The 54,641-nt window shown below is 66.8% G+C and carries 57 protein-coding genes and 1 tRNA gene (1 of these 58 only partly in view); 28 read left to right on the top strand and 30 right to left on the bottom strand.

Features of this window, described 5'->3' with window-relative positions:
- Window positions 1-29 precede the first annotated feature (29 nt).
- The 9 genes from K3172_RS14935 (at window position 30) to K3172_RS14895 (ending at window position 7,201) form a co-directional block, all read left to right on the top strand.
- Window positions 30-983: a hypothetical protein gene (locus tag K3172_RS14935; RefSeq protein ID WP_221591449.1), complete on the top strand. Its 954-nt coding sequence runs from the start codon at window positions 30-32 to the stop codon at window positions 981-983.
- A gap of 134 nt (window positions 984-1,117) precedes the next feature.
- Window positions 1,118-1,252 carry a 50S ribosomal protein L34 gene (gene rpmH / locus K3172_RS14930; protein WP_006833929.1) on the top strand — a complete coding sequence of 45 codons (135 nt, stop codon included), beginning with the start codon at window positions 1,118-1,120 and terminating at the stop codon, window positions 1,250-1,252.
- An 86-nt stretch (window positions 1,253-1,338) separates the two neighbouring features.
- The gene (rnpA, locus tag K3172_RS14925; protein ID WP_221591447.1) at window positions 1,339-1,722 is read left to right on the top strand and encodes a ribonuclease P protein component; all 384 of its coding nucleotides are present in this window, start codon (window positions 1,339-1,341) and stop codon (window positions 1,720-1,722) included.
- Window positions 1,719-1,928: a membrane protein insertion efficiency factor YidD gene (gene yidD / locus K3172_RS14920; protein ID WP_221591445.1), complete on the top strand. Its 210-nt coding sequence runs from the start codon at window positions 1,719-1,721 to the stop codon at window positions 1,926-1,928. The genes rnpA and yidD overlap by 4 nt, the downstream gene beginning before the upstream one ends.
- An 88-nt stretch (window positions 1,929-2,016) precedes the next feature.
- The gene (gene yidC / locus K3172_RS14915; protein ID WP_425594714.1) at window positions 2,017-3,765 is read left to right on the top strand and encodes a membrane protein insertase YidC; all 1,749 of its coding nucleotides are present in this window, start codon (window positions 2,017-2,019) and stop codon (window positions 3,763-3,765) included.
- Entirely contained in the window at window positions 3,765-4,409 is a 645-nt protein-coding gene (gene yihA / locus K3172_RS14910; protein WP_221591441.1) for a ribosome biogenesis GTP-binding protein YihA/YsxC, read from the top strand. The genes yidC and yihA overlap by 1 nt, the downstream gene beginning before the upstream one ends.
- Window positions 4,410-4,937: 528 nt before the next feature.
- A complete protein-coding gene (locus K3172_RS14905; protein WP_221591439.1) occupies window positions 4,938-5,663 on the top strand; it encodes a hypothetical protein in 726 nt (241 codons plus the stop codon).
- A gap of 22 nt (window positions 5,664-5,685) precedes the next feature.
- Entirely contained in the window at window positions 5,686-6,489 is an 804-nt protein-coding gene (locus tag K3172_RS14900) for a hypothetical protein (protein WP_221591438.1), read from the top strand.
- Between the two features lie 19 nt (window positions 6,490-6,508).
- Window positions 6,509-7,201, top strand: coding sequence for a cupredoxin domain-containing protein (locus K3172_RS14895; protein ID WP_221591437.1), 693 nt, complete (start codon window positions 6,509-6,511; stop codon window positions 7,199-7,201).
- A gap of 7 nt (window positions 7,202-7,208) precedes the next feature.
- Here K3172_RS14895 and K3172_RS14890 read toward each other — a convergent pair whose 3' ends face one another.
- Window positions 7,209-7,628: a VOC family protein gene (locus K3172_RS14890; protein ID WP_221591436.1), complete on the bottom strand. Its 420-nt coding sequence runs from the start codon at window positions 7,626-7,628 to the stop codon at window positions 7,209-7,211.
- A 287-nt stretch (window positions 7,629-7,915) separates the two neighbouring features.
- On the opposite strand from K3172_RS14890, the gene K3172_RS14885 reads away from it, so the two are divergent.
- From K3172_RS14885 to K3172_RS14870, 4 genes are all read left to right on the top strand, one after another.
- Window positions 7,916-8,575 carry a glutathione S-transferase family protein gene (locus tag K3172_RS14885; protein WP_221591435.1) on the top strand — a complete coding sequence of 220 codons (660 nt, stop codon included), beginning with the start codon at window positions 7,916-7,918 and terminating at the stop codon, window positions 8,573-8,575.
- The gene (locus K3172_RS14880) at window positions 8,572-9,453 is read left to right on the top strand and encodes a S1/P1 nuclease (protein WP_247718259.1); all 882 of its coding nucleotides are present in this window, start codon (window positions 8,572-8,574) and stop codon (window positions 9,451-9,453) included. Before K3172_RS14885 ends, K3172_RS14880 begins: the two co-directional genes overlap by 4 nt.
- Window positions 9,450-10,586: a succinyl-diaminopimelate desuccinylase gene (gene dapE, locus K3172_RS14875; RefSeq protein WP_221591433.1), complete on the top strand. Its 1,137-nt coding sequence runs from the start codon at window positions 9,450-9,452 to the stop codon at window positions 10,584-10,586. The genes K3172_RS14880 and dapE overlap by 4 nt, the downstream gene beginning before the upstream one ends.
- Window positions 10,587-10,701: 115 nt before the next feature.
- Window positions 10,702-11,940 (top strand): dicarboxylate/amino acid:cation symporter, encoded by a 1,239-nt coding sequence (locus tag K3172_RS14870; protein ID WP_221591432.1) that lies wholly within the window; start codon window positions 10,702-10,704, stop codon window positions 11,938-11,940.
- Here K3172_RS14870 and K3172_RS14865 read toward each other — a convergent pair.
- From K3172_RS14865 to dapB, 4 genes are read right to left on the bottom strand one after another with little or no spacing between them, the layout of a single operon-like run.
- On the bottom strand, window positions 11,937-12,317 hold the full coding sequence (locus K3172_RS14865; protein WP_221591431.1) for a hypothetical protein: 381 nt from the start codon (window positions 12,315-12,317) through the stop codon (window positions 11,937-11,939). The genes K3172_RS14870 and K3172_RS14865 overlap by 4 nt on opposite strands.
- The gene (gene nth / locus K3172_RS14860; RefSeq protein ID WP_221591429.1) at window positions 12,317-12,967 is read right to left on the bottom strand and encodes an endonuclease III; all 651 of its coding nucleotides are present in this window, start codon (window positions 12,965-12,967) and stop codon (window positions 12,317-12,319) included. The genes K3172_RS14865 and nth overlap by 1 nt, the downstream gene beginning before the upstream one ends.
- A 4-nt stretch (window positions 12,968-12,971) precedes the next feature.
- Window positions 12,972-13,835 (bottom strand): ion transporter, encoded by an 864-nt coding sequence (locus tag K3172_RS14855; protein WP_221591427.1) that lies wholly within the window; start codon window positions 13,833-13,835, stop codon window positions 12,972-12,974.
- 16 nt (window positions 13,836-13,851) lie between these two features.
- Window positions 13,852-14,580, bottom strand: a complete 729-nt coding sequence (gene dapB / locus K3172_RS14850; RefSeq protein WP_221591425.1) for a 4-hydroxy-tetrahydrodipicolinate reductase — start codon at window positions 14,578-14,580, stop codon at window positions 13,852-13,854.
- Between the two features lie 35 nt (window positions 14,581-14,615).
- Here dapB and K3172_RS14845 point away from each other — a divergent pair, with 35 nt between their 5' ends.
- Window positions 14,616-15,314, top strand: a complete 699-nt coding sequence (locus K3172_RS14845; protein WP_221591423.1) for an NAD-dependent deacylase — start codon at window positions 14,616-14,618, stop codon at window positions 15,312-15,314.
- 64 nt (window positions 15,315-15,378) lie between these two features.
- Window positions 15,379-15,846 (top strand): hypothetical protein, encoded by a 468-nt coding sequence (locus K3172_RS14840; protein WP_221591421.1) that lies wholly within the window; start codon window positions 15,379-15,381, stop codon window positions 15,844-15,846.
- Here the strand turns inward: K3172_RS14840 and K3172_RS14835 are convergent.
- The 4 genes from K3172_RS14835 to rpsT form a co-directional block, all read right to left on the bottom strand.
- Window positions 15,843-16,607: a HesA/MoeB/ThiF family protein gene (locus tag K3172_RS14835; protein ID WP_221591419.1), complete on the bottom strand. Its 765-nt coding sequence runs from the start codon at window positions 16,605-16,607 to the stop codon at window positions 15,843-15,845. The two genes, K3172_RS14840 and K3172_RS14835, sit on opposite strands and share 4 nt — an antisense overlap.
- The gene (locus tag K3172_RS14830) at window positions 16,604-17,014 is read right to left on the bottom strand and encodes a DUF983 domain-containing protein (protein ID WP_221591417.1); all 411 of its coding nucleotides are present in this window, start codon (window positions 17,012-17,014) and stop codon (window positions 16,604-16,606) included. The genes K3172_RS14835 and K3172_RS14830 overlap by 4 nt, the downstream gene beginning before the upstream one ends.
- 134 nt (window positions 17,015-17,148) lie before the next feature.
- On the bottom strand, window positions 17,149-18,558 hold the full coding sequence (gene dnaA / locus K3172_RS14825) for a chromosomal replication initiator protein DnaA (protein WP_247718257.1): 1,410 nt from the start codon (window positions 18,556-18,558) through the stop codon (window positions 17,149-17,151).
- Window positions 18,559-19,093: 535 nt separating this feature from the next.
- Window positions 19,094-19,354 carry a 30S ribosomal protein S20 gene (gene rpsT, locus K3172_RS14820; RefSeq protein WP_221591415.1) on the bottom strand — a complete coding sequence of 87 codons (261 nt, stop codon included), beginning with the start codon at window positions 19,352-19,354 and terminating at the stop codon, window positions 19,094-19,096.
- Between the two features lie 214 nt (window positions 19,355-19,568).
- Here rpsT and msrB point away from each other — a divergent pair, with 214 nt between their 5' ends.
- Together msrB and K3172_RS14810 are read left to right on the top strand one after the other, a co-directional pair.
- Window positions 19,569-19,979 (top strand): peptide-methionine (R)-S-oxide reductase MsrB, encoded by a 411-nt coding sequence (gene msrB, locus K3172_RS14815; protein ID WP_221591414.1) that lies wholly within the window; start codon window positions 19,569-19,571, stop codon window positions 19,977-19,979.
- 85 nt (window positions 19,980-20,064) lie between these two features.
- Window positions 20,065-22,236: a transglycosylase domain-containing protein gene (locus K3172_RS14810; protein ID WP_221591413.1), complete on the top strand. Its 2,172-nt coding sequence runs from the start codon at window positions 20,065-20,067 to the stop codon at window positions 22,234-22,236.
- A 76-nt stretch (window positions 22,237-22,312) separates the two neighbouring features.
- On the opposite strand, the gene K3172_RS14805 is transcribed toward K3172_RS14810, so the two are convergent.
- From K3172_RS14805 to hflK, 3 genes are all read right to left on the bottom strand, one after another.
- On the bottom strand, window positions 22,313-23,851 hold the full coding sequence (locus K3172_RS14805) for a Do family serine endopeptidase (protein WP_221591532.1): 1,539 nt from the start codon (window positions 23,849-23,851) through the stop codon (window positions 22,313-22,315).
- A 152-nt stretch (window positions 23,852-24,003) separates the two neighbouring features.
- Window positions 24,004-24,849, bottom strand: a complete 846-nt coding sequence (gene hflC, locus K3172_RS14800; protein ID WP_221591412.1) for a protease modulator HflC — start codon at window positions 24,847-24,849, stop codon at window positions 24,004-24,006.
- A 1-nt stretch (window position 24,850) separates the two neighbouring features.
- Window positions 24,851-25,966: a protease modulator HflK gene (gene hflK / locus K3172_RS14795; RefSeq protein WP_221591411.1), complete on the bottom strand. Its 1,116-nt coding sequence runs from the start codon at window positions 25,964-25,966 to the stop codon at window positions 24,851-24,853.
- A gap of 117 nt (window positions 25,967-26,083) precedes the next feature.
- Between hflK and K3172_RS14790 the strand changes: the two genes are divergently transcribed.
- The 4 genes from K3172_RS14790 to K3172_RS14775 are packed head-to-tail and all read left to right on the top strand — an operon-like array spanning window position 26,084 to window position 31,808.
- Window positions 26,084-27,046, top strand: a complete 963-nt coding sequence (locus K3172_RS14790) for an Mrp/NBP35 family ATP-binding protein (RefSeq protein ID WP_221591410.1) — start codon at window positions 26,084-26,086, stop codon at window positions 27,044-27,046.
- On the top strand, window positions 27,025-29,334 hold the full coding sequence (locus tag K3172_RS14785; RefSeq protein WP_221591409.1) for a molybdopterin cofactor-binding domain-containing protein: 2,310 nt from the start codon (window positions 27,025-27,027) through the stop codon (window positions 29,332-29,334). The genes K3172_RS14790 and K3172_RS14785 overlap by 22 nt, the downstream gene beginning before the upstream one ends.
- 12 nt (window positions 29,335-29,346) lie before the next feature.
- The gene (hemH, locus tag K3172_RS14780) at window positions 29,347-30,375 is read left to right on the top strand and encodes a ferrochelatase (RefSeq protein WP_221591408.1); all 1,029 of its coding nucleotides are present in this window, start codon (window positions 29,347-29,349) and stop codon (window positions 30,373-30,375) included.
- Between the two features lie 38 nt (window positions 30,376-30,413).
- The gene (locus K3172_RS14775; protein ID WP_221591406.1) at window positions 30,414-31,808 is read left to right on the top strand and encodes a cytochrome P450; all 1,395 of its coding nucleotides are present in this window, start codon (window positions 30,414-30,416) and stop codon (window positions 31,806-31,808) included.
- A gap of 85 nt (window positions 31,809-31,893) precedes the next feature.
- Here K3172_RS14775 and K3172_RS14770 read toward each other — a convergent pair whose 3' ends face one another.
- A complete protein-coding gene (locus tag K3172_RS14770; RefSeq protein ID WP_221591404.1) occupies window positions 31,894-32,076 on the bottom strand; it encodes a DUF1674 domain-containing protein in 183 nt (60 codons plus the stop codon).
- Window positions 32,077-32,132: 56 nt separating this feature from the next.
- On the opposite strand from K3172_RS14770, the gene K3172_RS14765 reads away from it, so the two are divergent.
- Entirely contained in the window at window positions 32,133-33,368 is a 1,236-nt protein-coding gene (locus K3172_RS14765; protein WP_221591402.1) for an RsmB/NOP family class I SAM-dependent RNA methyltransferase, read from the top strand.
- Here the strand turns inward: K3172_RS14765 and K3172_RS14760 are convergent.
- Both K3172_RS14760 and msrA read right to left on the bottom strand, forming a co-directional pair.
- Window positions 33,365-34,186, bottom strand: a complete 822-nt coding sequence (locus tag K3172_RS14760; RefSeq protein ID WP_221591400.1) for a hypothetical protein — start codon at window positions 34,184-34,186, stop codon at window positions 33,365-33,367. The two genes, K3172_RS14765 and K3172_RS14760, sit on opposite strands and share 4 nt — an antisense overlap.
- A 12-nt stretch (window positions 34,187-34,198) precedes the next feature.
- Window positions 34,199-34,732 carry a peptide-methionine (S)-S-oxide reductase MsrA gene (msrA, locus tag K3172_RS14755; protein WP_221591530.1) on the bottom strand — a complete coding sequence of 178 codons (534 nt, stop codon included), beginning with the start codon at window positions 34,730-34,732 and terminating at the stop codon, window positions 34,199-34,201.
- A gap of 110 nt (window positions 34,733-34,842) precedes the next feature.
- On the opposite strand from msrA, the gene K3172_RS14750 reads away from it, so the two are divergent.
- The 3 genes from K3172_RS14750 to aguB all read left to right on the top strand — a co-directional run bounded on the left by K3172_RS14750 (window position 34,843) and on the right by aguB (window position 37,446).
- On the top strand, window positions 34,843-35,736 hold the full coding sequence (locus K3172_RS14750) for a class I SAM-dependent methyltransferase (RefSeq protein ID WP_221591398.1): 894 nt from the start codon (window positions 34,843-34,845) through the stop codon (window positions 35,734-35,736).
- 74 nt (window positions 35,737-35,810) lie between these two features.
- The gene (locus K3172_RS14745; protein WP_221591396.1) at window positions 35,811-36,584 is read left to right on the top strand and encodes an SIMPL domain-containing protein; all 774 of its coding nucleotides are present in this window, start codon (window positions 35,811-35,813) and stop codon (window positions 36,582-36,584) included.
- A 10-nt stretch (window positions 36,585-36,594) separates the two neighbouring features.
- A complete protein-coding gene (gene aguB, locus K3172_RS14740; protein WP_221591393.1) occupies window positions 36,595-37,446 on the top strand; it encodes an N-carbamoylputrescine amidase in 852 nt (283 codons plus the stop codon).
- 42 nt (window positions 37,447-37,488) lie between these two features.
- Here aguB and K3172_RS14735 read toward each other — a convergent pair whose 3' ends face one another.
- Window positions 37,489-38,910, bottom strand: a complete 1,422-nt coding sequence (locus tag K3172_RS14735) for a M20/M25/M40 family metallo-hydrolase (protein ID WP_221591391.1) — start codon at window positions 38,908-38,910, stop codon at window positions 37,489-37,491.
- Between the two features lie 48 nt (window positions 38,911-38,958).
- Between K3172_RS14735 and folK the strand changes: the two genes are divergently transcribed.
- Complete coding sequence (gene folK / locus K3172_RS14730) at window positions 38,959-39,444, top strand: 2-amino-4-hydroxy-6-hydroxymethyldihydropteridine diphosphokinase (RefSeq protein ID WP_221591389.1); 486 nt, start codon at window positions 38,959-38,961, stop codon at window positions 39,442-39,444.
- Here folK and K3172_RS14725 read toward each other — a convergent pair.
- Window positions 39,410-39,985: an LbetaH domain-containing protein gene (locus K3172_RS14725; protein ID WP_221591387.1), complete on the bottom strand. Its 576-nt coding sequence runs from the start codon at window positions 39,983-39,985 to the stop codon at window positions 39,410-39,412. The two genes, folK and K3172_RS14725, sit on opposite strands and share 35 nt — an antisense overlap.
- Window positions 39,986-40,112: 127 nt before the next feature.
- Here K3172_RS14725 and K3172_RS14720 point away from each other — a divergent pair.
- Together K3172_RS14720 and K3172_RS14715 are read left to right on the top strand one after the other, a co-directional pair.
- Window positions 40,113-40,188: transfer RNA gene (locus tag K3172_RS14720), tRNA-Lys, on the top strand.
- Between the two features lie 140 nt (window positions 40,189-40,328).
- Window positions 40,329-40,838: a c-type cytochrome gene (locus tag K3172_RS14715; protein WP_221591386.1), complete on the top strand. Its 510-nt coding sequence runs from the start codon at window positions 40,329-40,331 to the stop codon at window positions 40,836-40,838.
- Between the two features lie 69 nt (window positions 40,839-40,907).
- Here K3172_RS14715 and hemA read toward each other — a convergent pair whose 3' ends face one another.
- The 13 genes in view from hemA to K3172_RS14650 are tightly spaced (at most 56 nt apart) and all read right to left on the bottom strand, a layout consistent with a single transcriptional unit that may run on beyond the window.
- Window positions 40,908-42,128, bottom strand: coding sequence for a 5-aminolevulinate synthase (gene hemA / locus K3172_RS14710; protein ID WP_221591384.1), 1,221 nt, complete (start codon window positions 42,126-42,128; stop codon window positions 40,908-40,910).
- 17 nt (window positions 42,129-42,145) lie between these two features.
- Entirely contained in the window at window positions 42,146-42,934 is a 789-nt protein-coding gene (gene puhE / locus K3172_RS14705; protein ID WP_221591382.1) for a putative photosynthetic complex assembly protein PuhE, read from the bottom strand.
- Entirely contained in the window at window positions 42,928-43,971 is a 1,044-nt protein-coding gene (gene acsF / locus K3172_RS14700) for a magnesium-protoporphyrin IX monomethyl ester (oxidative) cyclase (protein WP_221591529.1), read from the bottom strand. Before acsF ends, puhE begins: the two co-directional genes overlap by 7 nt.
- 56 nt (window positions 43,972-44,027) lie before the next feature.
- The gene (locus tag K3172_RS14695) at window positions 44,028-44,315 is read right to left on the bottom strand and encodes a hypothetical protein (RefSeq protein WP_221591381.1); all 288 of its coding nucleotides are present in this window, start codon (window positions 44,313-44,315) and stop codon (window positions 44,028-44,030) included.
- Window positions 44,312-44,797: a photosynthetic complex assembly protein PuhC gene (gene puhC, locus K3172_RS14690; protein ID WP_221591379.1), complete on the bottom strand. Its 486-nt coding sequence runs from the start codon at window positions 44,795-44,797 to the stop codon at window positions 44,312-44,314. The genes K3172_RS14695 and puhC overlap by 4 nt, the downstream gene beginning before the upstream one ends.
- Window positions 44,794-45,399, bottom strand: coding sequence for a photosynthetic complex putative assembly protein PuhB (gene puhB, locus K3172_RS14685; protein ID WP_221591377.1), 606 nt, complete (start codon window positions 45,397-45,399; stop codon window positions 44,794-44,796). The genes puhC and puhB overlap by 4 nt, the downstream gene beginning before the upstream one ends.
- Window positions 45,396-46,157 carry a photosynthetic reaction center subunit H gene (gene puhA / locus K3172_RS14680; protein ID WP_221591375.1) on the bottom strand — a complete coding sequence of 254 codons (762 nt, stop codon included), beginning with the start codon at window positions 46,155-46,157 and terminating at the stop codon, window positions 45,396-45,398. Before puhA ends, puhB begins: the two co-directional genes overlap by 4 nt.
- A 21-nt stretch (window positions 46,158-46,178) precedes the next feature.
- The gene (locus K3172_RS14675) at window positions 46,179-47,606 is read right to left on the bottom strand and encodes a BCD family MFS transporter (protein ID WP_221591374.1); all 1,428 of its coding nucleotides are present in this window, start codon (window positions 47,604-47,606) and stop codon (window positions 46,179-46,181) included.
- Window positions 47,606-48,310 (bottom strand): magnesium protoporphyrin IX methyltransferase, encoded by a 705-nt coding sequence (gene bchM / locus K3172_RS14670; protein ID WP_221591528.1) that lies wholly within the window; start codon window positions 48,308-48,310, stop codon window positions 47,606-47,608. Before bchM ends, K3172_RS14675 begins: the two co-directional genes overlap by 1 nt.
- A complete protein-coding gene (bchL, locus tag K3172_RS14665) occupies window positions 48,310-49,209 on the bottom strand; it encodes a ferredoxin:protochlorophyllide reductase (ATP-dependent) iron-sulfur ATP-binding protein (protein WP_221591372.1) in 900 nt (299 codons plus the stop codon). The genes bchM and bchL overlap by 1 nt, the downstream gene beginning before the upstream one ends.
- Before the next feature lie 10 nt (window positions 49,210-49,219).
- A complete protein-coding gene (locus K3172_RS14660; RefSeq protein ID WP_221591370.1) occupies window positions 49,220-52,765 on the bottom strand; it encodes a magnesium chelatase subunit H in 3,546 nt (1,181 codons plus the stop codon).
- A complete protein-coding gene (gene bchB, locus K3172_RS14655) occupies window positions 52,755-54,290 on the bottom strand; it encodes a ferredoxin:protochlorophyllide reductase (ATP-dependent) subunit B (RefSeq protein WP_221591368.1) in 1,536 nt (511 codons plus the stop codon). Before bchB ends, K3172_RS14660 begins: the two co-directional genes overlap by 11 nt.
- A gap of 4 nt (window positions 54,291-54,294) precedes the next feature.
- Window positions 54,295-54,641 carry the 3' portion of a ferredoxin:protochlorophyllide reductase (ATP-dependent) subunit N gene (locus tag K3172_RS14650; protein WP_221591366.1) on the bottom strand. Its footprint extends 934 nt past the window's final position, so only the last 347 of its 1,281 coding nucleotides appear in the window; the start codon falls outside the window, past its right edge; it ends in the stop codon at window positions 54,295-54,297.

The raw sequence follows: 54,641 nt of genomic DNA, 5'->3' as shown, positions 1-54,641 counted from the left end.
GCAAGGGCTGGAGGCGCAAGGCGGGTGTCATGCTTCGCATCATCGCCTCGTTGCTCACGCTCGCCGGCCTCGCGCTGCCGCTTCCGGCCGTAGCGCAGTCGCTCGGCCTCGTCGCGATGCCGGTGATCTATGTGGCGAAGCCCGTCGTCCAGCCGCTCGAGGGCACCAAGGTGCTTGCGCCCCGGGAAGGCCAGCGGGTGCTGCAGCCCTCGGCGCGACCGGTCTTGCCGCGCATGGACCACGGCGCGGATTTCGTCGGCGTGCGCCCGCAGCAGGCGATGGCGGTGGCGGCATCGCCCGCGTGGCAGGCGCCTCCGGCAATCGACCGGGCGCTGCGCAACTATCGCCGCGGGATTGCCACTTACGGCCCCTTCATGGTGCTCGACGAGCGCCGCGTCGCGCTGGTCGGCGAGACCGATCGCGCCTCGCCCGCCGCCTTTGCCGCCATGCTGCGCGACTATCCGGGCTTGCGCCAGATCGACATGGTCGAATGTCCCGGCACGCGCGACGACATCGCCAACATGAAGCTGGGCCGGATGATCCGCGCCGCGCGGCTGGTGACGCATGTCCCGGCGACCGGATCGGTGCGCTCGGGCGCGGTCGAGCTTTTCCTCGCCGGGATCGACCGCGACATCGCCGACGGGGCGGAGTTCGCCGTGCACAGCTGGCTGGACATCCACGGCCGCGAGGCGGGCGACTATGCCGCCGACGCGCCGGAGAATCGCCGCTATCTCGACTATTACCGCGAAATGGGGATGGACGCGGGCCTGGCGCGCGCCTTCTACGATTTTACCAATTCGGTGCCGCACGCCTCGGCGCGCTGGCTGACCGCGGGCGACATGCGCCGCTGGGCGCGCCCGGGGCAGAGGCAGGGGGCGGTTCAGCAGACTGCGGAACGCCCCGCACCGCCGCGCCAGCCCGTGCGCGAGGCGACCGCGAAACCCGCCCCCAAACTCGCCTATGCCGACATGACTTTCTCTTGACGGCGGCGCGGCGTGTGCGTATGCGCGCGCCATTCAAGCGGTCACCCCGCCCGGGTGGCCCTTTTTGTTGGTGGCGTTCCGGTCGCATGATTCGGTCGCCACCGGAACCAGAAGATTTTTGAAGGACACTTCCGATGAAGCGGACTTTCCAGCCCTCGAACCTCGTGCGCGCCCGTCGCCACGGCTTCTTCGCGCGCAAGGCCACCCCGGGCGGCCGCAAGGTGCTCCGCGCCCGCCGCGCCCGCGGTCGCAAGAACCTCTGCGCGTGATGTGATTCGCTGCGCGGATGCGCGGCGATCATCAAGCGAATGCAAGCGGGCTCCCGTTGGGGGCCCGTTTTGCGTATGGAGTGCCCATGCACCCGAGCCTCTCCGTCATCCGCAAGCGCAGCGACTTCCTCGCCGCGAATCGGGGACTGCGTGTCGCGCGGCCAGGCTTCGTGCTGCTCGCGCGGCCCAATGACGGGCAGGGCAAGCGGTACGGCATCACGGTGACGAAGAAGATCGGCAATGCCGTGGTCCGCAACCGCATGAAGCGGCGCTTCCGCGAATTGCTGTGGGATGCGCTGCCGGAGAGCGGCCTCGCCGATCACGACCATATCCTGATCGGCCGCGAAGGCGGGGTGGAGCGCGACTTCGCGGCGCTGCGCGAGGAACTGGCCGCCGCACTCTCGCGCGCCGCGGCGGGCAAGGGCGACCCCGCACGCGGCCCGCATCGCCACCGTAGCCGCCGCGCATGAAGCATGTCCTCATCTTCATCGCGCGCCTGTGGCAATGGGGGCCGAGCCGGATCCTGCCGCCGACCTGCCGCTATGCCCCTTCGTGCAGCGAATATGCCGTGCAGGCGCTCGGCAAATATGGTGCGATCAAGGGTGGATGGCTGGCGACGAAGCGTATACTGCGCTGCCACCCTTGGGGCGGGCATGGATACGATCCGGTGCCGTAGCGGCACTGTCTTGAATACCTAATACACCTCCCCACATACCGACTGACGATAGAATACGACGGGACCGACCTTGCAAAACCAGCGCAATTTGATCCTCGCGATCACGCTCTCCTTCCTGCTGCTCATCGGCTGGGATTACGGGATGCAGTATTTCTACCCGCAGCCCGACCAGGCGCTGGTGGAAGACAAGGCCGATACGCCGGCAGAGCAGGCCGCGACCCAGCATGCGCGCACCGGCGGGCTGGTCGATCCGGCGATGCAGGAGCAGGAAGAGGTCGACGTGGCCAAAGCGCTCGCTTCGGCGGAGCGCCTGCCGATCGATGCGCCGCGCGTAGCGGGATCGATCAACCTGCGCGGCGGCCAGATCGACGATATCGTCCTCAAGGACCACACCGAGACCACGAAGAAGGACAGCGGCCCGGTCCGCCTGTTCTCGCCCAATGGCACGCCCGCGCAGTATTTCGCGCAGTTCGGCTGGGTCGGATCGAACCTCAAGGTGCCGAGCGCCCAGACGCTGTGGCAGGCGGACGGCGCGCGCCTGACCGCCGATACGCCGGTGACGCTCACGTGGAACAATGGCGAAGGGCTGACCTTCGCCGTGCGCTACAGCATCGACGACAATTACATGATCACCGCCGAACAGTCGGTCAGCAACACCTCGGGCAATCCGGTGGTGGTGCAGCCCTTCGGCCTGATCAACCGTACCGGCAAGACCGCCAGCCAGGACATCTGGAACGCGCATTCTGGCCCGATGGGCGTGTTCGGCGAGACGGCCGATTACGACGTCAATTACGATGACGTCGACGAAGCCGGAGTGGTCACGCCCGAAGGCCGCACGCGCTGGGCAGGCTTCACCGATATCTACTGGCTTTCGGCGATCGTCCCGCAGGACGGCAGCGCCCCCGGGACGACCTTCCGCGCGCTGGGCGGCGAAACCTATCGCACCGACGTGATCTACGAGCCCGTCACCGTCCCGGCGGGCCGCAAATACACCACTAGCTCACGCCTCTATGCTGGGGCCAAGGAAAGCGTGGTGCTCGACAACTACCAGGATGCGGGCATCGAGAAGTTCGGCTTCGCGATCGACTGGGGCTGGTTCCGCTGGTTCGAAAAGCCGATCCTGTGGCTGCTGCGCACGCTGTTCGACGCGGTCGGCAATTTCGGCGTCGCCATCATAATCCTGACCGTCATCGTGCGCGGCCTGATGTTCCCCATCGCGCAGAAGGGCTTCGCCAGCATGGCCGCGATGAAGGCCATCCAGCCCAAGATGAAGGAAATCCAGGAGAAGTATAAGGACGACAAGCCCAAGCAGCAGCAGGAGATCATGGAGCTCTACAAGCGCGAGAAGGTCAATCCGCTCGCCGGCTGCCTGCCGATGCTGCTCCAGATCCCGGTGTTCTTCGCGCTCTACAAGGTGCTGATCCTGGCGGTCGAGATGCGCCACGAGAAGTTCGCCTGGATCGATGACCTTTCCGCGCCGGATCCGGCCAACCTCGCCGCTGCGCTGGGTCTTGTCGGCATCCAGGTGCCCGGCTGGCTGATGATCATCTTCGGGCTCGGCGTGCTCGGCGTGCTGCTCGGCTTCACCATGTGGCTGACCTTCAAGCTCAACCCAAGCGCGATGGACCCGATGCAGCAGAAGATCTTCGACATCATGCCCTGGGTGCTGATGTTCGTGATGGCGCCGTTTGCCGCAGGCCTGCTGCTCTACTGGGTCACCTCCAACATCCTGACGCTGGCGCAGCAGAAGTATCTCTATTCCAAGCATCCGCAGATGCGCGCGATGATCGAGGAAGAGAAGAAGCGCAAGGCGGCCGAGGCGGCCAAGGCCGGCTGATGGACGAGGCCGAACTCGCCACGCTGGAAAGGCGCGCGAACAAGCTGTTTTCGGGCCGGGTGGAATTCCTCCTCTCGGCCCCGCAGCTCAAGTTCCTGCCCGAACCGACGGTACCCGAAGTGGCGCTGTGCGGACGCTCGAACGTGGGCAAGAGCACGCTGCTGAACGCGATCACCGGGCGCAAGGCGATCGCCCGCGCCTCGGTGACGCCGGGCCGCACGCAGGAGCTTAACTTCTTCGAGGTCGGCGATCCGACGCTGTTCCGCCTCGTCGACATGCCGGGCTACGGCTTTGCCAAGGCGCCGGTGAAGGTGGTCGAAAAGTGGAAGGCGCTGGTGAAGACCTATCTGCGCGGCCGCCCGGTGCTGGCGCGCACGCTGGTGCTGGTCGATGCCCGCCATGGCCCGAAGGATGTCGACCGCGAGATGATGAAGATGCTCGACGAGGCGGCCGTTGGCTACCGCGTCGTCCTCACCAAGGCGGACAAGATCAAGGCGAGCGAGCTCGAAAAGGTCGTCGCCGCGACCGAAGCCGAGGCGCGCAAGCACGTCGCCGCCTATCCCGAAGTCCACGTCACCAGCGCGGAAAAGGGCATGGGCATCGGCGCGCTGAGGGCGGCGGTGCTGGCGGACGCGGGGGTCTGACCCAAGCACGTGAGACTCGTCGACCCATCAGGGCTAACACCCTTCGCAGCACTTCTGCTCGCTTCACGGCTCACCGCTGAAAAGCAACGACCCGGTCCGTTATCATTGCGTTAACCAATTTTATTTACGATTTGTTAACCAATCAGTGTACACATTTCCGCAGATGAATCGGGCGAGTCGCCAGTACTAAGGCGTAAAACTGCCCCTTTCGCGATAAAATATCGGGCGCTTGGCGAACCTTATTATTGTCGTTTCTCAATAGGAGATCGGCAAGAAGACGCGCACGCCCCGCTTAAATGACCTCTGGCGTGTGAAAATACATTTACACAGGCTGGAGGTATCGATGACCTTCTTGGCAATTTGTTTGGCTATTCTGGCGGCGCTACTCCCACGCAGCGAAGTCCGCCGCCGACATCGTGCCCACCCGGCATCCTTTCCGCGCCGTGATCGCGGCCCGGCCCGGCAAGCGGCAGGCACCGGCCACCATCCCTCGATCCGTCGTCCGCATCTCGTCGAAGGAGGAAAGCCATGAGTCTCACCGAAGCCCAGGAGGTTTTCGCGAGTGTCCACGAGGACGCGCTTAACGATCTGATTACGGCATTCTGTACCGATCGCCCGCGCTACCTTGTCTACGGATCGCCGAGCTTCGTGCCAGTGACCACCGTCTCGGCGACGGCCATTCCCGCAATTCCCTTTCCCGGCGTTCCTGGCGGCATCAACTGGCGGATCGTCCTGGGCATCCCGCAAATCGACCTGTTCGATCAGGACAATGCGCTGCCGCCCGAACTCTCGATGGGACCCGGGCAGTTCAGCGGGCAGATCGAAGTCGAGCTGTGCATCGACTGCCGCAGGTTGCAGATCGATCCGAAGGACCCGCGCCCCTTCGACCCCCGCCGTGGTCACAAGCCGAGTGACGACCGGCCGAGGGACCCGGACCGTGACGAGCGCGATCATCCGCTCAGCGAGCTGACCTGCTTCAAGCTGCGCGTGTTCCTGCTTGGCCACCTCCAGCGTGTAATCGCCATGGGCGGAGAAGATGCCGTCGCGCTCGTCGTCGACCAGGTGGAGATCGTCGACATCGAGCCGGACGGGCTCGAATCCTTCCTGGAATGCCTGCTCTTCATGGTCCTTCAGGCGGCGCTGGCCGAGATTCGCCTGCCGCTGCGGGCCCTGCGCGCGGGCGCCTTCCAGCTCATCCCCGTCGTCGGCCCGCTGATCGAGGACGACCAGATCAAGATGCGCGGAAACGTCTAACCCCTCGGCAAGGAGACCAACCATGGCAGAGATCACTGCGGCAATCGACGAGACCGGAGCCAACAAGCTCCTCGACACGGTCATCGCCCTCATCCCCCCGCAATCGGCGAGCGGGTCCGACAATCTCGGGCCATTCCTGGCAAGCTATTCGGTCACCGCTTCGCTGGTGAACGGCGATGTCGATCTCATCCCGCCGGACATCATCAGGCTCGAGGAACTACGCCTTAACTGGAGTCTCAGCCTGAGTATCGGCATCGACCTGAGCGATATTCTGCCCGATTTCTGCCTGCCGCAGGTCTGCGTCAACATTCCCTGCGTCGGGCGGGTCTGTACGCCGCGCATCTGCATCGACTGGCCGACGATCACCGTCCCGGTCTCGTTTTCGGACTTCGTGAAGGCCGATGCCGACTTCCGGCTCCAGACCAGCCTCGTCTCCGGAAATTGGGAGGCCCGCGCGATCATCGTGGGCGTGCCGAACCTGCAGTTCGGGCTGACCACCGCGGCACTGCTTGCCGCGATCGGTCTGGCGCTGACGCCGATCTTGCTGGCGATCCCGTTCATCGGGCCGTTTCTGGCGATCGCTGCAAACACCATCCTGGCGGCGATCGGCATCGCCGGTCTGACGGGCCTGCTGGGACCGATACTGACCCCCTTCATCAGCGGGATGCAGATCCCGATCTACGACCAGCCGCGTGTCTTCCCGGTGCTGCCGGCGCAAGGCGCTGTCGATCCGCAGGTCGATATACTCATTGATGCGATCGCCGCATCCGTAGCCAACAGCGATGGTGAGGACGAGCTGGTGCTCACCGCCGACATTTCGGCCTGACCGCAAAAGGAACCAGGTGATGACCATGACAATGAACGACAACATGCTCGACAGCCGCGCCCTCGGCCGGACGGATTGCTATGCCCAGCGTTTCATGCGTCCAGGGCGGTATTCCTATAACATCCTTCCCTCGCACGCTGCTGCGTTCAACGACGACCGGCCATTCATGATCGTGGTCGAAGGCGGCGGGAAGGATGGCGAGAAGGGCCAGAAGAAATCCGGGCGCAAGCCGGAGATGGTGCAGCACAATGTGATCGTCAAAGGAACCGGCGCACGATTTGTCCCCGACGAACGGAAACTGACCATAGCGGTCGGCGACCTGGTCCTGTGGAACGGCCCTGGCGCGAAGTCGTCACCCTTCGCGGTCGTCGGCGATCAGGATTTCTTCGACAGTGCTCGCCTGACGAATGAGTGCGGCTACAGCCATGCCTTCGGGGCACCGGGGGAATATCACTGGAAGGATGCCTATGGCAGCAAGTTGTCGGGCGTTATCAAGGTTGTCGATCCGCAGTGCAAATGCGAGGCCGACGTCCACAAATGGCGCAGGCAGCTAGCCGAAGGGTCCGTGGTCATGATCGCCGATGGCAAGGCTAAGCCAGAAAAGGTGGAAGTCGCAGTCGGACAGACAGTTTTCTTCGCGGTCGTGACGACCAAGAAGCCGATTTCGATAACGGACGAACGCTTGCTGGATTACGCCGCGCCTGTGTGTTGAGCGCGGGCTAGGTCGCAAACAGCATCGCGTCGTCGGCGAAAGCCTTCATCTCCAACGCATTGCCGCTGGGGTCGCGGAAGAACATCGTCGCCTGTTCGCCGGGCTGGCCCTTGAAGCGGATCGTCGGCGCGATCGCGAAATCCACGCCTGCCGCCTGAAGCCGTTCGGCCAGCGCCTGCCAGTCCTCCATCCTGAGCACGATGCCGAAATGCGGCACCGGCACGCCGTGGCCGTCGACATGGTTGCTCGCGCGGTCGCCCGCCTGGCCCTTGGCGAGATGCGCCACGATCTGGTGGCCGTAGAAGTCGAAGTCGATCCACTCGTCGCTGCTGCGCCCTTCCGCGCAGCCCATGGTCTCGCCGTAGAAGCGGCGCGCTTCGGCAAGGTCGTCGACGGGAAAGGCGAGGTGGAACGGGCGCAGGCTCATGCCCGGGTCCTACGCCGGATCGCGGGCCGCGAGAACCATTTTCCTACAGTGCTCGGACCTGCCACTGTGCGTCGGGTCCGGCTCGGCGGAACCAGGGGGGCGGGGGGCAGGCCCGAACGACGACAGTATCGAACCGGTTCTAAATGGCGGAAAAATAACGAGTATGGTGAAGGATCGGCCGGGCGACACCCTGTCGCCTATGTCGCCGAACTGTCGCCTCCCCCGTTCAGCATCGACAGCGCCGCGATGAACGCCTAGGTGGCGAGTCGAAGCAAACGGGGCCTTGCATGAAGCTGATCATCGGCAACAAGAACTATTCGAGCTGGAGCCTGCGCGGCTGGCTCGCCGCCAAGCAATCCGGGCTCGCGTTCGAAGAGATCGTGGTCCCGCTGTTCGGCGAGAACTGGGAAGCCGATCGCCAGAGCGGGGAAATCATGCCGTCGAGCGGCAAGGTACCGCTGCTGTGGGACGGCGAAGCGGTGGTGTGGGACAGCCTCGCGATCCTCGAATACCTCGCCGACAAGGTCGGGCGCGACCGCTTCTGGTCCAAGGACGAGGTCGCGCGCGGCATGGCCCGCTCGATGGTCGCCGAAATGCACTCGAGCTTCCAGGCACTGCGCAGCGAATGCCCGATGAACGTGCGCAAGCGCTTCGACGGGTTCGAACCATCGGAGGCTTGCCGCGCGGATATCCTGCGCATCCTCACCCTGTGGGCGGAAGCGCGCAGCCGCTTCGGCAGTGGCGGACCCTTCCTGTTCGGCACCTTCGGCGCAGCGGACGTATTCTTCGCGCCGGTCGTCAGCCGCTTCATCAGCTACCAGATCGCCGTCCCGGGCTTCGCCGCCGCCTATATGCAGGCGCTGTGGGAGCACGAGTGGATGCAGGCCTGGGTCGCCGCCTCGGAAGACGAGGAATGGGTGATCGAGCAGTACGAAACCATCGCATGAGGCGGCTTGCCGGATGGGTCGCCGCGCTCCTCGCGCTGATGCTGCCTGCGCAGGCGCTGGCCTGGGGCTTCTACGCGCACACCGTCACCGCCGACATCGCGCTGGAGAATGTCCGCCCCGATACGCGCGCGAAGATCACCCGCCTGCTGCGCGCCGCACCGCAGCTGGGGACGCCCGATTGCCGCCTGCGCACGCTGGAAGACGCCGCGGTCTGGCCCGATTGCCTGCGCGGCGAAGGCTGGCGCTGGGGCTATACCTTCGCCTGGCATTATCGCACGACGCCGGTGTGCGAGTCGTATAATCCGCGCGCGAACTGTTCGGGCGGCAATTGCATCCTCGCCCAGATCGAACGCAACCAGCGCATCCTCGCCGACGAAAGCCTGCCCGACAGCGTCCGGCTGGAGGCGCTTGCCTTCCTCGTCCACTTCATCGGCGACGTGCACATGCCGCTCCACTCGGGCGACCACGACGATCGCGGCGGCAACGATATCGAGACCGCCTACGGCATCGCGCCGGGGCTGAACCTCCACTGGATCTGGGACGGCCCGCTGGCCGAGCGCGCGATCACCTCTTCGCCCACGCCGCTGGTGCGCCGGTACAGCGCCGAGGAACGCGCCGCGCTGGGCGGGGGCACGCCCGCCGACTGGGGCCGCGAGAGCTGGGAGACGAGCCGCGACATCGTCTATCCCAATGCTTTCGACCGCCCCCCGTGCGAGGGCGCGGACCTGCCGGAGGAAACCGCCCTGACGCAGGAGGATATCGAGCGCGCCATCCCCATCGCGCGCAGCCGCGTGACGCAGGCGGGCATCCGCATGGCCGAGTATCTCGACGCCGCCTTCGCGCCCGGACCGCTGCCGCAGGAGGAGCGCGCGCCATGACCCACGTTCTCGATCTCGCCAAGGCGCTGATGGCCGCGCCCAGCGTCACCCCCGCGCGCGGGCCGGTGTTCGACGAGATGGAGGCGATGCTCGCGCCGCTCGGCTTCGAAGTGACGCGCTTCACGCGCGGCGAGGGCGAGGCGGGTACGCCCGAGGAAGCGGTCGAGAACCTATTCGCGATCCGCCGCGGGCCTAAAGGCTCGAAGCATTTCGCCTTTGCCGGCCACCTCGACGTGGTGCCGCCGGGCGAGGGCTGGACCTCGGGCGCGTTCGAGCCCGAGGAGCGCGGCGAACTGCTCTACGGGCGCGGCGCGGTGGACATGAAGGGCTCGATCGCCTGCATGGTCGATGCCGTGGCCAATGTGCCCGCCGATGCGGGGACGATCAGCTTCATCATCACCGGCGACGAGGAGGGGCCCGCGCTCCACGGCACGCGCGCGCTGATCGATTACATGCGCGCAGAGGGAATCCAGCCCGATTTGTGCCTCGTCGGCGAACCGACCTCCGTCAACCGCCTCGGCGACATGATGAAGATCGGGCGGCGCGGATCGGTCAATATCTGGCTCGAGGTCGAGGGCACGCAGGGCCACGTCGCCTACCCGCACCTCGCCGACAATCCGATCCCCAAGCTCGTCGCGATGCTTGCCGAACTCGATGCGCTGGTGCTCGACGAAGGGACCGACTGGTTCCAGCCGAGCAATCTCGAGATCACCGAGATCGACATTCCGAACCACGCGCACAACGTCATCCCGGCCAAGGCCAAGGCGCGGATCTCGATCCGCTTCAACGACACGCACTCGGGCGCCTCGCTGTCCGAAAAAGTCGGCGCGATTGCCGAGAAGCACGGTGGCACGGCGCTGCCGGTCATCTCCGGCGAGCCCTTCCTCACCCCGCCGGGCGAATTCTCGGACATCATCGCCCGCGCGGTGCAGGCGGAAACGGGGATCGATCCCGAGCCTTCGACCACTGGCGGCACGTCCGACGCCCGTTTCCTGCGCGCCGTGTGCCCGGTGATCGAATTCGGCCTGTGCAACGCGACCATGCACAAGCGCGACGAAGCTGTGGCCATCGAGGACCTTTCGACGCTAACCCGCATCTACGCGCGCATCGCGACGGACGCGCTTGGAGCGTGATCTTTTCAAACAGTCATTGCGAGCGTAGCGAAGCAATCCAGGGAGGGGCGCTCGGCGCTCTGGATTGCCGCGCGGCCTCGCCGCTCGCAATGACCGACAAGAGGGGTAGGGCCGCATGCTGAAGACCTGGTTCGAAATTCCGCTGTGGCAGCGCGTGCTGACCGCGCTCATCCTCGGTGTCCTCACCGGCTGGGCCTGGGGTCCGGAAGCGGAAACGATCAAGTGGATCGGCGACTTCTTCATCAAGTCGATCAAGATGCTGGTCGTCCCGCTGATCTTCTTCAGCCTCGTCTCCGGCGTCGCGGCGATCGGCGACTTGCGCAAGCTCGGCGCGGTCGGGGGCAGGGCGATGCTGCTGTTCGTCGTCACCGGCCAGATCGCGGTGTGGCTCGGCCTCGCGCTCGGCACCTTCGCGCAGCCGGGGGCGGGCGTGGACACCTCGGCCATCGCCAAGGGCGCGACGCCGGAGCCCAATCCGACCACGGCGGTCGACATGATCCTCTCGATCGTGCCCGAAAGCCCGGTGCAGGTGATGGCGGACGTCGCGGTTCTGCCGCTGATCGTCTTCTCCATGCTGATCGGCATCGGCATCCTGATGGCAGGCAAGGATGGCGAGCCGGTCCAGAAGATCTTCGATAGCGGTTCGGTGGTGATGCAGAAGGTCACCATGATCGTAATGGAGCTGACCCCCTTCGGCGTCTTCGCGCTGATGGCCTGGGTGGCGGGCACGCTGGGCATGGACGCGCTGATCGCGTTGTCGAAGCTGGTGGCGCTCAACTATCTCGGCTGCCTGCTGATCATTTTCGTGATGTATTCGGCGATGATCAAGTTCCTCGCCAAGCTGCCGGTGCGCGATTTCTTTCGCGGCATCATCGACGCGATGGCGGTCAGCTATTCGACGGCTTCGTCGAACGCGACGCTGCCGGTCACGCTGCGCTGTGCCGAGCGCAACCTCGGCGTGTCGAACTCGGTGGCGAGCTTCGTGATTTCGCTGGGCGCGACGATCAACATGAATGGCACCGCGATGTATCTCGGCCTCGCGACGCTGTTCGGCGCGCAGATCTTCGGCGTCGACCTGACGATGGGCGACTATTTCCTCATCTCGATCCTCGCGACGCTCGGCGCGGTCGGCGCCGCGGGCATCCCGGGCGCGGGCCTCATCATGATGGCGCTGGTCTTCGGCGCGGTCGGCGTTCCGTTGGAGACGATCGCCTTCGTCGCCGGGGTGGACCGGATCATGGACATGATGCGCACCACCACCAACGTCAGCGGCGATGCGGCCGTGGCGACGACGGTGGCGGTGATGACGGGCGAGATCGACCGGGGCGAGATGGTCTCGGCGGATGATGTTTAGGCTTGGCTTAACTGGTTCTCGCGGAACGCGTCGATAATTTGATCGTCACTCAGTCCCATTTCCCGAGACCATAGGATCAAATACTCGGCCAACTCCCAGTCGATATCTTGAGCTTCCCGCAGCATGAGCCATGCCAACCGCCATGGCCCCTGCTTGCCATTTGGCATCGCCAAGAAGGTATTGCGAAATTGGTTTATCAGGTGTTCGCGGTGGCCCGCAGTGAGCAGATCGTCTCTCACCGCGCCGACAGCCTTATTCCAAACCTCATCTTTGGGTGCCGCTCGCGCGCACAGAGAGCCGGCCACTGCGTTTGAACCGCCAAACTGAGCTCCGGCATCGATCTCGGTGACAAGGCTATCCGCGTTCAGTCTAGTCATCAGCGCCCCTTTGGCTTCTCCCGAACCTTCTTCCGGTAGCTGCACAAATCCACCACCGGACATCGCCAGCACTCGGGCGTGCGCGCCTTGCAGACATAGCGGCCGTGCAGGATCAGCCAGTGATGCGCGCCGAGGCGGAAGGGTTGGGGCACGCGCCTTTCGAGTTTCGCTTCGACCTGTTCGGGCGTCTTGCCCTTGGCGAGGCCGGTGCGGTTGCCAACGCGCAGGATATGCGTGTCGACCGCGAAGGTTTCCTGCCCGAACCAGCAGTTGAGCACGACATTGGCGGTCTTGCGGCCCACGCCGGGCAGCCGCACGAGGTCCTCGCGCGTGTCGGGCACCTCGCCGCCGTAATCGTCGACCAGCAACTGCGAGAGCAGGATCACGTTCTTCGCCTTGGAGTTGAACAGGCCGATGGTCTTGATGTGCTCCTTCAGCCCATCTTCGCCCAGCGCGAGCATCTGCTGCGGTGTCTCGACCTCGCGAAACAGCGCGCGCGTAGCCTTGTTTACGCCCACGTCGGTCGCCTGCGCGGAGAGCGCCACCGCCACCACCAGCTGGTAGCAATTGCCATATTCCAGCTCGGTCTCGGGCGAAGGATTGTCCTCCGCCAGCCGGCGGAAGAATTCGAAGATCTGGTCCTTGGTCATGGCGTCAGCGGCGCGGCCCCCGTCCGCGTTCGAGCGCGGCGATCTTGGCTTCGATCTTCTCGTCCTCGATCTCGAGGTCCTGAAGGTGCTTGCGCATGTCCTCGATCAGGTGATCGCGGCGGCGCTGCATCGCGTCGGAGAAGGCCGCGACGATGATCCCGGTCGGCATGGCGACGAAGGCGATCCCGGTCATGGCGAGGCCCGCCGCGAAGAATTTGCCCAGCGGCGTGATCGGCGTGACGTCGCCATAGCCCACCGTGGTCAGCGTGATCGTCGCCCAGTAGAGCGCGCGCGGGATCGAGCCGAACGCCTCGGGCTGGATCGGCCCCTCCACCAGATAGAGCGCGGTCGCGCCGAACAGCACCAGCACGAAGGCGACGGCGGCAGTGATGATCAGGTCGTCCACGCGATCGACGATCGCGGCCCACAACTCGCTGACCGCATAGGAAAAGCGCCCGAATTTGGCGACGGCGAAGACGCGCAGCAGGCGGAAGGTGCGCAGCACCGCCGCGTCCGCCGTCACCAGTGGGGCCAGCGCCACGAGGACGACGAACAGGTCGATCAGGCCGAGCGGCGAACGGATGAAGCGCCAGCGCCGCGCCCAGGGGCCGCCGGTGCCGGGCTCTTCCGCGGCGGCGTAGATCCGGGCGCAGTATTCGATGAGGAAGATTACGCCGAAGACCAGCTCGGCAATCACCAGCGCGCGATGGCCGTCTTCCGGAATGCTGCGCTCGGTCGAGAGCGCCGCGGCCGCCACGGCCAGCAGGATGGTGACGATGACCAGGCGGTTGAGCACCGTCAGCCGCCCGTCGGGATGCGCGCCGACGAAGAGCTGCTCGTGCAGGAATGATCGCAAGCCGCCCGTCACCGCCTTCGCCTCCCCTTCAAAGTTCGAGCACGTCCTCCATACGGTAGCGACCCGGGGCCTTGCCGATCAGCCATTCGGCCGCCTTCACCGCCCCGCGCGCGAAGATGGCACGGTTTTCCGCGCTATGCGAGAGCGTGAGCCGCTCCTGCTCGCCCGCGAGGATCACGCTGTGCTCGCCCGCGACCGTGCCGCCCCGCAGCGCCGCAAAGCCGATCGCGCCTTCCTTGCGCGCGCCGGTGTGCCCGTCGCGCCCGCTTTCGCGATTGCTGGCGAGATCGATCCCGCGACCCGCAGCAGCCGCCTCGCCGAGGAGCAGGGCCGTACCGCTCGGCGCGTCGACCTTGCGGCGATGGTGCATCTCGACGATCTCGATGTCCCAGTCCGGCCCGAGCCGGCCCGCCGCCTCGCGCACGAGATGCGCGAGCAGGGTGACGCCGAGCGAAGTATTGCCGGTCTGCAGGATCGCCACCGCGCGTGCGGCATTGTCGATCGCATCGTGATGATGCGCCTCGAGCCCAGTGGTGCCGATGACCATGGGGATGCCCGCACCGATCGCGGCGTGAAGGTTGTTCTGCAACGCGCCGGGGGCGGAGAAATCGACCAGCACGTCGCTATGATCCGCCAGCCGCGCCGGATCGCCGCCTTTGTCGATCCCGCCGGCGAATTCATGCCCGCTGGCCTCGATCACCGAGGCGAGGGCGTGACCCATCGCCCCTTCGCTGCCGATTATTCCGATACGCGCCATTGCCACTCCCTTGGTGCTTGTGGTTCATGGCCCTCATGGCGGACTTGCGCAACATCGTGATCCTGACCGGTGCGGGGATATCGGCCGAAAGCGGGATCGATACCTTCCGCAGCGAAGGCGGATTGTGGGAACAGCACCGGGTGGAGGACGTCGCCACGCCCGAAGGTTTCGCGCGCGATCCCGACCTAGTGCTGCGCTTCTACGACATGCGGCGCGAGGCGATCCAGACCAAGCTGCCCAATCCGGCGCATGAGGCGCTCGCGCGGCTCGATGCCGAATGGGACGGCGAGTTGCTGATCGTCACTCAGAACGTCGACGACCTCCACGAACGGGCGGGGGCCAAGCGCGTGCTCCACATGCACGGCACGCACCTCAACGCCTGGTGCACCGCCTGCGACGTCCGCACGCCCTGGACCGGGCCGCTGATCGACCGCCCGCCATGCCCCTGCTGCGGGGAGAGCGCGTTGCGGCCCGATGTCGTGTGGTTCGGCGAAATGCCCTACGAGATGGAGCGCATCTACGCCGCGATCCGGCGGGCGGACCTGTTTGTCAGCATCGGCACTTCGGGCGCGGTTTATCCGGCGGCGGGCTTCGTGCGCGACGCGCGCAACCTTGGCGTGCAGACGCTCGAACTCAATCTCGAACGCAGCGAGGGCTCGCACCGCTTCCACGAAACGCGGCTCGGCCGCGCGAGCGAGCTGGTGCCGGCGTGGGTCGGGCAGGTATTGTCCTAGCGCGCCTGTGGGGTGGAGGGGCCGCGTGGCTGGAATTGCCGTAGGCTTTCGCTAGGATCGGGCCATGTCGCGCAGGATGGCCGTCATCGTCGCGCTGGTCAGCGCCCCCTATTTCTACCTGATCTACAGGTTCCTCTATTGCGACACCTGCGTACTGACCGGAAACGACTGGCTCTACGCCCTCGGTCTCGCGCTGGCGCTCCCGTTCATCCTCGCAGCCTTCGCGTTCGGCGGTCTGGTGGGAGGGGTGCGCACGGCCCGCGGCGGCCTTCAGGAGCGCCGGGCCGGACAAACGGTCCGCGGCGCCGCGTCGACCTGGATTTCGCTCGCGATCTTCATTCCCGCCGCGCTTGCCGCCTACGCGATCTATAACCTGTTCCTGAGCGAGCCGGAGCCGGGTCGCGACCGGCTAGGGAGGATTTGCGAGGAGAACCCGGGCGGCGGCAGCGGCACCTGCAGACCCGATCCGGAACGCAAGACCGACCTTCTGGACCGGCTCAACGCTCAGCGCCGGGAGGATGCGGCAAACTAGCCGCAGCCCCTGCAGGCAGGGTCCTTCGCAATGCTGAAGCTGCGCATTGCGGGCTTGAGCCCGTCGAGCAGGTGCACCTTGCCCCACTCGGGGTCGCCCATATTGCCCACGCCTGCCAGCAGCACGCGCACCGCCTGCATCGCGGCGAAGGTGGCGACCCAGCCGGCCATCGCGCCGAGCATGCCGTCTTCGGCGCAGGTGTCGCAATCCTCGGCATCGAAGGCATCGCCCACGAAGCAACGATAGCAGGCCTCGCCCGGCAGGTGCCCGGCGAAGGCGCCGACCTGGCCCTGGAAGCGCCCGACGGCAGCGGAGAGCAGCGGAACGCGTTCGGCGACACAGGCGTCCGAGACGGCGAGGCGGGTGGCGAAATTGTCGGTCCCGTCGAGCACGAGGTCGGCGCCGATCACCAGCTGGTGCGCGTTCTCGGCCGTGATCCGCCGGTCGCTGATCGTAACGTCGAGCGCGGGGTCGAAACCGGTCACCCAGCGCTTGGCGATGACCGCCTTGCCATGACCGATATCGCGCGTATTGAACAGGGTCTGGCGCTGGAGATTGGAGGCCTCGACCTTGTCGTCGTCGACCAGCGTCAGCTTGCCGATTCCCGCCGCGGCGAGATATTGCAGCGCGGGCGAGCCGATCCCGCCGAGGCCGACCAGCACGAGGTGCTTGCCCGCCAGCGCGACCTGCCCTGCGCCGCCGATCTCGGGCAGGACGATATGGCGGGCGAAGCGGTCGAGCCGGTCTTCGGAAAGGCTCACGCGTCGGTTTCCTCTGGCCTGCGTTCCTTGCGAAAGCCGTGCATGCCGTTCCACCATTGCAGGCCGATCACCGCGCCCTTGGATGGCTGGAGCAGGCCGATGAGCATTACGACCGCGAGCGGGATGATGATCGCGAGCAGCGCCCATGCCGACAGGGCGAAGCCGGTGACGAGCGCGATGATGACCGGGGCGAGCAAGTGACCGGTGACGAAGATACCGATGTAGGCGGGCAGGTCGTCCGCGCGCTGTCCGGAAATGTCGAGGCCGCACGTCGCGCAGGTATCGATTGGCTTGAGCCATTTGCGGAACAGCCGCCCCTCGGCGCAGCGTGGGCAGCGGCCCAGTGCGCCGCGCAGCATGGCTTGCCAGACCGTGGCGGGCAGGGGCTTGCTCTGTGGATCGACCATGGAAAGCCTGTTGGCAGGCTGTGGAACGCCTGTCGACAGCCCTGTGAACAAGGCTGTCGACATGCGGTGTGTGGCGTGTGGATGCGAACCGAACGGCCCGGGAGCTTCCCCCAAGCCGTCCAGGGCTTATTCTCTCAGCTTTCCAGTTGCCGCAGCAGGCTGCGCACATCGCCGTCCATATCGGCATCGCGCTGGCGCAGGTCTTCGATCAGGCGCACTGCGTGGATCACCGTGGAGTGGTCGCGCCCGCCGAACTTGCGCCCGATTTCGGGGTAGCTGCGCGGGGTCAGCACCTTGGACAGGTACATCGCCACCTGCCGCGGACGGACCACGGCGCGCGCGCGGCGCTTGCTGCTCATTTCCGAGCGGTCGATGCGGTAGAACTGGCACACGGTGCGCTGGATCTCGTCGATCGTGATCCGGCGGCGGTTGGCCGAAAGGATGTCGGTCAGCTGCTCTTCGGCGAGCTGGAGCGAGACTTCCTGACCCGTCAGCTGGGCATAGGCGATCAGCTTGTTGAGGCCGCCGACCAGCTCGCGCACATTGCGGGTGATGGTGCGGGCGAGGAAGTCGAGCACGTCCTCGGGCACCTGCAGCGGGGCGAACTTGGTGAGCTTGGAGTGCAGGATTTTCTTGCGCAGCTCGATGTCCGCCGCCTGAATGTCGGCGACGAGGCCCATGCTCAGGCGCGAGAGCAGGCGCGGCTCGACCCCGTCGAGCGCCTGCGGCGCGCGGTCGGCGGCGAAGACCAGCCGCTTGCCCTCGGCCAGCAGCGCATCGATCGTGTAGAGCAGCTCTTCCTGCGCGCTCGCCTTGCCGATGATGAATTGGATGTCGTCCACCAGCAGCAGGTCGAAGCTGCGCAGGCGGGCCTTGAATTCCAGCATCTGGTTGGCTTTCAGCGCCTGGACGAATTCGACCATGAAGCGTTCGGCGCTGCAGTAGAAGATGCGGCTGCGCGGATGCGCCTGAAGGAAGCTGTGGCCGATGGCGTGAAGCAGGTGCGTCTTGCCCTGGCCGGTCGCGGCCTTGAGGTAGAGCGGGCTGAACTGCGGCTTCTCGGTCGCGGCCATGCGCTGCGCCGCGTTGAAGGCCAGCACATTGGCTTCACCGGTGATGAAGGCGGCAAAGGTCAGCGAAGCGTCGAGCCCGACGCTCGAGGTGAAGCCCGCATCGCCCAGCGTGTCGGCGCTGATCGCCATCATCGAATGATCGCCGTCGTTCGCCGGACGGCGGCCGTCGGAATGGAGGCGCAGGTCGGCAACCTGGCGGCGGCCAGGGTGAACCTGGATATTGACGTGGCGCACTTCGCTGCGCGCGATCTTCCACGCGAGGCTCAGCCGGTCGGCAAAGCGGTCCTTGACCCAGTTGGCGCTGAATTCGGTCGGCAGGAACAGGTCGAGCGTGCCGGTGTCCTTGTTGATGCCGCCCACCTGGATCGGCTTGATCCACTGGCTGTGAAGCTGGTGCCCGAGATCCTTGCGCAGGCCCTGGCTGATGTCCGACCAGTCGGCCGCCAGGTTTACAGCTTCGCTATCTTCCATGAAATCGTCCCGCGTTTTCTGTTTTGCATTTGCAGCGTCGATATTCTTGCCCATCGGTATTCAAGTCCCCCAAGCCGACGCTTCCCACGGCGTCCGATCCAGATAATCACTGTGCAAGGTCTGCGGGCAAAGCGTCGCCCGGCTCCGGAATCGATGCCCCCCGGAGGTCCCCCCTGAACAGTTCGAATGTGAGGCCCAGGCTGTCCCGTCCCGTGCCGATGAGCCATGTTTAGGCAGGCGGCCGAATGAGTCGCAAGGGGGATAACTGCAATAAATCCGAAATAAACTTGTTGACTCGGGTCAAGCCCGCAGACCGCCGTTCAAGTCACTGGAAATCGATGATTTATGCCCCGAGGAGGGTGCGAATCGTGGGAAACGCTGGGGTTTGGCTGCATGCCGGTTGCCCCTGCGAGAGCAAAGCCGCGCCAGACACGACAAGGGGCCCCGGCCAAAGGCGGGAGCCCCTTGCGAAACTGTCCTGGAATCGGTCCGGCAGCGCCGCCGGATCGGCCGCTGCAGGATCCGGGCCGGCGAATCAGAGAGCGGCGACGCGCTTGCTGAGACGGCTCATCTTGCGGGCCGCGGTGTTCTTGTGAACCACGCCGCGCGCAACGCCGCGCGCGAGTTCGGGCTGCATGGTCTGCAGTGCGGTCTTGGCGGCATCCTTGTCGCCGCCTTCGATCGCCACTTCCACCTTCTTGATGAAGTTGCGGATGCGGCTCATGCGGGCGCCGTTGACTTCGGCACGACGTTCGTTGCGGCGGATGCGCTTCTTGGCTTGCGGCGTATTGGCCATATCTGTCCTCGTCAGGCCGCACTGACATGCGCGGCGATAATCTCGTCTGGGCGTTGCGAAAGGGCAGCCCCTGGGCCGCCGGAAAGCGGCGCACTTAGCGGCGGGTCTGCGAATCGTCAAGCAAATGTGGCGATCCCCTCGCGCTGGCGCGGAACGGTGGAATGTCCCGGCCGATTGCCTACATAGGAAGCCGACGAGCAAAGGGAACCCGCGCGTGACCGAAAAGACCACCCGAAGCGATGCCGAATGGCGCGAACAGCTGACCCCCGAACAATATGCCGTACTGCGGCAGGCGGGGACCGAACGTGCCTTCACCGGCAAGTACGACAAGCATTACGATGTCGGCGAGTATTACTGCGCCGGTTGCGGCCAGAAGCTGTTCGCAAGCGATGCCAAGTACAACAGCGGCTGCGGCTGGCCCGCTTTCACCAAGCCGGCGGAGGGCGAAGCGGTCGAGGAGCACCGCGACACCTCGCACGGCATGATCCGAACCGAAGTCACCTGTTCCAATTGCGACGGGCACCTCGGCCATGTCTTTCCCGACGGCCCGCCGGACCAGGGCGGTCTGCGCTATTGCATCAACAGCGCGGCGCTGGAGTTCGAACCCGAAGAGAAGGGCGATTGATCCCCGTTCAGCGGGGGTTACCCCTCGCCATGCTGGATTGTGGCCGATATAGGGCGGCGAGCAGCTAAGGGATTTCCCGCGGGATATGGAAAAAAGAGGTAGCCGCCGCGCCAAGGCGGCGCGCAGCGAGAGGGCCCGTCGCGCCGAAGCCGACCAGCCGGAAGGCCGCTTCAAGCTGTGGATCCGCCGCGCGTTCGTCTGGGGCGGCGCGCTCGCGCTGCTCGGTGCGCTGTTCCTCGGCCTAGCCGTGGCCTTCGCCGCGCGCTCCATGCCCAGCTATTACCAGCTCAAGGCCACGCAAACCGCGCAGACGATCGTCGTGCGTGCGCGTGACGGTACCGAGATCGTCGAACTGGGGCCCAGCTTCGGCAAATGGCTGACCGCCGACGAGATCCCGCAGGTGATGAAGGATGCGATGATCTCGGTCGAGGACCGGCGCTATTATTCGCATCCCGGCATCGACCCCTACGGTCTCGGCCGCGCGGTCTACGAGGCGGTGACGGGCGACGAGCGCATTTCCGCGACCTCGACGATCACCCAGCAGCTCGCACGCAACGTCTTTCTCAACAACAACCGCTCGCTCGACCGCAAGGCGCGCGAGATGATCCTCGCGATGGCTCTGGAATGGAAGTTCTCCAAGGAACAGATCCTCGAGCTTTATCTCAACAAGGTCTATTTCGGCGGCGGCGCCTATGGCATCGATTCCGCCAGCCGGAAGTTCTTCAGCCATCCGGCCACCGAACTGTCGACCGCAGAGGCGGCGATCATCGCCGGGCTGGTGAAGGCGCCCAGCCGCTATTCGCCGACCGCCGACGTCGATGCTGCCGTCGCCCGCGCCAGCGTGGTGCTGCAACTCATGAAGGAGCAGGGACGGATTCCCGCCGATGTCACGGTCGATCCTTCGGCAGTGAACCTCAAGGAAGAGAAGAGCCAGAATTCGGTCCGCTACTTCACCGACTGGGCGCTGCCGCAGCTCGACCTGCTGCTGCCCGAGACGTTCGAGCCGATCGAGGTCTGGACCACAATCGATGTCGGGATGCAGCGGGCCGCGACCGCGGCGATCAAGTCGAACACGCCGGGCGGGGCGCAGGGCGCCCTCGTCAGCCTCGACCGCGACGGTGCGGTGCTCGCGCTGGTCGGCGGCACCGACTATGTCGAGACGAGCTTCAACCGCGCGACCGACGCGCTGCGCCAGCCGGGATCGAGCTGGAAGCTGTTCGTCTATCTCGCCGCGCTGGAAGCGGGCTACACGCCCGATGACCGCGTCGTCGATACGCCGGTGACGATCGATGGCTGGAGCCCGCGCAATTCGAGCGGGCGCAATGTCGGCGAGATCGATGTGCGGACCGCCTTCGCCTATTCGATCAACACCGTTGCGGCGCAGCTCGGCAACGAGGTCGGCTTCGGCACCGTCGCTTCGATGGCGCGGCGCTTCGGGGTGTCGACCCCGATCAACACTTATCCCTCGATGGTCCTGGGATCCAACGAGGTCCGCCTGCTCGACATGACGCGCGCCTTTGCCGCGATCTCGGCTAAGGGCGCCTCAGTCGAGCCCTACGGGATCGTGAAGGTCACCACCGCCGCCGGCGAGCTGCTCTACGAACACCAGCGCAAGCGGCAGAGCCAGCTGGTGCCGGACTATGTCGCCGCCGGGATCACCGACTTGCTGCAGACCGCGGTCAACACCGGCACCGGCCGCGCGGCGCAGATCGGCCGACCGGTCGCTGGCAAGACGGGCACGACGAGTTCGAACAAGGACGGCTATTTCGTGGGCTTCTCCAGCGGGATCACCACGGGCGTGTGGATGGGCCGCGACGACAATGGCCGCGTCGGCGGGCTGCAGGGCGGCACGGCGCCGGCCAAGGCCTTTGCCGCCTACATGCGCTATGCGGTGAAGGACCGCCCGGTGGAGGAGTTCGACACCGACCTCAAGCTGCCCGAATGGCAGCTGGAACCGGACGACGAATATCTCCTCGGCGACCCCGACGACTATTACTTCATCGACGAGCAGGGCAATCTGATCGAACCCGGGCTGAGCGATGCCGAGCGCGAGCAGCGCGACCCCTTCGGCGAGGCATTTCCGGGCCCGGGCGAGGGTGACCGGACGCGCGAACCGCGTGCGCCGCAGCAGCCACCGCGCGGTGCCGACGGGGCGCCGCAGGCGGTCGGCGACGACTTCCTCGATGAGGCGACCGGCGCGCGCCGCCAGCCGCGGCCGACGCCGAGCCCGACGGTGCGGGTGATCCGCCCGCAGTGACCGCGATCTTGGCGCAAAGAGAAAGGGCCCCCCGCCGCGTGGCGAGGGGCCCTTTTCATTCGGACTGGCCTGGCGCCTAGCGTAGCCGGACCGCGATGTAGCGCGGGGCGATTCCGCTGCGCTGCACGCGGAGCAGCACAGCCTCGCGGTTCTCGCTTTCGGCGGTGCGGATCACGGCCTCGAGATCTTCGAGGCTGGTCACCGCGCGATAGTTAGCGGTGAGGATGATGTCGCGGCGCTGGAGGCCCTTGCGCGCGGCGTCCGAATTCGGATCAACGCCGGCGATGGCAAGACCGCGCAGGCCCGTATCGACGCCCAGCTGCCGGGCGATCTGCGGCGTGATCGGCAGTGCCTGCAGGCCGAGCTTTTCCTCGATCGCGGAGCTGTCGCCCGGCTGCATCTGCTCTTCCCCGTCGTCGCCTTCGGGATCGAACATCTGCTGCTGCCGCAGTTCCTCCTCGCTCGGACGCTTGCCGACGGTCACGTTCACGCGGCGACGTTCGCCGTCGCGGATCAGTTCGACCGGGATGGTCGTACCGGGACGGATGTTCGCGACCAGGAAGGACAGCGTCTGTTCGGGCGTGACGTCGCGATTGTTGACCCGCAGTACGATATCGCCCGGCTGGATGCCCGCCTTGTCTGCTGCTTCGCCCGCCTGGACCGACTGGATGAACTCGCCGCGATTGCGGTCGATGCCGAGCGAATCGGCGAGATCCTCGGTGACCGGCTGGATGTTCACGCCGAGATACCCGCGCTGGATTTCCACCCCGTCGCGCAACTGCTGCACGATCGGCGCGGCGATCTCTGCCGGGATCGCGAAACCGATGCCCACGCTGCCGCCCGAGGGCGAGAAGATCGCGTTGTTGATGCCGATGACATTGCCCTGCATGTCGAACAGCGGACCGCCCGAATTGCCGCGATTGATCGCGGCGTCGGTCTGGATGTAGCGATCGTAGGCGCCGCCCGAACCGGTGTTGCGCTGGATCGCCGAAACGATCCCGCTGGTCACGGTCCCGCCGAGCCCGAAGGGGTTGCCGATCGCGACCACCCAGTCCCCGGGGCGCGCCTGTGCGCTGTCGCCGAAGGTGACGAAGGGAAAGGCCTCGCGGCGGCTGATCTTGAGAACTGCGAGGTCCGATTGCGCATCGGTGCCCACCAGGTCTGCTTCGTATTCGGTACCGTCGGGCATGGTGACGGTGATTTCCTCGACCGTGCCGCGGCCAGTGGGGCTGACGACGTGATTGTTGGTCACGACGTAACCGTCGGCCGAGATGATGAAGCCCGAGCCGAGCGACTGGCCCTCGCGATATTGCGGCTCCTGCTGCTGCCCCTGCTGGCCGCGACGGCCGAACAGCCCTTCGAACGGCGTGCCGGCGAAGGGGTTGGCGTTCTGCTGCACCTCGATCCGCTGGCGGGTCGAGATGTTGACCACGGCCGGCTGGAGCTGTGCGGTCAGGTCGGCGAAGCTTTCGGGCGCGCCTGCGCGCGGGACCACGCGGGCCATGTGGGAATCGTCGTTCTGCGCCACCTGCGCGCCGGCGGGATAGCCGGTCGCCAGCGAAATCGCCGCGCCCCCGACCAGGAGCGCACTCGTCACGGAATATGCATATCGCACAGGCTTCACGTCCTTCTCGTTTTCTTCAAACCAGTGGCGGCACGAAACCGCGCAGTCAGTCTACCGCGCTTCGTACCGCAAGTTCCTCCGCGCCAGACTGCGCCGCGGCGCTGAACGCCGTTTGAACGGCGCGCCTTGCGCTCGACGAACGGTCAACGCCGCCCGCGGAACTGCCGCAGGTATTCATTGTCCGGTGACAGGATGATGCTGCTCTCGCCTTTCGGTGCCTCGCCCTCGCGGGCCGGGCCGAACGTGGTGTCGTAGCTCTGCATGGCGCGGTAGAAGTCGTAGAATTCGGCGTCCTTGCCGAAAGCGTCGGCATAGATGCTGGCCGCCTCGGCATCGGCTTCGGCGCGGATGATGCGGGCATCGCGGCCGCCCTGTGCGCGGATCGCCCGGGCTTCACGCTCGCGGTCCGATTCCATCCGGCGGAAGGCCGATTGCAGCGGCGCGTCGGGCAGGTCGGTGCGCATGATCTTCACGTCGACCACTTCGGCGCCATACTGACGCGCCTGACGGTCGAGATTGGCGCGGACATTGGCCAGTGCCGACCCGCGCTCGGCGGTCAGCATGGCCTGGAAGGTCCGGCGGCCGAGTTCCTGGCGGAGCACCGAGTTGAGGATCGGCTCGAGCGCACTGCGCACGCCCTCGGTCGAACCGGCGCGTTCGACCATGCGGACCGGATCGGAAATGCGGAAACGCGCGAAGGCGTTGACCAGCAGGCGCTGCTGGTCGTTCGACAGCACTTCCTCGTCGTTCATCTCGAGGTCGAGCAGGCGGCGCTCGATGCGCACCACCTTGTCGATGAAGGGTGCCCGCAGATAGAGGCCCGGGCCCTTGGTGCCGCCTGGCGTATTGACCGTGCCGACCGGTTCACCGGTTCGGACGATGACGACCTGTTCCTCTTCGGGAACGACATAGACGCTCATCAGCAGGCCCACCAGGAGCGCGCCGACGGCCATGATGGTCAGGCGATGATCTTCCCACAGACGGCCCATCTTACTGTCCTCCCGGTGCGGTGACGGTGGTAGTGGGCTCAGCCCCCTGCGCGCGCTTGCGGATTTCGGGGAGCGGGAGATAGGTCTGCACGCCGTTCGTCTCGACCACGGTCTTGTCGGTTTCGCTCAGGATGCGCTCCATGGTTTCGTAATAGAGGCGTTGGCGGGTGACCTGCGGCGCGAGGCGATATTCCTCGTAGACCTTGTTGAAGGCGTCCGCCTCACCCTCGGCGCGGGCGAGTTCCTGCTGGGCATAGCCCTGCGCCTGGTTGCGCAGCGCGTCGGCCTGCTGTTCGGCGACCTGCACGTCGCGGAAGGCGTCGACCACCTGGCTCGGCGGGTCGGCCTTCTCGATTTCGACGCCGAGTACGCGGATGCCCGCCTGATAGGCGTCGAGCGTGCGCTGCATGCGCTCGCGCACGTCCTGTTCGATCGAGGCGCGGCCCTGGCCGGAGAAGGTCTCGTCGAGGTTCTTCTCGGCAACGGAGGCGCGCATCGCGGCTTCGGCCACCTCGTTCACCGTTTCCTCCGGCGCGACGAGGCGGAACTTGAAGTCCTCGAGGTCCTTGATGTTCCAGCGCACGATATAGCTGAGGTCGACGAGGTTCTGGTCGCCCGTCAGGATCAGCTTGACCGCATTGTTGCTGCCCGGGATGCGCACCGGGCGCACGCCTTGCACGTCCTCGACATCGACCGTCTCGATCGGGAAAGGCAGCGAGAAATTGAGGCCCGGATCCATCGTGCGCGTGTAGTCGCCCAGGGTCTTCACCACGGCCTGCTGCTGCGGGCCGATCAGGTGGACGCTGGTGGCGAGTACGCCAACCGCGATGATGCCGGCCACGGCGACCGGGAACCAGCTCTTGCCGCCGGGCCGCTCGGGGAAGCGGAAACCCGGGCCGCCACCGCCACCGCCGCTGCGGCGCGGACCTTCGGGGCCGCGGTTCTTGAAGATGTCCTCGATATTGGGCGTCCGGCGCCCGTCGCCGCCCGAACCCGGCGGCAGCCAGGGGTTGCGCGGGCCACGGGTCTTGTCCCCGCTGTCGCCGTCGCTCTCTCCCGTCGGCTCTTCCGAGCCACTGCCCGAGCCTTTGCCCCAGGGGCTTTTCTTACCGGCCATTGCCAGCCTGATCCTCTGTCCGAACCCGTCCATCGTTCTCATGGCATTCTTTATAGGTGTGGTTTGCCGGAAAAACAGGGTTGAACGGCGCTTTTTGATGATACAGCAGCGCTGTCCATGAGCTCGACCGACCCCAAAGCGCTGTTTCCCGCCGAGATCGCGGACCGTATCACCGCCGTAACCATTGCCAAGGGGCGGGCCATTGCCGTGGTCGACGCCGGCGGGCTCGGCGACGAAGCGCGCACCGCGCTCGAGGCGCAGATCCGCCACGTGCTCTCCGCACGCGACGATGTACACGAAGTGCGCGTGGCGATGACGGCGGAGCGCAAGGCGCGCAGGCTGATTGCCATCGGCAGCGGCAAGGGCGGGGTGGGCAAGTCCACGCTGACCGCCAATCTCGCCATCGCGCTCGCGCGCCGGGGCCGCAAGGTCGGGCTGGTCGATGCCGATATCTACGGCCCCTCGCAGCCGGTCATCCTCGGCAACCAGGGCGCCAAGCCGGTTGCGCGCGAGGAGAAGCTCGAGCCGGTGCCGAGCCGCTTCGGCGTTCCGGTGCTTTCGATGGGCCACCTAGTCGAACCGGGTCGCGCGATCGCCTGGCGCGGGCCGATGGCGGGCGGGGCGCTGACCCAGCTGGTCGACGCGCATTGGGGCGATGCCGAGCTGCTGCTGGTCGACCTTCCGCCGGGCACGGGCGACGTCCAGCTGACCATGCTGCAGAAGTTCAAGCCCGCGGGCGCGGTGATCGTCTCGACCCCGCAGGACCTCGCGCTGATCGACGCCGCGCGCGCGGGCCAGCTGTTCGACCAGGCGGGCGTACCGGTGATCGGGCTGGTCGAGAACATGGCGGGCTATGCCTGCCCGCATTGCGGTGAAGTGTCCGACCCCTTCGGCAAGGGCGGGGTGGAGCAGGCGGCGGGCCGGCTCGAACTGCCGTTCCTCGGGCGCATCCCGCTCGATATGGCGATCCGGCAGGGCGGCGACAGCGGCGATCCGCCTGCCGCGAGTGATGGCCCTATGGCCGAACCCTTCAATTCCATCGCCGAAAAACTCGACGCATGGCTTGGCGCGACACGCTGAGCGGCCTCCCGGTCACCCGGCGCCAGCTCGTCGCCGGAGCTGCCGTGGGCGGCGGGCTTGCCGTTGCCTGGTGGCTCTGGCCGCGGCACTATGCGAGCCCGCTCTCGCCCGGCGCAAACGAGCGTGCTTTCGGCGGCTGGATCACCATCGGTAACGACGGGGTGGTGGCCGTGGCCGTCCCCCAGCTCGAAATGGGACAGGGCGTCACCACGATCCTTGCGCAGATCGTCGCTGTCGAGCTCGGGGCGGACTGGCGGCAGGTCGGGGTCGAACCCGTGCCGCCGAGCGGACTTTATGCCAATGTCCCCCTGGCGGCGAAGTGGGCCGGAATGTGGTCGCGCCTGCCCTCCTTTGCGGGCGAGCCGGACAGCCGTCTGGCGGAGAGGTTCGCGCGCGACAACCGCTTCATCGCCACCGCCGACGGCACCTCGCTCGCCGCCTTCGAAGCGCCGCTGCGCGAAGCGGCAGCCTCCGCCCGCGCGATGCTCGCGATGGCCGCCGCCGACCGGTGGGACGTGGCCTGGGAAGAGTGCGAAGTCGCGAACGGGATCGTTTCCAGCGGGGACAAGCGCGCGAGTTTTGGCGAGCTGGTGTTCGAGGCAGCCGAATTCGATCCGCCCGATCCGCCGCCGCTGCGCGTCGAGCCTGCCGCCGAGCAGCCCGTGGCGGGCGAAGCGGAGCTCGCGCCGGCCTTCCCGCGCCTCGACCTGCCGGCCAAGGTCGACGGCAGCTTCCTGTTCGCGGGCGATATTCGCCTGCCCGGCCTCGTCTACGCCTCGATCCGACACAAGCCCTGGGGCTCCGCCGAGCTGACCCAGTTCGATGCCGATGCGGTCGCCGGCATGCGCGGCCTGGTCGGCGTGGTGCGCTCGAAGCGCTGGCTCGCTGCGGTGGGAGAGAGCTGGTGGATCGCGGAACAGGCACTGAAGCGCCTGCGCCCGGTGTTCAGCGGGCCGCCGCCGGTCGAAAGCGCGGCAGCCGAAGCGGCGCTCGAACAGGCGTTCGGCAAGGTCGAACCGCAGCCGGTTCAGGCGCTGGGCGATGCGGGCGCGCTGATGGCGCGGCCCGATCATGCGCAGCGCTATTCCATCGCCCCCGCGGTGCATGCGGCAATCGAAACCGCGACCGCGACCGCGCGGCTGGAAGACGGCAAGCTCGAGCTGTGGATCGCCGCGCAGGCACCCGAACTGACCCGCCGGGCCGCGGCGAAGGCGATCGGCCTGTCGGAGCGCGACGTGGTGCTCTACCCGACGGCCGCGGGCGGCAGTTTCGATGCGCGGCTGGAAAAGCTCCATGCCATCGAGGTCGCCCAGATCGCGCAGCAGATCGGCCGGCCGGTCCAGCTCACTTGGCCGCGCGTGCAGGACTTGCAGGCGGTCCCGCCGCGCACGCCGGTGGTGGCGGAGCTCGAAGCCGCGTTTCATCCGGCCACCGGTGGCCGGGTCGCCGCTTGGCGCGCCCGCATTGCGAGCCCTGCGACGAACCGCGAATTCGGTCATCGCCTGTTCGCCAATATGACGCCCGAGGCCGCGATCCGCGGAGCCGCGGACGAGAGCGACGCCATGGCCTGCGAGGGCGCCTATCCGCCCTATGCGATCGAGCATGTGTCGGTCGAGCATCTGCCCGTGCCGATCGACCTGCCGACCGGCCGGCTGCGCGGCAATGCGCCCGCCTACACCGCCTTCTTCACCGAATGCTTCGTCGACGAGCTGGCGGAGAAGGCGGGACGCGATCCCTTCCTGTACCGGATGGAAATGCTCGGCCAGTCGGCGCGGATGGCCGATGTGCTGCGCCGCGCGACGCGCATGGCGAACTGGGACGGCGGGCGACGCGGGACCGGACAGGGTCTTGCGATGGTGCGGATGGACGGCATTGCGGGCGATGTGGATGGCGGCGGGCGGATCGCCTGCGTCGCGCAGGCCTCGCTCGCGCAGGGCGGGGTGCGCGTCACGCGCCTGCACGCCGCGGTCGATATCGGCCGGATCGTCAATCTCGACATCGCGCGCCAGCAGATCGAGGGCGGGCTGCTGTTCGGCCTCTCGCTGGCCAATGGATCGAGCGTCGCTTTCGAGGAGGGCAAGCCGGTTCCCAACCGCCTCGCCGCGCTGGGCCTGCCGACACTGGCCGACAGTCCGGAGATCACGATCGAGTTCGTCGCCAGCGAGGCGGAACCTTTCGACCCCGGCGAGCTTGGGGTGGCAGTCGCGGCGCCCGCGATTGCCAATGCGCTGTATTCTGCTACCGGCATGCGCTTCCGTCGCCTGCCGCTGCTGTCGGAAGGGCTCTAAGAGGAGAACCGCGTGACCTGGCGCGAGCAAAACCTGCCCGCTGACCACCCGAGCGTGCGCTCGGGCCGCGTGGGCGTGCTGCTCGTCAACCTCGGCACGCCCGACGCGCCCGACGTCGGCTCGGTCAAGCGCTACCTCGCCGAATTCCTGTCCGACAAGCGCGTGGTCGAAATCCCCGACCTCGTGTGGCAGCCGATCCTGCGCGGCCTGATCCTGACGACGCGGCCGAAGAAGAGCGCGGCGGCCTACCGGAAGGTGTGGACCGAGGAAGGCTCGCCGCTCGCGGTCATCACCCGCCAGCAGGCCGAGGCGATGCAGGCGCGGCTGGGCGAGGGCGTGCTGGTCGACTGGGCAATGCGCTACGGCAAGCCCGCGCTGCCCGACCGGCTGCAGGCGATGATGGACGCGGGCTGCGACCGCGTCCTGCTCGCGCCGCTCTACCCGCAATACAGCGGCGCGACGACGGCGACGGTGGTCGACAAGGTCGGCGACACGCTCAAAGGCATGCGCTGGCAGCCCGCGCTACGCACGCTGCCGCCCTATTACGACGATCCCGAACACATCGCGGCGCTCTCGTCGGACCTCAGCCGCCAGCTCGACCAGCTCGATTTCGAGCCCGAGGTGCTGCTGCTGAGCTTCCACGGCATGCCCGAGCGCACGCTGCACCTCGGCGATCCCTACCACTGCCAGTGCCGCAAGACCGCGCGCCTGCTCGAAGCGGCGATGGCGCGGCCGAACCTGCGCTTCGTCACCACCTTCCAGTCGCGCTTCGGGCGGGCCAAATGGCTCGAGCCGGCGACCGACGATACGCTCGTCGCCGAGGCTGAAAAGGGCACCAAGCGACTGGTCGTCGCCTGCCCCGGCTTCTCCGCCAACTGCCTCGAAACGCTCGAGGAAGTGGCGATGGAAGGGCGCGACGAATTCCTCGAGGCCGGCGGCGAGCATTTCGCCGCGCTCGCATGCCTCAACACCTCGGCTGCAGGGCTCGCGATGCTGGAGAAAATGCTCCGCCGCGAACTGTCGGGGTGGATTAACGAATAGGAATTACTTACACTGCGGTAAGTTGTCAGGAGCTACCTATGGCCACCCTCGCCCCGCACCAGCCCGCAGAGTTCACCCACTGGTCGGACCACCGCATCGACGATGCCGATCTCGCGCACATTCCCGGCGAGGGCGGATGGCCGGTGGTCGGCAACACCTTCCGCATGCTGGCCGACCCGCATGCCTTCACCCGCCGCATGGTCGACACCTATGGCCGGGTCTACAAGACCAAGGCCTTCGGCGGCTGGCAGGTCGCGCTGATCGGGGCCGACGCGAACGAACTTCTGCTGTTCGACCGGGGCAAGAACTTCTCTTCCGAACAGGGCTGGGGTCCGATCCTCGACAAGCTGTTCCCGCGCGGGCTGATGCTGATGGATTTCGACCATCATCGCGCCGATCGCCGCGCGCTCTCGATCGCTTTCAAGCCCGAACCGATGCGGCATTATTCGGGCAGCCTCAACCGCGGGATCGCCCGCCAGGTCGAGGCATGGGGTACCGGCGACATGCGCTTCTACCCGTCGATCAAGGAACTGACGCTCGACCTTGCAGCGGACAGCTTCATCGGCATCGAATGGGGGCCGGAAGCCGACAAGATCAACCGCGCCTTCATCGACATGGTGCAGGCCGCCGTCGCGCCGGTGCGCCACCCGCTGCCCTTCACGCAGATGAAGCGCGGTGTCGACGGGCGCAAATTCCTGGTCGAATATTTCACCAGGGAAACGCATCGGCGCCGCGCCGAAGGCGGCGGGCAGGACATGTTCAGCCAGTTCGCCACCGCCACGCATGAGGACGGTTCGCTGATGCCGGTCGACGAAGTGGTCGACCACATGAACTTCCTGATGATGGCCGCGCACGACACGATCACCTCGTCAGCGACCTCGCTGGTTTGGCTGCTCGCCAAGCATCCCGAATGGCAGGAAAAGCTGCGGCAGGAAGTCGAGGCGGTGACCGGCGGGCCGGACGCGAACGGCAAGCCGCGCGACCTTGCCTACGAAGACCTCGGTAAGCTCGAATTGACCGAGATGGCGTTCAAGGAAGCGCTGCGGATGATCCCGCCCGTGCCCTCGACCCCGCGCCGCGCGCTGCGCGAATTCGAATATGGCGGTTATCGCATCCCGGCCGGCACGCATGTCGGGATCAACGCGCACTTCGTCCATCACGAGGAAGAGCACTGGGACAATCCCTGGAGCTTCGACCCGCTGCATTTCACGCCCGACAAGGTGAAGGCGCGGCACAAATATGCCTGGGTTCCCTTCGGCGGCGGCGCGCACATGTGCCTCGGCCTGCACTTCGCCTATATGCAGGTGAAGATCCTGATGGCGCAGCTGCTGCCGCGCTACCGGATCGAACTGGTTGGAGGCGATCCCGAATGGCAGGCCTGGCCGATCCCCAAGCCCAAGGACGGGCTGCAGATCAGGCTGGAAGCTCTCTGACAGTCATTGCGAGCGTAGCGAAGCAATCCAGTCCAGCGCGTTCTGGATTGCCGCCTCGCCTGCGGCTCCTCGCAATGACTTCGGATTAGAAGTCGATCGCGATGCCGTCCTTGACCCAGTCGCCATAGCGGGTGGGGCTGAGGTCTTCCTCGTCCTTCACTTTCTCCGGCTCGGGCGGGGGATCGTTGCTCCAGTGGGCGGGCTTCTCGAAACCCTCGGGCCGCTTGGTTGCGCGCTTGGTTTGTCCTGAGCTTGTCGAAGGGGTCATAAGAGCGAAATGCGCCCACTGGCGCTTGGTTTCAAGTGCGGGTAGTGGCCCACGCAATGCCCCAGCCCACCGGTATCCACGCGCGCCGCGCCGCGCTTCGCCTGCTCGATGCAGTCCTGCGCCGGGGCGACACGCTCGACGTGGCCTTCGCCGGTGCGACCAAGGACGTGCGCAAGTTCGAGGACCGCGCGCTCGCCCGCGCCATCGCGAGCGAGGTGCTGCGCTGGCTGACCGATCTCGACGCGCTGATCGACAGCGCCACGAAGAAACCGCTGCCCGACGATGCCAAGGCGCGCATGGTGCTGCGCCTGATGCTCGCGCAGTGGCTCAGGCTCGACACGCCCCCGCATGCGGTCGTGGCGACCGGGCTGGACCTGCTCGCAGGCGGGCCGCGGCGGCTGGCGCATGGCGTTTTCTCGACGCTCACCAGGCAGGAAGCGACCCTGCCGGAGGTGCCGACGCTCCCCGCCGATGTCGCAGCGCGCTGGGGCGAGCGCGCGCCGGCGATTGCCGCCGGTCTCGCCGAGCCGCCGCCGCTCGACCTGACGCTGTGCGATCCCGCCGAAACGGAGACGTGGAAGCTCCAGCTCTCCGCCGACAGCCTCATGCCCGGCCACCTCCGCCTGCCGCGCGGGGCGAATGTCGAGAAGCTGCCCGGCTTTGCGGACGGGGCATGGTGGGTGCAGGACCTCGCCGCCTCGCTGGCCGCTCACCTGCTGGGCAAAGGTGAAGGGCGTCACGTGCTCGACCTCTGCGCCGCGCCCGGCGGCAAGAGCCTGCAACTGGCGGCGCAGGGCTGGCAGGTGACCGCGCTCGACATCTCCAAACGCCGCCTCGAACTGCTGCGCGAGAACCTCAAGCGCACGGGCCTCAAGGCCGGGATCGTCCGCGCAGATGCGCTCAAGTGGGAGCCGAAACACAGCTTCGACGCCATCCTGCTCGATGCACCCTGTACCGCGACGGGGACGGCGCGCCGCCATCCCGACGTCCTCCATCGCATCGGCCCCCGCCAGATCGAGGAGATGGCCGAGTTGCAGGCCGCCTTGCTCGAGAAAGCGCAAAGCTGGCTCAAGCCCGGCGGAACGCTGGTCTACGCCACCTGCTCGCTCGAGCACGAGGAAGGCGAAGCGCAGGCGAGCAAGGTCGCGCTCGCCCCCATGCCGATCCGACCCGACGAGCTACCCGCGGACCTGACGCCGACCGCCAAAGGCTGGCTGCGAACCCACCCCGGCCAACTCCCAGAAGCGGGCGGGCTCGACGGCTTCTTCGTGGCGCGGTGGCAGGCGGCCTAAAGCGGCGCAACGCTGTAGGTAACGCTCGTGCAGTCACGCCCCGACTGGCGTACGACCATGCCGACCGCATCGCCTTCGCCGGTATCGGTGCGCTCGACCTCGAACGGGCTGCCCAGTTCGACATAGTGCCGGAAGGTCATCTCAGCGCCCGTCACCCTGAACGGCTCGCCGCTCCGCACCAGGCTCGCGAACTGCCTCGCGGCTTCGGCCAGGTGGGCCGAGTTCACGTGGTCGCCCGAACCGTCGAGCCATGGATGGCCGGGCGGCATGCCGTTGGCGGCGTCGATCAGGCCGGTCGTGCGCTCGCCCGATAGCGGGGCGAGGAAGGGGCGCTCGCCCTTCGCGAGGTCGAGCAGCACATCGTCGGCGAAGATAAAGCTGTCGGAGCCCGACTTCGGCGCGGCGTCCTTGCCGCCGCTCCGCCATGTCTCGAAGTCGCGCGTGCGGAAGATGACGCCGCGCCCGTCGAGGCGGCAGATGTGGCGGCCCTTTGCATCCGCGAAATCGATCGAGAAGCTCTCCTTCCCTTCGATCACCGTGCGGCGGTAGGTGCCGCTGGCATAGCTGCCGACCTGCGGCTCGCCGCAGGCCCAGCGGGTCCAGGTGAGCGCCGACCACTTGTCCGGGTCCCACGTACCCAGCGCCATCGCGCATTCGACGCTCGCCCAATAGCTCAGCGACTGGATCGGGCCCGGATGGTGCGGGTGGAGCGCCGCCCACGGCCACTGTGCGAAGTCCTGCGAGCAGGCGAAGGTGACGCTGCCGTCCTCGGTGACGGCATGCTCGCTGGTGAAGGCCCCGTCATGCGCTCCCGGCATGGCACCCGCCGATCAGGCGTCGGCCTTGAGGTATTTCTGGAAGCTCTTGCGAAGCTTCATCAGCTTGGGCGGGATCACCGCGAGGCAATAGGGGTTCCGCTGGCCTTCGCCTTCCCAGTATTCCTGGTGGTAATCCTCGGCCGGATACCATTCGCCGGTCTCGATCGTGGTGACTGCGCTCTGGCCCGCGTGCTCCGCGTTCCAGCGGGCGATCGCCGCCTCGGCCGCCGCGCGCTGTGCATCGTCGAGCGGGAAGAAGGCGCTGCGGTATTGCGTGCCGACGTCGTTGCCCTGGCGGTTCAACTGGGTCGGGTCATGCGTGCCCATGAAGACGTCGAGCAGGTCGGCAAGGCTGATCTGGTCGGCATCGAAGGTGACGCGCACGCCCTCGGCATGGCCGGTCGTTCCGCTGCACACCTCCTTGTAGGTCGGATCGGGCTTGTCCCCGCCGATGTAGCCGCTTTCGACCTCGTGCACGCCGATGACGTCCTTCATCACCGCCTCGGTGCACCAGAAGCAGCCGCCTGCCACGATCGCCTGTTGCATGTTGCTCATTCGTGTCTCCTTTGCCTGTGGCAGATAGGAACGCGCCATCGTCTTGTCATCATCGCCGCGCACCTCCATTACTCCAGCCACTCATTCGAGGGAGAGACTGCATGCGTTACCTTCTCGCCACCGCCGCGCTGGCAATCGCCGCACCGGCCGCCGCCGATCATCACGAGCATGGAGAGCACGCCGATCATCACGCGATGGCGGACCAAGCTGCTCACGAAAAGCACGATCCTGCCATGTTCATGCAGCATCATGGCGAGGCGCTGTCCGGGGCGATCAACCATCCCACCCGCGCCGAAGACCGCGCCCGCGACCAGTATCGCCACCCTGCCGAAACGCTCGCCTTCTTCCACGTCATGCCGAACATGAAGGTGGGTGAATATGCGCCCGGTGGCGGCTGGTACACGCGCCTGCTCGGCCACTATGTCGGCGGCGATGGCCAGCTCGTCGGCCTGTTCTTCGACCCGACCAGCGGCGCCTTCGACGAAAAGGCGCAGCAGGGGATCCGCGACGGTGCGGCGAAGTTCGCGGACGAGGCCGCCGGCTTCACCGGCCTGCCGGCGGACCATTTCTCGGCCTTCACGCTCGACGCAATTCCCGAAGGCGAGGCGGAAAGCTTCGACCGTATCCTCGTCATCCGGATGATGCACAACCTCATGCGCTGGAACATCGCCGACAGCGAGATCAAGAAGATGCGCGGCCTGCTCAAGCCCGGCGGCATGCTCGGCATCGTCCAGCACCGTGCGCCCGAAGGCGCGACCTCGGACTATGCGAACGGCAGCAAGGGCTATGTGCGGCAGGACGATGTCGTCGGCTTGGTCGAAGCGCTCGGCTTCGAGTTCGTCGGCAGCAGCGAGGTCAATGCCAATGCCAAGGACCCGGCCAATCACGAGCGCGGCGTGTGGGAAATGCCGCCGGTCTGGGCGACCAAGAAGGAAGAGCTCAAGGACTTGGGCGAGAGCGACCGCATGACGCTGCTGTTCCGCAAGCGGCCTTGAGCGTCCTGTAAGCCAGCGTTCATCGAAAGCCTGCAATCCCTCCATGTGACAGTATCACATGGAGGGATTGTCCCATGATTCGCGTTCGTTACCTGGCCCTTGCGGCCGCACCGCTCGCCCTTGCCGCCTGCGGCGACCGCGCCGACGACGCGCGCGGTGTCGACCATGGCGAGACCCTGCTCTCGGTCAGCGCCAGCGGGCAGGCCGAAAGCCGCCCCGACCGCGCGCAGTTCCAGGCAGGGATCGAGACCTGGGCGCGCTCGGCCAAGGATGCGAGCGCGGCCAATGCCGAGAAGATCGCCGAGATCGTCGCGGCGCTCAAGGAACTGGGCGTCGCGGACGAGGACATCCAGACCCGCTCGGTCAGCGTCCAGCGGATCGACTGGGGCGACCGCAAGGGCCAGTTCCAGGCCTCCAACGTGGTCGAGGTGACGATGGACAATCCCGACCGCGCAGGTGACGCGGTCACGGCGGTAACTTCGGCCGGGGCCAATATCGTGTCCGGCCCGAACCTGTCGATGACCGATCCCGAATCAACCGCTAACCTTGCTTATGCCGATGCCTACAAGGCCGCGCGCAAGCGGGCGGAAGCCTATGCCGAAGCAGCGGGGATGGAGGTAAGCCGCGTGCTCTACATCCGAGATGCGGGCGGACAGCAGGGCCAGACCTGGCTGCGCGGGGCCGAGGTGATGGACGCGATGGTCGAAAGCGCCGCCGTGCGCACACAGGCCGCGCCGCCACCGCCGGTCGCACCGCCCCCGCCGATCAACGCCTCCCCCGGCATGATGGTCGGCACGACGCAGAGCAATGTCTATATCCAGGTGGACTTCGCGCTGCGGGAGAAATAGGCCCTGCGGCATGAGAGACATTACCGTCGCCGCCCTCCAGCTGCCGCTCGGCAGCGACGACGAGGCCGAGAACATCGCCGCCGTGGGCGAACTGGTCGAACAGGCCGCCGCGCGCGGGGGCGAAATCGTCCTGCCGCCCGAGCTCTTTTCCGGACCCTATTTCTGCCAGGTCGAGGACGAGGCCCTGTTTGCGCTTGCCCGCCCGACGCTCGAGCATCCCTCGGTCGTCGCCATGCGCAAGCTGGCGGCAAAGCTGAAGGTCGCCATCCCGACCAGCTTCTTCGAGCGCGACGGGCATCACTATTACAACACGCTCGCGATGATCGGGCCCGATGGCGAGGTGATGGGCACCTATCGCAAGAGCCACATCCCCGACGGACCGGGCTACGAGGAGAAATACTATTTTCGCCCCGGTAACGACGGCTTCAAGGTGTGGGACGTGATGGGCACCCGCATCGGCGTGGGCGTGTGCTGGGACCAGTGGTATCCCGAATGCGCGCGCGTGATGGCGCTGATGGGCGCCGAGCTCTTGTTCTACCCGACCGCGATCGGCTCCGAACCCTATGACGCCGAATTCGACACCAGCCGCATGTGGCAGCGCGCGATGCAGGGCCATTCGGTTTCGAACTGCATGCCTGTGATCGCCGCGAACCGCATCGGCAGGGAAGGCGAGGCGGATTTCTACGGCCACAGCTTCATCACCAACGAATGGGGCGACAAGCTGGTGGAGTTCGGCCGCGAGGAAGAGGGCGTGCTGGTGGCCACCCTCGACCTCGACCAGGCGGCGACGCACCGGGCCGGGATGGGTTTTTTCCGCGACCGCCGCCCGCAGCTCTACGGGCGGATCTGCGAGGATATCTGACGCGGGCGTGGCCGCAGGGACCGTCGCGTCCGGCTCCTTGGCCTAGCGGCCGGCCAGCTCCTTCAGGATGATCGACCAGTGGTCGAGCCCGTCGTAGAAGGCGTCGACCCGCATCCGCTCGTTGAGGCCGTGCGCATAGACGTCCTGCGGTCGGCTCGCCCCTGCACCGATCGCGACCGTGTCGTACCCTAGCGCCCGGTAATGCATGCCGTCGGTCCCGCCCGAAGACATGTTCGGCAGCATCGGGATGGGTTTGCCGAAGCGCGCCTCCAGCGATTTCGCCAGGGCGGCGCGGACGTCGTCCGGAAACGCGCTCATGCCGCTTTCGGTCGCTTCCTTAAGCTGGACGATGGCGACATTCTCGTTGCCCACCACCTCGGCGAGCGTCGCCTTGACCGAATCGACCCCTTCGCCGGGGAAGACGCGACAATTGACCGTTGCGGTCGCCGATTGCGGCAAGGCGTTTTCGGCGTGACCGGCCTTCAGCATGGTGGCGACGCAGGTGGTCCTCAGCGTGCCGACGAAGCTCGGCACCGCGCTGATCGTCTCGATCGCCTCCGCATCGCTCGGGTCGGCGGAAAAACGCTGCATCGCTTCGCCCAGCGGGCCGGGGATGGTCTGGCCGAGCATGCCGAAATAGGTGCGGGTCAGCTCGGATTCGCGCACCGGGAAGCGATGATGCGAAATCTTCGTCAGCGCGTCGGCAAGTTCGTAGATCGCGTTGTCGCTGCGCGGCATGGAGGAATGGCCGCCGGGATTGGTCACAGTCAGCTCGTAGGTGACGAAGGTCTTCTCCGCCATCTGGACCTGCTGCGCGCGCGGCGCGAAATCGTCGGCCAGCGCGATGCCCCCGGCGTCCGAATTGAGGACGTAGGCCGGGTCGACATTCTCCGCGACCCATTTCGCCTGCGCGCGGGTCGAGATCATCCCGGTCTCCTCGTCGCCCGAGAAGACGAGGTAGAGATCGCGCGTCGGCGTCCAGCCCTCTTCCTTCAGGCGCAGGAAGGTGCCGGTGAGGTTGGCGACGCCGTATTTGTTGTCCTGCGTACCGCGCGCGTAGAAATAGCCGTCCTCCTCGGTCAGCGTGAACGGATCGCGCTCCCAGTCTTCGGGCAGGGCATCGACGACGTCCATGTGCGCGAGCAGCACGATGGGTTTCTTGCCCGAGCTGCCGTCCCCGGGATAGCGCACGATCAGGCCCTGCGTCGGGACGCCGTCACTGTCGTAATCGGTGACCATGATGTCGCCGTCGGCGAAGCCGGCCTCGCGCAGCTTGCCGGACAGGTAGGCTACCAGATCGTCGACCTGCCCGTGGCCGCGGGCGGTGCGGAAAGAGATGATATCGGCATAGAGCGCGCGCATGCGCTGCTCGTGCGCGGTCAGTTCGCGCGGCGCGGCATCCTCGGCCGCTGCCTGTCCCGCCATCGCCAGCGCTCCCGCCAGTACCAGCAGCTTGCCTCGCATCCTTCGTCTCCCGTTTGCCTTGTGCGGTGCGGACGCTAGGGCTGGGCAATGACCGAGGCAAGCAAGCAACGCTATTTGATCGCTGTGGGGTCCAATATGCGCGTGCCCGGCATAGGTGGGCCCCGGCATGTGGTCGAGGCAGCGGTGGCTGCGCTCGCCACAGAGAGCCTTGATGTCCTCGCCGCTTCGCCCGTGATCGACAGCGCCCCCGTCGGCCCTTCGCGGCGGCGCTATGCCAATGCGGCGGTCGTGGTCGAGACGCTGCGCGATCCGCCCGCTCTGCTCGGCGTGCTGCAGGCTATCGAGCACGCCTTCGGTCGCAAGCGACAAGGCGCACCCTGGCGCGCGCGGCAGCTCGATCTCGACATCGTCTTGTGGAGCGGCGGCTTCTGGCTCGGCTCCGGCCTCACCGTCCCGCACCCGCGTTTTCGCGAGCGGCCCTTCGTCCTGGTGCCGGCGGCACAGGTCGCCCCGAACTGGCGCGACCCGGCGAGCAGTCTTACGCTTCGCCAGCTCGCTGCGCGCGTTTCCTGAGCGGCACGGCGGGATTGCCGCGATAGATCGTCCCGGTCTCGGCGTCCGCGAACAGCGCGCCGCGGGCGGCCAGCACGGACCCGTCCGCCATCGTGACTCCCGGACCGACGAATGCTTCGGCCGCGACCCAGCAATTGCGCCCCAGCGTGACCGGGCGCAGCACCAGCTGGAAATGCGGATCGTCGACATCGTGCGAACTCGCGCACAGATGCGCGCGCTGCGACACCACGCTGTCGCTGCCGATGGTGATCCGGCCCTGATTGTACAGCACCGCGCCGGGCCCGATCAGCACATTGTCACCCAGCTCGAGATTGCCGGGCAGCCAGATGCGGGCGCTCGCGTGGACGCGGCACCCGCGCCCGAGACGCGCTCCGAACAGCCGCAAGAGCAGCGCCCGCCAGGCGTGCAGGACCGGCGGCGTCCACCGCGCCAAAAGCAGCCAGCACGCCTGCCAGAGGGCCCGCGTCAGCCGATTGGCGAGCGAGAACGACGGCCCGCCGGTGCGGCTGCGCGCGGCCTGTGCATCGAGCGGTTGGTCCATCGGTTCCCGTCCAGCGTGAAAGACTGCCCGCTGGTAACCCGCTGCAGGGCGCCGAACAACCATCACCGCTTGACCGCCCCCGATCGCGTGCCTAGGTGCGCAACCGTGCCACGGCACTCCCTGGTCAGGGCCCTTAGCTCAGTCGGTAGAGCAACTGACTTTTAATCAGTAGGTCGCTGGTTCGAACCCAGCAGGGCTCACCACTCTCCTCCCTCCCGAAAGGTCGCAGAATTCCGCACTTTCTTGCGGGCACAATTGCGTGCATGATGCGTTAGAACTCATCGGCTTCAAGCCCATTCACACGGACTAGGCCGGATAAGGTTCTGTAGGGAAAGGGTAAACTATGACGAAATCGGTCAAGTTTTTGGGAGTAACTGCCTCCATCGCCTTGCTTGCGGCATGCGGTGGCGGCGAGAGCGAGCCTGCAGCAGACACTGCGGCAACTGCACCGGCGGCCACCACGGCGGCGGCCCCTGAGCCTGCGGCAGAAGCCCCGGCCGTCGACAACACCGAAACGCTCGATGGCACCACGCTGGCCGAATTCACACCCGACGTCGCGCATGGGGGCGAAGTCTTCGCGCAGTGTCAGACCTGCCATGTCCTCGAAGAAGGTGTGAATCGGGTCGGCCCATCGCTGGCGGGAATTGTCGGCCGCGCTGCCGGCACGGTCGAAGGCTATACCTACAGCGATGCGAACAAGAACAGCGGGATTACCTGGACCAAGGAAAAGCTGTTCCAGTATCTTGAAAAGCCGCAGAGGGTCATTCCCGGCACCAAGATGGCCTTCGCCGGCCTTCCCGCCGGGCAGGACCGTGCGGACGTGATCGCCTATCTCGAATCGGGCGGCCAGTAGCCCCACCGGAGACCACGAAAAAGGCGCGGGCTTCGCGGCCCGCGCCTTTTCCTTTGCCTGTAAGAAAAGTCAGGCTGCGATGGACCCGCGCGCCAGCTCGCATTGCGACCAGATGTCGCTCAGCGCGTCGATCAATCGGTCGATATCGCCGTCGGTGTGGACCGGCGAGGGCGTGATCCGCAGCCGCTCTGTCCCCCGCGGCACGGTCGGGTAGTTGATCGGCTGCACATAGATGCCGTGGTTGTCCATCAACCAGTCGCTGATCATTTTGCACTTCCTGGCATCGCAGACCATGACCGGGATGATATGGCTCGGGTTGGGCAAGTGCGGGATGCCGAGCATGTCGAGCTTGCGTCGTACGGTCGCTACCCGATCACGCTGCAATTCCCGCTCGCGGTTGCTGGCCTTCAGGTGCCTGATGCTGGCGCAGGCACCCGCCGCCACGGCAGGCGGAAGGGCGGTCGAGAAGATGAAGCCGCTCGCGAAGGTCCGCACGAAATCGACGAGATCGGCGGAGGCCGCGATATAGCCACCCATGACGCCGAACGCCTTGCCCAGCGTCCCCTCGATCACGGTGATCCGGTCCATCAGCCCGTCGCGCTCGGCCACGCCGGCGCCGCGCTCGCCGTAGAGGCCGACCGCGTGGACTTCGTCGATATAGCTCATCGCGCCATGCTTTTCGCAGACGTCGAGGATCTCGGCGATCGGGGCGATGTCGCCGTCCATCGAATAGACGCTCTCGAAGGCGACCAGCTTGGGCACGTCGGGGCCGTATGCGGCAAGCTTGCGGTCGAGATCCTCGGGATCGTTATGCGCCCAGATCTTGTACTCGCAGCGCGAGTGGCGGATGCCCTCGATCATCGATGCGTGGTTGAGCGCGTCGGAGAAGACGACGCAGCCCGGGAGTTTCGCCGCCAGCGTGCCGAGGCCCGCCCAGTTCGAGACATAACCACTGGTGAAGAGCAGCGCGGCTTCCTTGCCGTGGAGGTCGGCGAGTTCGCGTTCCAGCAGGACATGGTGGTGATTGGTGCCGGAGATGTTGCGCGTGCCGCCAGCGCCTGCGCCGCATTCGTCAAGCACGCGGTGCATGGCCTCGATCACGACGGGATGCTGGCCCATGCCGAGATAGTCGTTCGAACACCAGACGGTGACGTCCGAGGTCTCCTCCCCGACATAGCGCGTGGCGTGCGGGAAGCGCCCGCGATGCCGCTCGATCTCGGTGAAGACCCGATAGCGTCCTTCATCGCGAACCGCATCGAGCTCGCTCTTGAAATAGGCATCGAAATCCATCTGCGGCATCCTTCTTCTTATGATGGAAACGTATCGCGGCGGCGGGCGGGAAGGGCCCAGCGCCACAGGGCCCCGTCGCGGAACGGCAGGGCAAGGAACAGGTGCTCGAGCGCGCCGAGCGCGGCGAGTGCGAACAGCAGGCTGGCGCCGGCGGCCTCGGGCGTGCCGGCGGGCGCACCATAAGCCAGCGAGCCGAGCCATGCGGCGAGCAGCAGGCTGCCCACGATCCCGGCACCAAGCAGGCCGGAGAAGCGGCGCGGGCCGAAAAAGCTCTTGAGATAGGTGAGGTGCGGCGGGAGGATATCGGTGCTCATGTTGGGCACGCCCGCGAAGATCGCCAGCTTCGAACTGAGGCGCAGGACGAAGAGCAGCAGGAAGACCATCGCCGCCACCTGGTTGGGCGAATTCCACGTGAGCGAGATCAGCAGCAGCGCGGTAAAGGCGAGCGCGATCTCGTGCCAGGCCATCGCCGCGCTGGCGTGGGAAAAGCGTTCCATCCCGCTGGCATCTGCCGGGCACGCCTCGCGCCGGGGCCCGGCGATGGCGCCGGTGAGGAAGCCGATCTCGTGCCAGGCCCAGATCAGGATCGCCCCGGCAAAAGACCAGTAGACCCCCGCGATGCTGGCGACCTGCGACGACACGGCCACCGCGATCAGTCCCGCGATGCCGCCGATGCCCGCCAGCACGATGCTGCGCGAAAAGGTGCGCCGCTCGCGATTGTCGAGCCATGCGATCAGCCCCGTGGCGAAGAACCACATGGCGATCGTCGCGACGACCGGAAGGATATGGCCGCTCCAGCTCACCATGCGGGCTGGAGCCTGATGGTCTCGGGCAGGGTATTTTTGCGGGTGCGGTGGAAATACATCTTCGCGAAGTTCCAGCCTGCGCCGGCCATGCCGCTCACGCGTTTCAGCATGCCACCCAGGCCACCCTGTTCCTTGCCATCCTCGATCCGCAGCGCGGCCTGGCGCAGCCCCTCCATGCTTGCGCGGAAGGCCGGGCTGTCGATGGCGAGTTCGACCGGATAGACCTGGCGGGCGATCTGGTTGCAGACCTCGAACACGCGATAGTCGTATTCGGTCGGATCGATCCCCAGCGCCTTGTGGAAGACGGGCCGGGCGTGATCGCGCACATACATGGTCGCATAGACCGACAGCAGGAAGAAGCGGATCCACAGCTTGTTGTGGCCTTCCAGCAGCCTGGGATCGGCGCGCATCAGCATGGCGAAGGCTTCGCCGTGGCGGAACTCGTCGTTGCACCACTCCTCGAACCAGTCGAAAATCGGGTGGAACTTGTTCTGCGGATTGGCCTGCAGGTGGCGGTAGATGGTGATGTAGCGTGCGTAGCCGATCTTCTCGGACAGGTAGACCGCGTACCAGATGAATTTCGGTTTGAAGTAGGTGTACTTCTTGGTCTTCGTCAGGAAGCCGAGGTCGACGCCGATGCCGGCATCCTTGAGGCATTCGTTGATGAAGCCGGCATGGCGGCTCTCGTCGCGCGCGAGCAGCCGGAAGAGCTGCTTCACATCGGGGTTCTTCGTGCGCCGCGCGATTTCGGCATAGAGCACGCAGCCGGAGAATTCCGAGGTCATCGAACTCACCATGAAATCGGTGAATTCCGCCCTCAGCGCGGGTTCGAGGTTCTCGATGATCCCTGAGAAACTGCCCTTGTCGCGGAAATGCGTCTTGTTCGGATCGCCGACCATGTCGGCGATGAGCTGGTCCCACTCGGCACGCACCAGCGATACGTCGATCGCGTCGAGCGCGTCGAAATCGGTGGTATAGAACCGCGGGGTCAGCATGGTGTCCTGCGTGGCAAGGGCCATGGCCTCGTCGCTGGTCATGATCCTGCCGCCGTGGGCGGGCGTGGACTTGTCCCGCTCGATTGTGGCCGGCGCGTTCATTTGATCCTCCCGGGGTTGAAACTGACCTCGTAAAGCTCCTTGAGGTCGAAATAGGCGGCGAGCCTGGTCCAGCCCCGCAACAGCGGCCCGGCGCGGGTGACCGTCGCCATGCGCTCGTAATTTGCGGTCTGGCCGAAAGCGATCCGGATCGGCGCGCCGTGGACGCGGACCCGGTCTCCGGGGAAGATGGCGATGTCGCCGTCGAGCTCGACATGGGCGTGAAAGTGTTCGTCGCTCTGCTCGATGGCGATCCGGCAGGGCGTGTCGAAGGTCCGGGCGCTCACAGCGAAACTCCCACGACCAGCAGTTTTTCGAAATCGACGCGGTTGTCGGGCCCGAATGCGCCGAGTTCGACGGATCGGCCAGTGGTCTCGTCGAGCAGCGAGAGCGAGCCGTCGTCCCACAGCGTCAGCGTGAAGGGTGCCTCGGCGCCGATGCCGTGCATGCGGCGTTCGCGGGCCATGCCGCGCAGCACGCCGCGCACGAAGCCGCCCTGTTCGCTCCCCGCCTCGATCACCGCGACCTGCCGACCGCTCGCGCCGTCGGTGACGATGACCGAGCCGTCGGCCGCATCGGCGAAGGCGAGGGTGCGCTGCGCCGCCGGTGCGACCTGCGCCATGGTGCGCTCCACCGAAGGGACGGCCTCGCGTTCGAGCCAGCCCATGCGCACCGTCGCGGTCATCAGCAGGGCGAACAGCACCAGCAGCCCGGCCGCGATCAGCGCCGGGGTCGGGACGGTGTTCTCGTGGCTGTGCGCGTGGCTCATGCGGCGGCCTCCCGGACCGGGGCGCTACGCTGTTCGGCAGGGCGCAGCACCGGGGTGACGCCCGCGCAGGCCTCGGCGAGGAGGGCGGCGACCCTGGCCGCATCGGGCAGGGCGCGCAGCATCGGCTGCGGGCGCGAAAAGCGCAGCGGGCGCGCGTGGGGCCAGAGCATGGCATAGCCGAGCCGGTGGTGAGCAGTGGGGACCAGCGCGATGTCGCCATAGCCGCCTGCAAGCTCGCGCAATTCGGCCGATCCGATGACCGAAAGCGGGAGATTGATGCATTTGGTCAGCGCGACGCCGATCCGCAGGACGACGCGGCGGTTGGTCAACGTGTAGACCGTGGTCTTCGCCACCATCCAGGCGAACAGCGCCAGCAGGCCGCCGACCAGCGCGGCGGAGATCAGCGCCGCCGCCATCCCGGCGACGCTCCCGCTGACCAGCGCGATCGCGGCGATGAGCATGAAATAGACGCCGATCCAGCGGCTGTGCAGCGCGCTGCGGGCGAAGACCCGCCAATCGGGTGCGCCCTGCCACAGGATCCGCTCGCCGTGGGGCAGATCGCCCGGCAGTCCGCGGATCGGCTCGTGTTCGTACTCGATCACAGCAGCGGCTCCTGCCGCCCGCTATTGGCGTAGAGATAGCCGCCGCCGAAATAGGCGACGACCCGCTCTTCCTCGTAGCGGGTGATTTCCGCCGCAGCGGCCAGCTTGGGCACGCCGGCAAAATCGCTCGCATTGATCGCGTCGATCGACACGTGGTCCCGGCGCACCAGCGCCATCGCCATCGGCGCGAGCACCGTGCCCGTCCCGGTGTCGACCGCCAGGTAGCGGATGACATGCTCGGCCCGGTCGACCCACAGGTCGCTGACCGTGCCCGCCTTCTTCCCGTCGGCGCCATAGACCGGCAGGCCGCGCGGATCGGTGTCCCGGGCGGCTACCGCCATGTGCCCGTCGGAGGACATCGGCACGATACGTGGACGGCCATGCGCATCGATGTCGGGCAACCGGTCGCGCTCGGCATAGGCTGCCGGGCCGATCCCGTCGGCCAGCGGGTTGCCGGTCGGCACGTAGGGCGAACCGCCGGCCGGGTCGAACTTCTTCGCCGCGATGTCGGCCGGCTCGCGGCCCTTGGTCGGCGCGGTTACCGTGCCGCGGCCGTGCGGCAGGCGGAAGGTCTTGGTGCTGGCGGTGTGCATCGGGCCGCCGGGGGTCTCGACCATGCCGGTCAGCTCGTCCTCGAGCGGATAGCCTTCGCGCCGGTCCTCGCGCCGCAGGTAGAACAGCAGGATCAGGAAGAACAGGGTGAAGGCATAGAGCGCCAGCTCCGCGCCATCGATGGTTCCGACGATATTTCCGTTCATGGCACTATCCTTCCCTTCGGATCAGGTGGGAAACTCGGTCAGCCCGAACGCGGGCTGGGCTGTGCCGGGCGCGGCGCGGGAATCGCGTCCGACCAGCGGGCCGATCACCGCGAGGGTGACCAGCAAGAGGATGATTTCGATCGTGTAGACGGTCGCATAGCCGATGGCCCGGTCCGCCAGGCTTGCGCCGAGGCCGTCGGCCAGGGCGAAGCGCGAAACGAGATCGCGCAGCAGGCCGCCGAGCGCGATTGCGAGACCCGCCGCGCTCGCCTGCACCGCGCCCCATGCGCCCAGCGCGATGCCGCTCGTCCCGTCCTTGGCGAGCGCCATGGCGGCAACCAGCGTGCCGACCGAGAAGAGCCCGGCGCCGAAGCCGATGCCGATGGCGCCGAGCGCGAGCAGGCCGGGGAGGCCGAACGGCGCGGCAAAGATCACGAGCAGGAAGGCCGTAATCCCGGCGACTGCGCCGTAGCCCGCCAGGCGCAGCGGATCGCCCCCGCGGTCGAGCTTGCGTGCGGTGAGCGCGAACCCGAGCAGCGTGCCGAAGGCCCAGGCGCCGGTGAGGCCGGTCGTCGCGCCGACCGAGAGGCCGAGCACTTCGCCGCCATAGGGTTCGAGCAGGGCGTCCTGCATGGCGAAGGCTGCCGCGCCGCAGCCGATCGCGGCGAGCAGGCGGCGCACGCGGTCGTTGGCGGTGAATTCGTCCCAGACTTCGGCGAAGGGCGGGCGCGGGGTGTCGGCGGCGATGACCGACTGGTTGCGCGCTTCCTGCTTCCACAGGGCGGTCACATTGAGCACCAGCGCCAGCACCGCCGCACCCTGGATCACCTGAACCAGCAGGGTGGGCGAGAAATCGATCAGCAGCGTCCCGATCACCAGCGCCGAGAGCATCATGCCCGCCAGCAGCATCACATAGAGCAGCGCGACCGCGCGCGGACGCTTGTCTTCGGGCGCAAGATCGGTCGCGAGGGCGAGGCCGGCGGTCTGCGTGGTATGGAGCCCGGCACCGGCCAGCAGGAACGCCAGCGCGCTCGCCAGCAGGCCGATGGTGAAATCCCCCTCCCGCCCGAGCAGCAGCAGCGCGAAGGGCATGATCGCCAGCCCGCCGAATTGCATCAGCGTGCCGAACCAGATGTAGGGCACGCGCCGCCAGCCCAGCACCGACCGATGCGTGTCCGACCGGTGCCCGATGACCGCGCGGAACGGCGCGACGAGCAGGGGGATGGCGATCAGCAGCGCCACCAGCCAGGCGGGCGTTCCCAGCTCGACGATCATCACCCGGTTGAGCGTGCCGTTGAGCAGCACCATCGTCATGCCGACGCTGACCTGGAACAGCGACAGGCGCAGCAGGCGGCCGATCGGCAGATCGGCACTCGCCGCATCGGCGAAGGGCAGCCAGGTCATGGCGACCCGGCTCCAGTTCGGCGAAAGGCGAGCATCGTGTTTCATCAGCGGCGCACCAGCTCCAGTGCCTGCGAGGTGTAGAAGCCGCTCGCGATGCGGGCGGTGCGGCCGATGCGCCAGCCGCGCAGGCGCGCCAGCTCCTGCCGCAGGCGGGCTTCGCTGACCGGCACGATGGCGGGCGAGCGATTGCCGCGCGGGAACAGCTTGCCGACGCTGTGCATCGCGCCGAGCAGCGGCGTGTGCGGGGCGAAGGTGACGACCATCGATCTGTGGCACCGCTGCCCGAGCGTCTCGAGCGTGCCGACGATGTCTTCCGCGCGGTAATGGATCAGCGAATCCATCGCGACCACATGGTCGAACTCGCCCAGCGACGCGTCGAGCATGTCGCCCACGTGCCAGTCGATCACCCCGTGGCCGAGGAAACCCGGTGCGCGCTCGCGGGCGATCTCGACGAGGCCCGCAGCCACATCGACCGCCACCACATGTGCACCGCGGCACGCCGCCTCGACACTCAGCGCGCCCGTGCCGCACCCGGCGTCGAGCACGCGATTGCGGCGCAAGTCATCGGGCAGCCAGCCGAGCAGGGTCGCGCGCATCTGCTCGCGGCCCGCGCGTACGGTCGCGCGGATGCCGCTGACCTTGGCGTCCGAGGTCAGGTCGATCCACGCCTTCTGCGCGGTCCCGTCGAAATAGGCGGCGAGCTTTTCGCGCTGGGCGTCGTAGCGGGTGGGGGCAAGCTGCGTGGCCATCATTCGAACCCCAGGAAATCGAAGATCTCGCGGTCCTTCATCGGATGTGCTTCGAGCGGGTCGATCCCGTCCCACATGGTCTTGGCCAGCCGCAGATATTCCGCCTGCGCCTCCATCACGCCCTCCTCGTTCTGGTCCATTTCGAACAGTGTGCATTTCTTGAGGCGGCTGCGGCGGATCGCGTCGACATCGCGGAAATGGGCGAGGCGCTTGAGCCCGGTCGCCGCGGCGAAGCGGTCGATCTCGTCGGTCTCGCGGCTGCGATTGGCGATCACGCCGGCAAGGCGCACGTCGTAATTCTTGGCCTTGGCGTTGATGGCCGCGGCGATGCGGTTCATCGCGAAGATGCTGTCGAAATCATTGGCGGCGACCACCAGCGCGCGCTCGGCATGCTGGAGCGGCGCGGCAAACCCGCCGCACACGACGTCGCCCAGTACGTCGAAGATCACGACGTCGGTATCCTCGAGCAGATGGTGCTGCTTGAGCAGCTTGACCGTCTGCCCGACGACATAGCCGCCGCAGCCGGTGCCCGCCGGCGGGCCGCCCGCCTCGACGCACATCACGCCGTTATAGCCTTCGAACATATAGTCTTCGGGCCGCAGCTCCTCGCTGTGGAATTCGACCGTTTCGAGCACGTCGATCACCGTCGGCATCAGCTTTTTGGTGAGCGTGAAAGTGCTGTCGTGCTTCGGATCGCAGCCGATCTGGAGCACACGGTGGCCGAGCTTGCTGAAGGCGGCCGAGAGGTTCGACGAGGTGGTCGACTTCCCGATTCCGCCCTTGCCGTAGACGGCGAAGACCTTCGCCCCCTTGATCCGGTCCTGCGGGTCGAGCTGGACCTGCACCGATCCTTCCCCGTCGGGCGGTGAGAATGTCGCTTTGGGATCGATCAGGTTCATCAGGCTTCCTTCATTCCGCCGGGATCACGCCCTCGAGACGGTCTTCGAGTTCGTCATTGGCGATGCGCAACGCTTCGAGCGTTGCGTCATCGGGCTCCCACAGGCGCCGTTCGCAGGCTTCGAGCAGGCGATTGGCGACGCGCGCCGAGCTTTTCGGATTGAGCTGCGAGAGGCGCTTGCGCATGTCCTCGTCGAGCACGAAGGTCTCGCTGATGCGCTGGTAGACCCATGGCGCGACCTGCCCGGTCGTCGCCGACCAGCCCATCGTGTTCGTCACATGGCCCTCGATATGCCGCACGCCTTCGTAGCCGTGCTTGAGCATGCCTTCGAACCACTTGGGGTTGAGCGTGCGGGTGCGGGTCTCGAGGTCGATCTGCTCTGCCAGCGTGCGGACCTTGGCCGCGCCGCCCTGCGTCGCATCGAGGATATAGACCGGCGCATCCCTGCCGCCGCGTGCCCGCGCGACCGATCGGCTCACCCCGCCGAGGCCGTCGACATACTGGTCGAGATCGGTGATCCCGACCTCGACGCTCTCGAGGTTCTGGTAGGTAAACTCGACCTCGGCGAGCGCGCTGCGCAGGAGATCGCGCTGCTGCACCGGCTCGCCCTTGACGCCATAGGCGAAGCCCTTGTGGGTTTCGAAAGCGTTGGCGAGTTCGTCCGGATCGGCCCAGACGCCGCCTTCGATCAGCAGGTTCACGTTCGCGCCATAGGCCCCTTCCGCATTGGAGAAGACCCGCAGCGCGGCGGTTTCGAGGTCGCAGCCATGCGCCGCCTGGTGGGCGAGGCTGTGCTTGCGGACGAAGTTCATGTTCAGCGGTTCGTCGGCCTGCGAAGCGAGCAGCGCGGCTTCCGCCAGCATCCGGCTCTGCAGCGGGAGCAGGTCGCGGAAGATGCCCGAGAGCGTCATCACGACGTCGATCCGCGGACGGCCGAGTTCCGCCAGCGGGATCAGCTCCGCCCCGGCAAGGCGGCCGTAGCCGTCGACTCGCGGGCGGGCGCCGATCAGCGTCATCGCCTGCGCGATCTGGACCCCTTCGCTCTTCATGTTGTCCGTGCCCCACAGCACCATCGCGAGGCTTTCGGGGAAGGGCGATCCGCCCGCGACATGGCGGGCGATCAGCCCCTCGGCCTGCGCGCGGCCCTGCTCGCAGGCATAGCGGCTGGGGATGCGGAAGGGATCGAAGCCGTGGATGTTGCGCCCGGTGGGCAGCACTGCGGGATTGGCGAGAAGATCGCCGCCCGGCGCGGGCTTCACATAGCCGCCGTCGAGTGCGCGGATCAGCGCGCCCACCTCGTCGCAGGCGTCGAGCGCCGCATCGAGCGCCTCGCGGTCGGCCTCGGGATCGACTTCGAGCATGGCGTCGAGCAGGTCCGCGCGCTCCTCGCCCACCGGCGGCTGGCCGAGGACGTGCAGCCCGTGCGGGATCAGCGTGCGTTCGAGCTCGTAGAGCCGCGCGGCGAGGTCAGAGATATCGCCGCGCTCGATGTCGAGAACTTCGCATTCCTCGGTGATGATCGCCGCGAGCGTCGCCTGCTCGGCGGCGTCGGCAGCGGCGCGCCAGCGTTCGACATTGGCCTTGAGGTCGGCAAATCCCTTGTAGAGCCCGGCCTGCGCCAGCGGCGGCGTGAGATAGCTCACCAGCGTCGCACCCGAGCGGCGCTTGGCGAGGATGCCTTCGGACGGGTTGTTCGAGGCGTAAAGATAGTAGTTTGGCAGGTCGCCGAGCAGGCGCTCGGGCCAGCAGTCGCCGGTCAGGCCGGCCTGCTTGCCGGGCATGAATTCGAGCGCGCCATGCGTACCGAAATGCAACACCGCCTGCGCGCCGAAATCCTCGCGGATCCAGCGGTAGAAGGCGACGAAGGCATGGGTCGGGGCGAAGTCGCCCTCGAACAGCAGCCGCATCGGGTCGCCCTCGTAACCGAAGGCGGGCTGCACGCCGACGAAGACATTGCCGAACTGCGCGCCATAGACATGGATGGTCGCGCCGTCGCTCTGCACCTTGCCCGGCGCCGGGCCCCATTGCGCCTCGATCGCGGCGAGATGCGGCTCGCGGCGCACATGGTCGTCGGCCGCTATGCGCACATGGACATTGGCGTCGGCCCCGAAGCGATCGGCATTGCCTTCGAGCACCGCGCTGCGCAGCGCCTCGACGGTTTCGGGGACGGTGACCGTGTAGCCTTCTGTCGCCAGCCGGGTGAGCGTGGCGTGCAGCGATTCCCAGACCGCGAGGTGCGCCGCGGTGCCGGTCGCGCCGGAATTGGGCGGGAAGTTGAACACTGCAACCGCGAGCTTGCGCTCGGCACGCTCGGAACGGCGCAGCGCGATCAGCTTCACAACCTTGGTGGCCAAGGAGGTACTGCGCTCCACATCGCAATGCATCGCGCGGACGCGGCCTTCGCCGCTGTCGCTGCGGCCGCCGAAGACGCTCGGGCAGATCGCGCCGTCGAGCTCGGGCAGGGCGACCATCATCGTCGTCTCGAGCGGGAGCAGCCCCTGCCGCCGCTCGCGCCAGTCCTCCAGCGTCTGGAACTCGATCGCGTGGGCGGCAATGTAGGGCACATCGAGCCCGGCGAGCGTCTCGATCGCGGCCTCCGTATCCGAATAGGCGGGCCCGCCGACCAGCGAGAAACCGGTGAGGTTGACCATGGCATCGACCGTCGGCCTGCCGCGCTCCATGAAGAATTTCTCGACCGCAGGCCGCGCATCGAGCCCGCTGGCGAAGGCGGGAACAACCTTCAGGCCCGCCTTCTCCATCGCGGCAATGACGCCGTCGTAGTGCCCGGCATCATTGCCCAGGAGGTAGGAGCGCAGAAGCAGCAGACCTACCGTGCCGCTGGGTCCCGGTTTGCGCTGCAGCAGACGCAGGCTCTCCGAGATCTTCTGGTCCGAGCGCGGGTGGTAGACCCCGACGTCGGGATATTCGATCGGCGGGGCCGCAGGCGTGATCCCGCGCCGCGTCAGGCGTTCGCCCGCGGCATAGCGGTCCACTAGCGCGCGCGTCATGGCGACGACGTTCGCGTCCGACCCGGCCAGCCAGTATTGCAGCGTAAGGAAATAGGCGCGCACATCCTGCGCGGTGCCGGGAATGAACTTGAGGATCTTGGGCAGGCGGCGCAGCATCTTCATCTGCCCCGCACCCGAACTCGCGCCCGGCTTCTTCGACCCGCGCAGCCGCTTGAGCAGCGCCAGCGGCCCTTTGGCTGGCGCATCCATGCGGTAATTACCCAGCCGCGTCAGCTTGACGATTTCGCCCGCCGACATGAGGCCGAGCATCGCGTCGCACTGCTCGCGCCGTTCCTCCAGCGCAGGCAGGATCGCGCGCACATGATCGTCGAGGAACAGCATCGTCGCCAGCACGATGTCCGCCTTGGCGACGTCCTCCTTCGCCCGTTCGAGCGCGGCGGGATCGCGGTCCCAGTCCGCCGCCGCGTGGAGCGTGAGATGGATGTTGTCCGGCCCCAGCTCCGCATCCGCGCGCTCGACCGCGCCCTTGAGGTGGTGATCCAGCGTCACGATGGTGACGCGCACGGGCGGGGTGAAGCTACCGGGCATAATGCGCCTTCGCGTCGTAGAGAGTGGCGAGGTCGATCGCGTCGCGGCCCTGTTCGGCGGCGAAGAGCTCGGTGTTGCGGCGCGCCTTGCCCCGCACGAAGAAGGGGATCTTCTTCAATTCCCTCTCCGCCTCGGCGGTCCACAGCGAGCCCGGCGCCGGTTCGTTGGCCGGTTCGGCAACCGGCGTCACGGGTTTCGGCGCATGCGCGTGGAGGTGCGAGGCACCGGCGGTGTCCGAGAACTCGAAATCTTCGCGGAACATGGTCAGCAGGTGTTCTTCCAGCCCCATCACGAGCGGATGCACCCAGCTGTCGAAAATGACGTTCGCGCCTTCGAAACCCATCTGCGGGCTATGGCGGGCGGGGAAGTCCTGCACATGGACGGGCGAAGAAATGACCGCGCAGGGCAGGCCCAACCGCTTGGCGATATGCCGCTCCATCTGCGTGCCCAACACGAGTTCGGGCGAGGCGGCGGCGATGGCTTCCTCGACCGCGAGATGATCGTCGGTAATGAGCGGCTCGACGCCGTAAAGCTTCGCGGCATCGCGCACGTCGCGGGCGAATTCGCGGTTGTAGCAGCCGAGGCCGCAGACCTCGAAGCCGAGTTCTTCCGCAGCGATGCGCGCGGCGGCGACGGCATGGGTGGCATCGCCGAAGATGAAGACGCGCTTGCCGGTGAGATAGGTCGAATCGACCGAGCGGCTCCACCACGGCATGCGCGATCCGTCGTCATCCAGCGCGGGCGCAGGATCGACCCCAGCCAGCGCGGCGGTTTCGCGGATGAAGTCGCGCGTCGCGCCGACGCCGATCGGCACGGTGCGGACGGCCGGTTGCCGGAACGTCCGCTCCAGCCACCGCGCAGCCTCATCGCCGATTTCGGGGTAGAGGACGATGTTGAAATCCGCCGCACCGATCCGCGTTAGGTCGGCCGGTGTGGCGCCGAGCGGGGCGACGAGATTGACCTCGACACCCAGCGCATCGAGCATCTTGCGCACCTCGATCACGTCGTCGCGGTGGCGGAAGCCGAGCGCCGTGGGGCCGAGGATATTGGCGAGCTTGCGCTCACTCCCGCGCGGTCGGATCGACTGGTCGGCGAGCGTGCGGACGAGCTGGTAGAAGCTTTCCGCCGCCCCCCAGTTCTCCTTGCGCTGGTAGCTCGGCAGTTCGAGCGGGATCACCGGGCAGGGCAGGTCCATCGCTTCGGCAAGACCTGCGGGATCGTCCTGGATCAGCTCGGCGGTGCAGCTGGCACCCACCATCAGCGCCTGCGGTTGGAACCGCTCGATCGCGTCGCGCGCCGCGTCCTGGAACAGCTGCGCTGTGTCCTTGCCAAGATCGCGCGCCTGGAAGGTGGTGTAGGTGACCGGCGGGCGTTTGCCGCGGCGTTCGATCATCGTGAACAGCAGGTCGGCATAGGTATCGCCCTGCGGTGCATGGAGCACGTAATGCAGCCCCTCCATCGCGGTCGCCACCCGCATCGCGCCGACGTGGGGCGGGCCTTCATATGTCCAGACGGCCAGCTGCATCGCCCTATACCCTCAGCACGTCGCGCCGCCGCAGCGGCCGGGCGAAGAGCTCGGCGAGGTCGCCCGCCTGCTCGAAGCCGTGGATGGGGGAGAAAACGAGCTCGATCGCCCATTTGGTCGAGAACCCTTCTGCCTCCAGCGGATTGGCGAGCCCGAGGCCGCAGACGGTGAGGTCCGGCCTGTCGGCGCGTACGCGGTCGAGCTGCTTGTCGACATGCTGGCCTTCGCTGAGGCGCGTGCCCTCAGGCAGCATAGCCAGCTCGCGCGCGTTGATGCGGCGGTTGAGATAGGGCGTGCCCACCTCTACCGGCTCCATGCCGAGCTCCGTGGCGAGGAAGCGGGCGAGCGGCA

Source organism: Qipengyuania proteolytica, from assembly GCF_019711565.1.
In the GTDB taxonomy this organism is placed as follows: domain Bacteria; phylum Pseudomonadota; class Alphaproteobacteria; order Sphingomonadales; family Sphingomonadaceae; genus Qipengyuania; species Qipengyuania proteolytica.
Note: the sequence above shows the minus strand (reverse complement) of the source record. Positions and strands in the feature narration are given on the sequence as shown.

Excerpts from the sequence above, each read along its gene's own strand:
- K3172_RS14935 (WP_221591449.1), top strand. The coding sequence starts at position 30 with ATGCTTCGCATCATCGCCTCGTTGCTCACGCTCGCCGGCCTCGCGCTG.
- rpmH (WP_006833929.1), top strand. The coding sequence starts at position 1,118 with ATGAAGCGGACTTTCCAGCCCTCGAACCTCGTGCGCGCCCGTCGCCAC.
- rnpA (WP_221591447.1), top strand. The coding sequence starts at position 1,339 with ATGCACCCGAGCCTCTCCGTCATCCGCAAGCGCAGCGACTTCCTCGCC.
- yidD (WP_221591445.1), top strand. The coding sequence starts at position 1,719 with ATGAAGCATGTCCTCATCTTCATCGCGCGCCTGTGGCAATGGGGGCCG.
- yihA (WP_221591441.1), top strand. The coding sequence starts at position 3,765 with ATGGACGAGGCCGAACTCGCCACGCTGGAAAGGCGCGCGAACAAGCTG.
- K3172_RS14905 (WP_221591439.1), top strand. The coding sequence starts at position 4,938 with ATGAGTCTCACCGAAGCCCAGGAGGTTTTCGCGAGTGTCCACGAGGAC.
- K3172_RS14900 (WP_221591438.1), top strand. The coding sequence starts at position 5,686 with ATGGCAGAGATCACTGCGGCAATCGACGAGACCGGAGCCAACAAGCTC.
- K3172_RS14895 (WP_221591437.1), top strand. The coding sequence starts at position 6,509 with ATGACCATGACAATGAACGACAACATGCTCGACAGCCGCGCCCTCGGC.
- K3172_RS14890 (WP_221591436.1), bottom strand. The coding sequence starts at position 7,628 with ATGAGCCTGCGCCCGTTCCACCTCGCCTTTCCCGTCGACGACCTTGCC.
- K3172_RS14885 (WP_221591435.1), top strand. The coding sequence starts at position 7,916 with ATGAAGCTGATCATCGGCAACAAGAACTATTCGAGCTGGAGCCTGCGC.
- K3172_RS14880 (WP_247718259.1), top strand. The coding sequence starts at position 8,572 with ATGAGGCGGCTTGCCGGATGGGTCGCCGCGCTCCTCGCGCTGATGCTG.
- dapE (WP_221591433.1), top strand. The coding sequence starts at position 9,450 with ATGACCCACGTTCTCGATCTCGCCAAGGCGCTGATGGCCGCGCCCAGC.
- K3172_RS14870 (WP_221591432.1), top strand. The coding sequence starts at position 10,702 with ATGCTGAAGACCTGGTTCGAAATTCCGCTGTGGCAGCGCGTGCTGACC.
- K3172_RS14865 (WP_221591431.1), bottom strand. The coding sequence starts at position 12,317 with ATGACTAGACTGAACGCGGATAGCCTTGTCACCGAGATCGATGCCGGA.
- nth (WP_221591429.1), bottom strand. The coding sequence starts at position 12,967 with ATGACCAAGGACCAGATCTTCGAATTCTTCCGCCGGCTGGCGGAGGAC.
- dapB (WP_221591425.1), bottom strand. The coding sequence starts at position 14,580 with ATGGCGCGTATCGGAATAATCGGCAGCGAAGGGGCGATGGGTCACGCC.
- K3172_RS14845 (WP_221591423.1), top strand. The coding sequence starts at position 14,616 with ATGGCGGACTTGCGCAACATCGTGATCCTGACCGGTGCGGGGATATCG.
- K3172_RS14840 (WP_221591421.1), top strand. The coding sequence starts at position 15,379 with ATGTCGCGCAGGATGGCCGTCATCGTCGCGCTGGTCAGCGCCCCCTAT.
- K3172_RS14830 (WP_221591417.1), bottom strand. The coding sequence starts at position 17,014 with ATGGTCGATCCACAGAGCAAGCCCCTGCCCGCCACGGTCTGGCAAGCC.
- dnaA (WP_247718257.1), bottom strand. The coding sequence starts at position 18,558 with ATGGAAGATAGCGAAGCTGTAAACCTGGCGGCCGACTGGTCGGACATC.
- rpsT (WP_221591415.1), bottom strand. The coding sequence starts at position 19,354 with ATGGCCAATACGCCGCAAGCCAAGAAGCGCATCCGCCGCAACGAACGT.
- K3172_RS14810 (WP_221591413.1), top strand. The coding sequence starts at position 20,065 with ATGGAAAAAAGAGGTAGCCGCCGCGCCAAGGCGGCGCGCAGCGAGAGG.
- hflC (WP_221591412.1), bottom strand. The coding sequence starts at position 24,849 with ATGGGCCGTCTGTGGGAAGATCATCGCCTGACCATCATGGCCGTCGGC.
- hflK (WP_221591411.1), bottom strand. The coding sequence starts at position 25,966 with ATGGCCGGTAAGAAAAGCCCCTGGGGCAAAGGCTCGGGCAGTGGCTCG.
- K3172_RS14790 (WP_221591410.1), top strand. The coding sequence starts at position 26,084 with ATGAGCTCGACCGACCCCAAAGCGCTGTTTCCCGCCGAGATCGCGGAC.
- K3172_RS14785 (WP_221591409.1), top strand. The coding sequence starts at position 27,025 with ATGGCTTGGCGCGACACGCTGAGCGGCCTCCCGGTCACCCGGCGCCAG.
- K3172_RS14775 (WP_221591406.1), top strand. The coding sequence starts at position 30,414 with ATGGCCACCCTCGCCCCGCACCAGCCCGCAGAGTTCACCCACTGGTCG.
- K3172_RS14770 (WP_221591404.1), bottom strand. The coding sequence starts at position 32,076 with ATGACCCCTTCGACAAGCTCAGGACAAACCAAGCGCGCAACCAAGCGG.
- K3172_RS14765 (WP_221591402.1), top strand. The coding sequence starts at position 32,133 with ATGCCCCAGCCCACCGGTATCCACGCGCGCCGCGCCGCGCTTCGCCTG.
- K3172_RS14760 (WP_221591400.1), bottom strand. The coding sequence starts at position 34,186 with ATGCCGGGAGCGCATGACGGGGCCTTCACCAGCGAGCATGCCGTCACC.
- msrA (WP_221591530.1), bottom strand. The coding sequence starts at position 34,732 with ATGCAACAGGCGATCGTGGCAGGCGGCTGCTTCTGGTGCACCGAGGCG.
- K3172_RS14750 (WP_221591398.1), top strand. The coding sequence starts at position 34,843 with ATGCGTTACCTTCTCGCCACCGCCGCGCTGGCAATCGCCGCACCGGCC.
- K3172_RS14745 (WP_221591396.1), top strand. The coding sequence starts at position 35,811 with ATGATTCGCGTTCGTTACCTGGCCCTTGCGGCCGCACCGCTCGCCCTT.
- aguB (WP_221591393.1), top strand. The coding sequence starts at position 36,595 with ATGAGAGACATTACCGTCGCCGCCCTCCAGCTGCCGCTCGGCAGCGAC.
- K3172_RS14735 (WP_221591391.1), bottom strand. The coding sequence starts at position 38,910 with ATGCGAGGCAAGCTGCTGGTACTGGCGGGAGCGCTGGCGATGGCGGGA.
- folK (WP_221591389.1), top strand. The coding sequence starts at position 38,959 with ATGACCGAGGCAAGCAAGCAACGCTATTTGATCGCTGTGGGGTCCAAT.
- K3172_RS14725 (WP_221591387.1), bottom strand. The coding sequence starts at position 39,985 with ATGGACCAACCGCTCGATGCACAGGCCGCGCGCAGCCGCACCGGCGGG.
- K3172_RS14715 (WP_221591386.1), top strand. The coding sequence starts at position 40,329 with ATGACGAAATCGGTCAAGTTTTTGGGAGTAACTGCCTCCATCGCCTTG.
- hemA (WP_221591384.1), bottom strand. The coding sequence starts at position 42,128 with ATGGATTTCGATGCCTATTTCAAGAGCGAGCTCGATGCGGTTCGCGAT.
- puhE (WP_221591382.1), bottom strand. The coding sequence starts at position 42,934 with ATGGTGAGCTGGAGCGGCCATATCCTTCCGGTCGTCGCGACGATCGCC.
- acsF (WP_221591529.1), bottom strand. The coding sequence starts at position 43,971 with ATGACCAGCGACGAGGCCATGGCCCTTGCCACGCAGGACACCATGCTG.
- puhC (WP_221591379.1), bottom strand. The coding sequence starts at position 44,797 with ATGAGCCACGCGCACAGCCACGAGAACACCGTCCCGACCCCGGCGCTG.
- puhA (WP_221591375.1), bottom strand. The coding sequence starts at position 46,157 with ATGAACGGAAATATCGTCGGAACCATCGATGGCGCGGAGCTGGCGCTC.
- K3172_RS14675 (WP_221591374.1), bottom strand. The coding sequence starts at position 47,606 with ATGAAACACGATGCTCGCCTTTCGCCGAACTGGAGCCGGGTCGCCATG.
- bchM (WP_221591528.1), bottom strand. The coding sequence starts at position 48,310 with ATGGCCACGCAGCTTGCCCCCACCCGCTACGACGCCCAGCGCGAAAAG.
- bchL (WP_221591372.1), bottom strand. The coding sequence starts at position 49,209 with ATGAACCTGATCGATCCCAAAGCGACATTCTCACCGCCCGACGGGGAA.
- K3172_RS14660 (WP_221591370.1), bottom strand. The coding sequence starts at position 52,765 with ATGCCCGGTAGCTTCACCCCGCCCGTGCGCGTCACCATCGTGACGCTG.
- bchB (WP_221591368.1), bottom strand. The coding sequence starts at position 54,290 with ATGCAGCTGGCCGTCTGGACATATGAAGGCCCGCCCCACGTCGGCGCG.